Annotated in this window: 53 protein-coding genes (1 of these 53 cut by a window edge); 18 read left to right on the forward strand and 35 right to left on the reverse strand. The window is 71.7% G+C overall.

The window, feature by feature from the left end:
* Positions 1–54 precede the first annotated feature (54 nt).
* From rnc to ABZT49_RS16320, 4 genes are read left to right on the forward strand one after another with little or no spacing between them, the layout of a single operon-like run.
* The gene (rnc, locus tag ABZT49_RS16305) at positions 55–765 is read left to right on the forward strand and encodes a ribonuclease III (protein WP_093570509.1); all 711 of its coding nucleotides are present in this window, start codon (positions 55–57) and stop codon (positions 763–765) included.
* Positions 762–1,721, forward strand: coding sequence for a GTPase Era (era, locus tag ABZT49_RS16310; protein ID WP_355287108.1), 960 nt, complete (start codon positions 762–764; stop codon positions 1,719–1,721). Before rnc ends, era begins: the two co-directional genes overlap by 4 nt.
* Positions 1,722–1,726: 5 nt before the next feature.
* A complete protein-coding gene (locus ABZT49_RS16315) occupies positions 1,727–2,650 on the forward strand; it encodes a class I SAM-dependent methyltransferase (protein WP_355287110.1) in 924 nt (307 codons plus the stop codon).
* A gap of 25 nt (positions 2,651–2,675) precedes the next feature.
* Positions 2,676–3,425: a pseudouridine synthase gene (locus ABZT49_RS16320; RefSeq protein WP_355287112.1), complete on the forward strand. Its 750-nt coding sequence runs from the start codon at positions 2,676–2,678 to the stop codon at positions 3,423–3,425.
* Positions 3,426–3,452: 27 nt separating this feature from the next.
* Here the strand turns inward: ABZT49_RS16320 and ABZT49_RS16325 are convergent, their stop codons facing one another.
* From ABZT49_RS16325 to ABZT49_RS16335, 3 genes are all read right to left on the reverse strand, one after another.
* On the reverse strand, positions 3,453–3,800 hold the full coding sequence (locus ABZT49_RS16325; protein ID WP_355287114.1) for a hypothetical protein: 348 nt from the start codon (positions 3,798–3,800) through the stop codon (positions 3,453–3,455).
* Between the two features lie 199 nt (positions 3,801–3,999).
* Positions 4,000–4,884, reverse strand: coding sequence for a CoA ester lyase (locus ABZT49_RS16330; protein WP_355287116.1), 885 nt, complete (start codon positions 4,882–4,884; stop codon positions 4,000–4,002).
* A 188-nt stretch (positions 4,885–5,072) separates the two neighbouring features.
* Positions 5,073–5,963 carry an N-formylglutamate amidohydrolase gene (locus ABZT49_RS16335; protein WP_355287118.1) on the reverse strand — a complete coding sequence of 297 codons (891 nt, stop codon included), beginning with the start codon at positions 5,961–5,963 and terminating at the stop codon, positions 5,073–5,075.
* A 221-nt stretch (positions 5,964–6,184) separates the two neighbouring features.
* Between ABZT49_RS16335 and cpdR the strand changes: the two genes are divergently transcribed.
* The 4 genes from cpdR to ABZT49_RS16355 all read left to right on the forward strand — a co-directional run bounded on the left by cpdR (position 6,185) and on the right by ABZT49_RS16355 (position 8,401).
* Positions 6,185–6,541: a cell cycle two-component system response regulator CpdR gene (gene cpdR / locus ABZT49_RS16340; protein WP_048427828.1), complete on the forward strand. Its 357-nt coding sequence runs from the start codon at positions 6,185–6,187 to the stop codon at positions 6,539–6,541.
* A 105-nt stretch (positions 6,542–6,646) separates the two neighbouring features.
* Positions 6,647–6,904 (forward strand): glutaredoxin 3, encoded by a 258-nt coding sequence (gene grxC / locus ABZT49_RS16345; RefSeq protein WP_355287120.1) that lies wholly within the window; start codon positions 6,647–6,649, stop codon positions 6,902–6,904.
* Between the two features lie 66 nt (positions 6,905–6,970).
* Complete coding sequence (locus ABZT49_RS16350; protein ID WP_355287122.1) at positions 6,971–7,810, forward strand: carbon-nitrogen hydrolase family protein; 840 nt, start codon at positions 6,971–6,973, stop codon at positions 7,808–7,810.
* A 111-nt stretch (positions 7,811–7,921) separates the two neighbouring features.
* Complete coding sequence (locus tag ABZT49_RS16355) at positions 7,922–8,401, forward strand: DUF1178 family protein (protein WP_355287124.1); 480 nt, start codon at positions 7,922–7,924, stop codon at positions 8,399–8,401.
* A gap of 128 nt (positions 8,402–8,529) precedes the next feature.
* Here ABZT49_RS16355 and ABZT49_RS16360 read toward each other — a convergent pair whose 3' ends face one another.
* Together ABZT49_RS16360 and ABZT49_RS16365 are read right to left on the reverse strand one after the other, a co-directional pair.
* On the reverse strand, positions 8,530–10,752 hold the full coding sequence (locus ABZT49_RS16360) for a cation:proton antiporter (protein ID WP_355287126.1): 2,223 nt from the start codon (positions 10,750–10,752) through the stop codon (positions 8,530–8,532).
* Between the two features lie 404 nt (positions 10,753–11,156).
* On the reverse strand, positions 11,157–13,223 hold the full coding sequence (locus ABZT49_RS16365; RefSeq protein WP_407943517.1) for a YgiQ family radical SAM protein: 2,067 nt from the start codon (positions 13,221–13,223) through the stop codon (positions 11,157–11,159).
* 285 nt (positions 13,224–13,508) lie between these two features.
* On the opposite strand from ABZT49_RS16365, the gene ABZT49_RS16370 reads away from it, so the two are divergent.
* Positions 13,509–13,835: a hypothetical protein gene (locus ABZT49_RS16370; RefSeq protein WP_355287130.1), complete on the forward strand. Its 327-nt coding sequence runs from the start codon at positions 13,509–13,511 to the stop codon at positions 13,833–13,835.
* Positions 13,836–13,839: 4 nt separating this feature from the next.
* Here ABZT49_RS16370 and ABZT49_RS16375 read toward each other — a convergent pair whose 3' ends face one another.
* Together ABZT49_RS16375 and ABZT49_RS16380 are read right to left on the reverse strand one after the other, a co-directional pair.
* Positions 13,840–14,349 carry a disulfide bond formation protein B gene (locus ABZT49_RS16375; RefSeq protein WP_355287132.1) on the reverse strand — a complete coding sequence of 170 codons (510 nt, stop codon included), beginning with the start codon at positions 14,347–14,349 and terminating at the stop codon, positions 13,840–13,842.
* A 10-nt stretch (positions 14,350–14,359) separates the two neighbouring features.
* Positions 14,360–14,941: a YqaA family protein gene (locus ABZT49_RS16380; RefSeq protein ID WP_355287134.1), complete on the reverse strand. Its 582-nt coding sequence runs from the start codon at positions 14,939–14,941 to the stop codon at positions 14,360–14,362.
* Between the two features lie 346 nt (positions 14,942–15,287).
* On the opposite strand from ABZT49_RS16380, the gene ABZT49_RS16385 reads away from it, so the two are divergent.
* Complete coding sequence (locus tag ABZT49_RS16385; protein WP_355287136.1) at positions 15,288–15,587, forward strand: hypothetical protein; 300 nt, start codon at positions 15,288–15,290, stop codon at positions 15,585–15,587.
* Between the two features lie 126 nt (positions 15,588–15,713).
* Here the strand turns inward: ABZT49_RS16385 and ABZT49_RS16390 are convergent, their stop codons facing one another.
* From ABZT49_RS16390 to ABZT49_RS16435, 10 genes are all read right to left on the reverse strand, one after another.
* Entirely contained in the window at positions 15,714–16,226 is a 513-nt protein-coding gene (locus ABZT49_RS16390) for a prolyl-tRNA synthetase associated domain-containing protein (protein WP_355287138.1), read from the reverse strand.
* 21 nt (positions 16,227–16,247) lie between these two features.
* Entirely contained in the window at positions 16,248–17,060 is an 813-nt protein-coding gene (locus tag ABZT49_RS16395) for an electron transfer flavoprotein subunit beta (RefSeq protein WP_355287140.1), read from the reverse strand.
* Complete coding sequence (locus ABZT49_RS16400; protein WP_355287142.1) at positions 17,057–18,280, reverse strand: electron transfer flavoprotein subunit alpha/FixB family protein; 1,224 nt, start codon at positions 18,278–18,280, stop codon at positions 17,057–17,059. Before ABZT49_RS16400 ends, ABZT49_RS16395 begins: the two co-directional genes overlap by 4 nt.
* On the reverse strand, positions 18,277–20,172 hold the full coding sequence (locus ABZT49_RS16405; RefSeq protein WP_355287144.1) for a DUF3483 domain-containing protein: 1,896 nt from the start codon (positions 20,170–20,172) through the stop codon (positions 18,277–18,279). The genes ABZT49_RS16400 and ABZT49_RS16405 overlap by 4 nt, the downstream gene beginning before the upstream one ends.
* Before the next feature lie 259 nt (positions 20,173–20,431).
* Positions 20,432–22,474, reverse strand: coding sequence for an NADH:flavin oxidoreductase (locus tag ABZT49_RS16410; protein ID WP_355287146.1), 2,043 nt, complete (start codon positions 22,472–22,474; stop codon positions 20,432–20,434).
* Between the two features lie 56 nt (positions 22,475–22,530).
* Complete coding sequence (locus tag ABZT49_RS16415; protein WP_355287148.1) at positions 22,531–23,664, reverse strand: hybrid-cluster NAD(P)-dependent oxidoreductase; 1,134 nt, start codon at positions 23,662–23,664, stop codon at positions 22,531–22,533.
* A 4-nt stretch (positions 23,665–23,668) separates the two neighbouring features.
* On the reverse strand, positions 23,669–24,928 hold the full coding sequence (locus tag ABZT49_RS16420; protein ID WP_355287150.1) for an aromatic ring-hydroxylating dioxygenase subunit alpha: 1,260 nt from the start codon (positions 24,926–24,928) through the stop codon (positions 23,669–23,671).
* Between the two features lie 432 nt (positions 24,929–25,360).
* Positions 25,361–25,996, reverse strand: coding sequence for a hypothetical protein (locus ABZT49_RS16425; RefSeq protein ID WP_355287152.1), 636 nt, complete (start codon positions 25,994–25,996; stop codon positions 25,361–25,363).
* A 97-nt stretch (positions 25,997–26,093) separates the two neighbouring features.
* The gene (locus ABZT49_RS16430; protein ID WP_355287154.1) at positions 26,094–26,984 is read right to left on the reverse strand and encodes a glycine reductase; all 891 of its coding nucleotides are present in this window, start codon (positions 26,982–26,984) and stop codon (positions 26,094–26,096) included.
* A gap of 24 nt (positions 26,985–27,008) precedes the next feature.
* A complete protein-coding gene (locus ABZT49_RS16435) occupies positions 27,009–27,890 on the reverse strand; it encodes a LysR substrate-binding domain-containing protein (protein ID WP_355287156.1) in 882 nt (293 codons plus the stop codon).
* A gap of 127 nt (positions 27,891–28,017) precedes the next feature.
* Between ABZT49_RS16435 and ABZT49_RS16440 the strand changes: the two genes are divergently transcribed.
* The 3 genes from ABZT49_RS16440 to ABZT49_RS16450 are packed head-to-tail and all read left to right on the forward strand — an operon-like array spanning position 28,018 to position 31,446.
* Entirely contained in the window at positions 28,018–29,292 is a 1,275-nt protein-coding gene (locus ABZT49_RS16440) for a ribulose-bisphosphate carboxylase large subunit family protein (RefSeq protein WP_355287158.1), read from the forward strand.
* Positions 29,289–30,665, forward strand: a complete 1,377-nt coding sequence (locus ABZT49_RS16445; RefSeq protein ID WP_355287160.1) for a four-carbon acid sugar kinase family protein — start codon at positions 29,289–29,291, stop codon at positions 30,663–30,665. Before ABZT49_RS16440 ends, ABZT49_RS16445 begins: the two co-directional genes overlap by 4 nt.
* Positions 30,666–30,675: 10 nt before the next feature.
* On the forward strand, positions 30,676–31,446 hold the full coding sequence (locus ABZT49_RS16450) for an SDR family oxidoreductase (protein ID WP_355287162.1): 771 nt from the start codon (positions 30,676–30,678) through the stop codon (positions 31,444–31,446).
* A 110-nt stretch (positions 31,447–31,556) separates the two neighbouring features.
* Here the strand turns inward: ABZT49_RS16450 and ABZT49_RS16455 are convergent, their stop codons facing one another.
* Positions 31,557–32,051: a MucR family transcriptional regulator gene (locus tag ABZT49_RS16455; RefSeq protein WP_355287163.1), complete on the reverse strand. Its 495-nt coding sequence runs from the start codon at positions 32,049–32,051 to the stop codon at positions 31,557–31,559.
* 306 nt (positions 32,052–32,357) lie between these two features.
* Between ABZT49_RS16455 and ABZT49_RS16460 the strand changes: the two genes are divergently transcribed.
* Positions 32,358–32,570 (forward strand): hypothetical protein, encoded by a 213-nt coding sequence (locus tag ABZT49_RS16460; protein WP_355287165.1) that lies wholly within the window; start codon positions 32,358–32,360, stop codon positions 32,568–32,570.
* Positions 32,571–32,698: 128 nt separating this feature from the next.
* On the opposite strand, the gene ABZT49_RS16465 is transcribed toward ABZT49_RS16460, so the two are convergent.
* From ABZT49_RS16465 to ABZT49_RS16525, 13 genes are all read right to left on the reverse strand, one after another.
* Positions 32,699–33,457: an ATP-binding cassette domain-containing protein gene (locus ABZT49_RS16465; protein WP_355287167.1), complete on the reverse strand. Its 759-nt coding sequence runs from the start codon at positions 33,455–33,457 to the stop codon at positions 32,699–32,701.
* Positions 33,454–34,446, reverse strand: coding sequence for an iron chelate uptake ABC transporter family permease subunit (locus ABZT49_RS16470; protein WP_407943518.1), 993 nt, complete (start codon positions 34,444–34,446; stop codon positions 33,454–33,456). Before ABZT49_RS16470 ends, ABZT49_RS16465 begins: the two co-directional genes overlap by 4 nt.
* Positions 34,439–35,380, reverse strand: a complete 942-nt coding sequence (locus ABZT49_RS16475; RefSeq protein WP_355287169.1) for an iron chelate uptake ABC transporter family permease subunit — start codon at positions 35,378–35,380, stop codon at positions 34,439–34,441. The genes ABZT49_RS16470 and ABZT49_RS16475 overlap by 8 nt, the downstream gene beginning before the upstream one ends.
* Before the next feature lie 2 nt (positions 35,381–35,382).
* Positions 35,383–36,270, reverse strand: coding sequence for a siderophore ABC transporter substrate-binding protein (locus ABZT49_RS16480; RefSeq protein WP_355287216.1), 888 nt, complete (start codon positions 36,268–36,270; stop codon positions 35,383–35,385).
* 288 nt (positions 36,271–36,558) lie between these two features.
* A complete protein-coding gene (locus ABZT49_RS16485) occupies positions 36,559–37,071 on the reverse strand; it encodes a GNAT family N-acetyltransferase (RefSeq protein ID WP_355287171.1) in 513 nt (170 codons plus the stop codon).
* A gap of 4 nt (positions 37,072–37,075) precedes the next feature.
* Positions 37,076–37,354, reverse strand: a complete 279-nt coding sequence (locus tag ABZT49_RS16490) for a DUF2218 domain-containing protein (RefSeq protein ID WP_355287173.1) — start codon at positions 37,352–37,354, stop codon at positions 37,076–37,078.
* Positions 37,351–38,598, reverse strand: a complete 1,248-nt coding sequence (locus tag ABZT49_RS16495) for a DUF6005 family protein (RefSeq protein WP_407943519.1) — start codon at positions 38,596–38,598, stop codon at positions 37,351–37,353. The genes ABZT49_RS16490 and ABZT49_RS16495 overlap by 4 nt, the downstream gene beginning before the upstream one ends.
* 59 nt (positions 38,599–38,657) lie before the next feature.
* A complete protein-coding gene (locus ABZT49_RS16500; RefSeq protein WP_355287175.1) occupies positions 38,658–39,923 on the reverse strand; it encodes an AMP-binding protein in 1,266 nt (421 codons plus the stop codon).
* Complete coding sequence (locus ABZT49_RS16505; RefSeq protein ID WP_355287177.1) at positions 39,920–41,608, reverse strand: IucA/IucC family protein; 1,689 nt, start codon at positions 41,606–41,608, stop codon at positions 39,920–39,922. The genes ABZT49_RS16500 and ABZT49_RS16505 overlap by 4 nt, the downstream gene beginning before the upstream one ends.
* A 1-nt stretch (position 41,609) precedes the next feature.
* Positions 41,610–43,397 (reverse strand): IucA/IucC family protein, encoded by a 1,788-nt coding sequence (locus ABZT49_RS16510; RefSeq protein WP_355287179.1) that lies wholly within the window; start codon positions 43,395–43,397, stop codon positions 41,610–41,612.
* A gap of 343 nt (positions 43,398–43,740) precedes the next feature.
* Positions 43,741–46,215, reverse strand: coding sequence for a TonB-dependent receptor (locus tag ABZT49_RS16515; protein WP_355287220.1), 2,475 nt, complete (start codon positions 46,213–46,215; stop codon positions 43,741–43,743).
* A gap of 164 nt (positions 46,216–46,379) precedes the next feature.
* Positions 46,380–47,333, reverse strand: coding sequence for a FecR family protein (locus tag ABZT49_RS16520; protein ID WP_355287181.1), 954 nt, complete (start codon positions 47,331–47,333; stop codon positions 46,380–46,382).
* A 99-nt stretch (positions 47,334–47,432) separates the two neighbouring features.
* Entirely contained in the window at positions 47,433–47,942 is a 510-nt protein-coding gene (locus ABZT49_RS16525) for a sigma-70 family RNA polymerase sigma factor (protein WP_355287183.1), read from the reverse strand.
* Between the two features lie 313 nt (positions 47,943–48,255).
* Here ABZT49_RS16525 and ABZT49_RS16530 point away from each other — a divergent pair, with 313 nt between their 5' ends.
* On the forward strand, positions 48,256–48,720 hold the full coding sequence (locus tag ABZT49_RS16530; RefSeq protein ID WP_355287185.1) for a hypothetical protein: 465 nt from the start codon (positions 48,256–48,258) through the stop codon (positions 48,718–48,720).
* Positions 48,721–48,948: 228 nt separating this feature from the next.
* Here ABZT49_RS16530 and ABZT49_RS16535 read toward each other — a convergent pair whose 3' ends face one another.
* Complete coding sequence (locus ABZT49_RS16535) at positions 48,949–50,043, reverse strand: adenylate/guanylate cyclase domain-containing protein (protein WP_355287186.1); 1,095 nt, start codon at positions 50,041–50,043, stop codon at positions 48,949–48,951.
* Between the two features lie 159 nt (positions 50,044–50,202).
* On the opposite strand from ABZT49_RS16535, the gene ABZT49_RS16540 reads away from it, so the two are divergent.
* Both ABZT49_RS16540 and ABZT49_RS16545 read left to right on the forward strand, forming a co-directional pair.
* The gene (locus tag ABZT49_RS16540) at positions 50,203–50,406 is read left to right on the forward strand and encodes a hypothetical protein (RefSeq protein ID WP_093570838.1); all 204 of its coding nucleotides are present in this window, start codon (positions 50,203–50,205) and stop codon (positions 50,404–50,406) included.
* Positions 50,407–50,485: 79 nt separating this feature from the next.
* Positions 50,486–51,463, forward strand: a complete 978-nt coding sequence (locus tag ABZT49_RS16545) for a right-handed parallel beta-helix repeat-containing protein (RefSeq protein WP_355287188.1) — start codon at positions 50,486–50,488, stop codon at positions 51,461–51,463.
* A gap of 3 nt (positions 51,464–51,466) precedes the next feature.
* Here ABZT49_RS16545 and ABZT49_RS16550 read toward each other — a convergent pair whose 3' ends face one another.
* Entirely contained in the window at positions 51,467–51,961 is a 495-nt protein-coding gene (locus tag ABZT49_RS16550; protein ID WP_355287190.1) for a DUF3429 domain-containing protein, read from the reverse strand.
* 250 nt (positions 51,962–52,211) lie between these two features.
* Between ABZT49_RS16550 and ABZT49_RS16555 the strand changes: the two genes are divergently transcribed.
* Positions 52,212–53,399, forward strand: coding sequence for a serine hydrolase domain-containing protein (locus ABZT49_RS16555; protein ID WP_355287192.1), 1,188 nt, complete (start codon positions 52,212–52,214; stop codon positions 53,397–53,399).
* Between the two features lie 21 nt (positions 53,400–53,420).
* Here the strand turns inward: ABZT49_RS16555 and ABZT49_RS16560 are convergent, their stop codons facing one another.
* Both ABZT49_RS16560 and ABZT49_RS16565 read right to left on the reverse strand, forming a co-directional pair.
* Complete coding sequence (locus ABZT49_RS16560; protein WP_355287194.1) at positions 53,421–54,677, reverse strand: DUF2252 family protein; 1,257 nt, start codon at positions 54,675–54,677, stop codon at positions 53,421–53,423.
* 249 nt (positions 54,678–54,926) lie between these two features.
* Positions 54,927–55,288, reverse strand: the 3' portion of a protein-coding gene (locus ABZT49_RS16565) for a fatty acyl-CoA synthetase (protein WP_355287196.1). It continues 1,234 nt past the right edge of the window; 362 of the gene's 1,596 nt are visible here — the last part of the coding sequence; its start codon lies beyond the right edge, outside the window; its stop codon occupies positions 54,927–54,929.

Here is a 55,288-nt window from a genome sequence, read left to right on the forward strand (position 1 = left end):
GCCGCATCCCGCGCTTGCGCCCCGGGCGAGGCCCCCCCGCGGCGCAAGCGCGGGATGCGGCGCCGGCCCGACCTGTCGGTGCTGGAGGAGCGCATCGGCCACCGCTTCGCCGACCGCGACCTCCTGGTGCGGGCGCTCACCCATGTCAGCGCCACCAACGGCCGCGGCAGCTACCAGCGCCTGGAATTCTTGGGGGACCGAGTGCTCGGCCTGGCGGTCGCCGACGGGCTCTACAACGCGCTGCCCGGCGCCGACGAGGGCGACCTGTCGCGGCGCCTGTCGAGCCTGGTGCGGCGCGAGAGCTGCGCCATGGTGGCCAATGCCTGGGAGGTCGGCCCCCATCTCAACCTCGGCGGCGGCGAGGTCCATGGCGGCGGGCGCCGCAACTCGGCGATCCTCGCCGATGTCTGCGAGGCGATCCTCGGGGCGGTCTTCCTCGATGCCGGCTACGGCGCCGCCAAGGCGGTGATCGACCGCGCCTTCGAGGCCGACCGCCAGACCGAGGGGACGCGCAGCCGCGACCCGAAATCCGCGTTGCAGGAATGGGCGCAGGCACAAGGGTGGCCGACGCCGGTCTACGTGGTGGTGGAGCGGGCCGGGCCCGACCACGCGCCGCAATTTCGTATCGAGGCCCGGGTCTCCGGCGTCGCGCCCGGCATCGGCATCGGCGGCTCGAAGCGCCTGGCCGAACAGACCGCCGCGCGCGCGCTGCTGGAGCGCGAGGGGCTGTGGACCGGGGACGAACCCGGGGAGCAGGCAGAATGACGGACGACACGAACCCCGAGACCGAAGGCCCCGAGGAAGCCGGCCCGCAGGAGGCCCGCGAGGACACCAGGGCCGGCTTCGTCGCCCTGATCGGCGTGCCGAATGCCGGCAAGTCGACCCTGCTCAACAGCCTCGTCGGCACCAAGGTGTCGATCGTTTCGCGCAAGGTGCAGACCACCCGGGCGCTGATCCGCGGCATCGCCGTGGAGGGCGCGGCGCAGATCGTGCTCGTCGATACGCCCGGCATCTTCGCGCCCAAGCGCCGCCTCGACCGGGCGATGGTGACCTCGGCCTGGAGCGGCGCGGCGGATGCCGACGCGGTCTGCCTCCTGATCGACGCGCGCAAGGGCGTGGACGAGGAGGTCGGCGCGATCCTGAATCGGATGCCGGAGCTGAAGCGCCCAAAGTACCTGGTGCTCAACAAGATCGACCTGATCGCCCGCGAGAAGCTGCTGGCGCTCGCCGCCTCGCTCAACGAGCGGGTGAAGTTCGAGCGCATCTTCATGATCTCGGCGCTCACCGGCGACGGGGTCGACGACCTGCGCCGCGAGCTCGCGACCCGGATGCCCCCGAGCCCCTGGCTTTATCCCGAGGATCAGGTCTCCGACGCGCCGCTGCGGATGCTCGCCGCCGAGATCACGCGGGAGAAGATCTACGACCGGCTGCACGAGGAGCTGCCCTATTCCTCGACCGTCGAGACCGACCAGTGGCAGGTCCGGCCCGACGGCTCGGTGCGGATCGAGCAGACCATCTTCGTTGAGCGCGAGAGCCAGCGGAAGATCGTGCTCGGCAAGGGCGGCCAGACCATCAAGGCCATCGGCCAGGCCGCGCGGATCGATATCGCCGAAGCGGCGGAGGCGAAGGTCCACCTGTTCCTGTTTGTGAAGGTGCGGGAGAACTGGGCCGACGATCCGGAGCGCTACCGCGAGATGGGCCTGGAATTCCCGCGCGGCTGACCCTCGTGACCGATCCGATCTCCCCCCGTCCAGGCGTCTACGGACACCCGCCCGCCGACCTCGCCGAGGTGCCGGGCGACGCCCTGCAACTCTCGCCGCTCGTGCCTGGCGGCACGGCGCTCGAAGAGCTGGCGCCAGGCTCGCTCCCCGGCCTAACCATGCTGGCGCCGCCCGGCACCGTGGAGCGCCGCCACGTGCTGGCCCTGGGGCTCCGGGCGCTGGCGCCCGGGGCACCGCTGACCGTGCTCGCCCCGAAGGACCGGGGTGGCTCACGGCTCGCCCGCGAACTCTCGGGCTTCGGCTGCCGTCTCGACGAGAGCGCCAAGAGCCACCACCGCATCGTCCGCACCTTGCGGCCCGACGCACCGACCGGGCTCGACGAGGCGATCCGTGAGGGCGCCCCGCGGCGCCTCGACGAGATCGGCCTGTGGACGCAGCCGGGCATCTTCTCGTGGAACCGGATCGATCCCGGCACCGCCCTGCTGATCGAGACCCTGCCCGCCCTGTCCGGACGCGGTGCCGATCTCGGCTGCGGCCTCGGCATCCTCGCCCACGCCGTGCTGGCCTCGCCCAAGGTGACCGCCCTCGCCCTGGTCGACAACGATCGCCGGGCCGTCGAGGCGTCGCGGCGCAACGTCGACGATCCGCGCGTGACGGTGACATGGACCGACGCCCGCACGGCCGACGCCGTGCCGGAGCGCCTCGACTTCGTGGTGATGAACCCGCCCTTCCACGACGGCGGCGCCGAGGACCGGGCGCTCGGCCAGGCCTTCATCCGCCGGGCCGCGGCGGCGTTGCGGCCGGGCGGGACGCTGTGGCTCACCGCCAACACCCATCTGCCCTACGAGGCGACGCTCGGAGAAGTGTTTCGCGAGGTGACGCAGCGGGCGGCCGCGCAGGGCTACAAGATCCACGAGGCGCGCAAATGAGTGGCGCGCACATGAGCGCTCACCGATGAGCAGCAAGGCGAAAGTGGCGTCGGTCCGGCTCGACCGGTTGCTCGCCAATCTCGGCTACGGCTCGCGGCGCGAGATCCAGATGCTCGCCCGCGCCGGCAAGGTGGTTCTCGACGGCGCTCCCTTGTACGACGCCGACCGGCGCATCGCCCTCGACCCGGATCTGCCGGCCCGCCTCACGGTCCAGGCCAAGCCCCTCGACCCGCTGCCCGGGGTGGCGCTGATGCTGCACAAGCCGCTCGGCGTGACCTGCTCGCACAAGGAGGCCGGCCCGCTAGTCTACGGGTTGCTGCCGCCGCGCTGGCGTCAGCGCGAGCCGGCCCTTTCCACGATCGGCCGCCTCGACAAGGAGACCTCCGGCCTCCTGCTCCTCACCGACGACGGGGCGCTGCTGCACCGGATCATCTCGCCGAAGGCCAGCGTCTCGAAGCGTTACCAGGTGACCCTGGACCGCCCCTTGCGCGGCGACGAGGGCGCGATCTTTTCCTCCGGCACCTTGATGCTGGAGGGCGAGGAGAAGCCGCTGCTGCCGGTGACCCTGGAGGTGCACGGCCCGACGCGCGCCGCCGTGACCCTGACGGAGGGGCGCTACCATCAGGTCCGGCGGATGTTCGCGGCGGTCGGCAACCACGTCACGGCGTTGCACCGGGACCGGATCGGCGCGCTGGACCTGCCGGCGGACCTGGAGCCCGGGCAGTACCGGGTGATGGGGGAGAGGGACGTGGCGCGGGTGTTCGGGGCGGTGTGAGTGGGGCGGCCTACGCCCGCGTTGCAATCAAGCCGGGGCAAGCTCCGTGGCCCGCCGCGGGGATTGCAGCACCGTCTCGGCCTCGCGGCGCGACAGGCTCTCGACCAGGGCGGCCCAGCGCATGCCGACCTCGTGGCCGAGGGTGAGCCGGCCGGCCTCGTCGTAGCGGCGCCAGCCGCAGCGCGGCGCGCCGTCCGCCCCGACCTCGTCGTAGGTCTCGTAGCGCGCGACCAGCCGGTCGTCGCGGTCGTATTCCTGGTGGAACCAGCACATCCCGAACACCCGGCCGCCGCGGCCGAGTATGCCGGCGCTCTCGAGCCGGTGCTCGCCCGGAATGCGGAAGATGGTCTCGAAGGCGGGAGGCGCGCAGCGCATGGGCATCTCCGTCGCTGATCTGTCGAGGGAGCGGCGCCGGCACGGACGGGGCGCCGAAACGGTCTTGCAAAGTCGAGCCCGGCGGGCCGGCGCGGCTCCGGGGATTCCCGGAGATCGCGCGTTAATTATCCCTACGCAATTTGTGCGCTGCAACCATCCGGGCGTCAAGCCCGGATGGTTCGACTCGCGGCTGTGCGAATTACTGACCTTTCGCGGCGATCGCCTCGGCCCAGGCCACCGAGCGGCGGGCCATCGGGATGTGCTGGCGCTCGAACATACGACCGTTGATCTGGATCGCGCCGCGCTTGGCGTTCTCGGGGCGCTCGTAGACCTCGATCACCGTGCGGGCGACCGCGACCTCCTCCTCGGTCGGCGCGAAGGCGGCGTTGGCGAGCGGGACCTGGTTCGGATGGATCAGGGTCTTGCCGTCGAAGCCGAGGATGCGGGCCTGCTCGCATTCCTGGCGGCAGCCGTCCGTATCGGAGAAGTTATTGTAGACGCCGTCCAGAATGGTCAGGCCCTCGGCGCGGGCGCCGGCGAGCGCCGTCATCAGCCAGGGCATCATCGGCGCGCGGCCGGGCACGATCTGGGTCCAGGTGTCCTTGGCGAGGTCGTTGGTGCCGAGCACGAAGCAGGTCAGCCGGGTGCCGGGGTTGCGCCGGGCCGCGGCGATCGCCTGGATGTTGAGGATCGAGGCCGGGGTCTCGATCATCGCCCAGATCTTGATCTCCGGCGGCGCATCGAGGGCCTCCAGCCGGTCGGCGATGTTCTCGAGCACCGCCGGGGAGGAGACCTTCGGCATCAGGATTGCGTCGGGCTTGGCCTCGATCGCGGCGCGCAGGTCGGCCTCGCCCCAGGGGGTCTGGGGGGCGTTGACCCGGATGATCAGCTCGCGCTCGCCGTAGCCGCCCTGGCGCACCGCGGCGCAGACCTGCTCGCGCGCCATCTCCTTGGCGTCGGGCGCCACCGCGTCCTCAAGGTCGAGGATCAGGGCGTCGGCCGCCAGGGTGCGGGCTTTCTCCAGCGCGCGCGGGTTGGAGCCCGGCATGTAGAGCACGCTGCGGCGGAGGCGGAGGTCGATCATCGAAGGCGTTCCCCGAGAGCATCGTCCGACGGCGTGGACCCTGATCCGTCGGAGACGATGCGGCCAAGTCGAAGGGCCCAGGGCAGCGTCCGACGACGCGATCGGGCGCTGCCCTAGCGGTCGCTCCTGCTTACGGCAGCGCGCTATTGCGATGCAACAAGCCGAATGCGGAGGGCGCCCCTCGCAGCCTACTCGGCGGCGATGCGCCGGGGCCGGAGATCGAGGGAGGCGTGGCCGAGCGTCTCCGCCACCGCCGTCAGGGTCCGCGACAGGGCCTCGAAGCCGGGGCGCGGCACGAGCTTGCGCTCGTCCATGTAGAGGGCGCGGTTGACCTCGATCTGCAGGGCATGGCGGCCGAGGGCCGGCTCGCCGTAATGCTCGGTGATGAAGGCGCCCGCATAGGGCTTGTTGCGCACCACCCGCAGGCCGTGGCCGCGGAAGGCGGCTTCGGCGCAGTCGACGAGGTCCGGCGCGCAGGACGTGCCGAAGCGGTCGCCGAGCACCACGTCGACCGCGGGCCCCTCGTCGCGGGCGAGGCTGGTCGAGGGCATCGAGTGGCAGTCGATCAGGACGGCGTGGCCGAAAGCCCGGGCAGTGCGTGCCACAAGCTCCTTCAGGGTACGGTGATAGGGCTTGTACAGATCCTCGATCCGCGCCAGCGCCTCCTCGACCGGAAGCCGGGCGCGGTAGATCTCCTGGCCGTCCGCCACCACCCGCGGCACCGTGCCGAGGCCGCCGGCCACCCGCATCGAGCGCACGTTGACGAAGGACGGCAGCCGCCCGTCGAACATCCGCGGGTCGAGCTCGTAGGGCTCGCGGTTCACGTCGAGATAGGCCCGCGGGAAGGCGGCCTGCATCAGCGGCGCGCCCAAGGCCACGACGGGCGCGTAGAGCCGGTCGACGAAGGCGTCCTCCGAGCGGCGCAGGGCCACCGCGTCGAGCCGCGAGGCCGCCACGAAGGAGGCGGGATAGACCGCTCCCGAATGGCCGGTGTTGTAGACGAACGGCAGGGTCTGCCGCTCCGGCTCGTCCACCCGGAAGGGCGGCGTGAACAGGCTGGCGGGAGAGACCCGGCTCATCCGGCCGTCCGGAGGAGCAGGGTGGGGACGGGACGCGATCGCACCTTCATCCGGCTAATCTGGCGCCCCTTCCCCGGCCTGTCCACTGCGGCGAGAGGGAGACGTAGCGTCAGAATTCCGCCGGGGGAAACCGGTCCGGCGGGCCCGGCGTCAACACTCTGTTTACCACGCGGCCGCTTTATGGAATGAACGCACCGAATCGGTATCCGGGACTTTCGTTCATGAAGATCCTCCTCGCGGAAGACGACAACGACATGCGTCGCTTCCTCGCCAAGGCGCTCCAGAACGCGGGCTACGACGTGGCCTCGTTCGACAACGGGCTCTCGGCCTACAACCGCTTGCGCGAGGAGCCGTTCGAGCTCCTGCTCACCGACATCGTGATGCCCGAGATGGACGGCATCGAGCTGGCGCGCCGCGCCACCGAGCTCGACCCCGACATCAAGGTGATGTTCATCACCGGCTTCGCCGCGGTGGCGCTCAACCCGGATTCGAAGGCCCCGAAGGACGCCAAGGTCCTGTCGAAGCCCTTCCACCTGCGCGAGCTCGTCACAGAGGTCGAGAAGCTGATGGCGGCCTGAGGCCGCCCCGGGTCGAGAAGCTGATGGCGGCCTGAGGCCGCCGCTGGCGCGGCTGTCCGCGGGCCCCTATATCGGGGTCCTCCCCAGCAACGCGCGAGCGGACGGATGCAGCCGGTCACGATCTACACCACCAGCTGGTGCCCCTATTGCGCGGCGGCGAAGTCGCTGCTGCAGGAGAAGGGCGCCGCCTTCACCGAGATCGACGTCGAGGCCAAGGCGGGCGCCCGGCGCGAGATGATCGACAAGGCCGGCGGCCGTACCAGCGTGCCGCAGATCTTCGTCGGCACGACCCATGTCGGCGGCTGCGACGACCTTTACGCCCTCGACCGCTCCGGCAAGCTCGACCCGCTCCTCGCCGGCTGACGGGACGCCCCTTCCGGGACGGCGCCGTTCCGGCGTAAGCTTCTCGGAGTCTTCCGGAGTCGCCCCATGACCGCTCCCCGCTTCGTCGCCGCCTGCGTGCAGATGCGCTCCGGCCGCGACCCCGCGCAGAACCGCGACGCCGCGGTGGCGGGGATCCGCGAAGCGGCGGAACGCGGGGCGCACTACGTCCAGACGCCCGAGATGACCTCGCTCCTCGAGCGTGACCGGCCGAGCCTGTTTCAGAAGATCCGCACGCCGGAGGACGATTCGACCCTCGGCGCGTTGCGCGACGTCGCCCGCGAGCGGGGAATCGTGGTCCATGTCGGCTCGCTCGCCGTCAAGAACGGCGACAAGGTCGCTAACCGCGCCTTCGTGATCGACCGCGAGGGCGCGATCATGGCCGCCTACGACAAGGTCCACCTCTACGACGTCGACCTGCCGAACGGCGAGAGCTACCGCGAATCCGCGACCTATACCGGCGGCGCCCGGGCCGTCGTCGCCGACCTGCCCTGGGGCCGGCTCGGCGTCGCGATCTGCTACGACGTGCGCTTCCCCGCCCTCTACCGGGCCCTGGCCGAGGCCGGGGCCGAGATCCTGTCGGCGCCCGCCGCCTTCACCCGCCAGACCGGCGAGGCGCATTGGCACGTGCTCCAGCGCGCCCGCGCGATCGAGACCGGCTCGTTCATGATCTCGGCCGCGCAGGGTGGCCGGCACGAGGACGGGCGCGAGACCTACGGCCATTCGCTCATCGTCGATCCCTGGGGCCGGGTCCTCACCGAGGCCGACGGCAGCGAGCCGGGGGTGATCCTGGCCGAGATCGACATGGCCCTCGTCGCCGATGCCCGCGCCCGCATCCCGGCCCTGCGCCACGCGAAGCCCGTCGTCGTCGAGGGCGCCCGGGCCTGACGATGGGCCAAGGCCGCGCGGCATTCCCTTGGTGTCGGATTTCCGCCACAAGGGATGCCTCGCGCGTCGCAGCCCCTCGCAACCGCGCGCCCGCCCCCCGATATCCCAATCATGATCCGCTACGCCCTGTCCTGCGATTCCGGCCACAGCTTCGAGAGCTGGTTCCCGTCGAGCGAGTCCTATGACGAGCAGGCGCGGGCCGGCTTCGTGACCTGCCCGTTCTGCAACAGCCCGAAGGTGGCCAAGCAGATCATGGCGCCCTCCCTCGGCCGCGCCGCGAACCTGCCGGCTCCCGTCGAGGCGCCGAGCGCGCCCGCGGCCCCCGTTCCTTCTCCCGCCGAGGCGCCGGTCAGCCTGGTCTCCGAGCCCGAGCGGCAGTTGCGCGCGATGATCCGCGCCCTGCACGAGCACGTCGCCCGCACTGCCGACCATGTCGGCGAGAACTTCGCCAGCGAAGCCCGCCGGATGCATTACGGCGAGACCGAGCAGCGGGCGATCTACGGCGAGGCGAGTCTCACCGAGGCGCGCTCACTCCTGGAGGACGGGATAGCGGTGCAGCCACTGCCGTCGCTGCCGGACGATCGGAACTGAGGGCGCTCGCGTCTCGCCTCGATCTCAGTATCCGACCCCTTTCCCGGATCTCCTTCCACTGACGCTCCAGTCGTCCGGGAAAGGGAAGGAGACTGGAAAGAGTAGATTCTTCACTATCCTATCGCGGATTAGCTCTCCAGAAACAGCACCGAACGGTCCGAGGCCTCCAGTACCGTCTCAGCGAGTGGCCCGAAGGCGGCGCCGTCACCGGCGCGGCGCGTGACGCCCATCACGATCAGGTCGTGATTCCCCGCCCGGGCCTGTCTCAGGATCTCCCGCTCGGGTGCACGGGTGGCGCGCACCTCCGTCCGCACGCGCAGGCCCGCCTGCTCGGCGAGGTCGAGCACGTCGCGCAAGGCAGCCGAATCGCCCTGGCCCAAGCCCGTGAGGCGTCGGCGCGGGCCGGCGGCCTGCGACAGGAACAGCACCGTGAGCGGCGCGCCCGCGCCGCGGGCGAGCGTCACGGCGATCTCGGCGCCGCGTCTCGCGGCCCGGGTGCCGTCGATCACCGCCAGGATCGAGAGGGCGGCGCGCTCGGGGTCCTCGCGATGCGCCCCTCGCGCCGCCGCGATGGCGAGCGGCCCGTCAAACCGCTCGGCCGCACCGGCCACCGCGTCGGCGAGGCCGCCCTCGGGCGCCACGGTGGGGTCGATGCCGACGATCAGGAGGTCGTAGCCCTTGGCGGCCTCCTCGGCCACAACCTCCGCCGCCGGCGCGTCGCGGGCGAGCTCGGTCACCTCGACCGTCCCGGCCTCCGCGTCGGGCGCGCCTTGGCGCACGCCCTCTGCGGCCTCCTTTACGGTACCGGACAGGACGGCGCCGTCCTTGTCGGGCCCGAGCCGCACCACCGTCACCGGCATGCCGCGCGAGCCGGCGACGAGGCCGGCGATCCGGGCGGCGAAGCGTCCCTTCGCGCCGTCATCGGCGGCGACGAGCAGGCGTTCGAGGTTGGCGACGAAGCCGCGCTCCTCCGCCGCTTCGCGCTCCAGCCGCTCCTTCTCCTCGCCCTTCAGCGGCAGGCGGTGGAGCGCCCAGCGCAAGGTCGGCGGCATCGCCAGGGTGGTGATCAGCGCCATCGCGACGATTATGGTGAACAGGTCCTGGCTCAGCGCCCCCATGCCGAGCCCGATCGAGGCGACAATCACCTCGGTCGAGCCGCGGGCGTTCATGCCGCAGGCGAGCGCCAGGGATTCCGACCGCCGCAGGCCCCCGAGCAGCCCGCCCGCGAAGGCGCCGGCGAACTTGCCGAGGCTCGCAATGGCGATGAGCCCGAGGGTGAGGAGCAGGAGGCGCGGGTCGCGCAGGATGGTGAGGTCGGCGCTGAGCCCTGCGAGCCCGAAGAAGATCGGCGCGAAGAGCGCGGTGACGACGCCGCGCAGCTGCTCGTCGATGCGCTTCGTCAGGATCGGCGACTGGCCGACGAGGAGGCCGGCCACGAAGGCGCCGAGCACGGTGTGCACGCCGATGGCTTGCGTGATCAGCGCCAGCACGCCCATCAGCACCAGGATCGCGGTGATCACCGCGGCCTCGCTCTGCAGCGAGTCGTTCGCCCAGCGGATCAGCAGGAAGACGAGGCGGCGCCCGACCGTCAGGCTGAGGCCGAGGAACACCAGGGTGCCGGCGAGGCTGCGACCGACCTCCCACGGATCGATGGTGCCGGCTTGCGCCAGGCTGAAGATCACCGCGATGATCACCCAGCCGATCGTGTCGTCGATGATCGCCGAGGCGACGATGACCTGGCCGACGTTGCGGCGCAGAAAATCCATCTCCCTCACCACCATCGCGACGATCTTGACCGACGAGATCGCCAGCGCCGTGCCGAGGAAGAGCGCGGTGACGAGGCGCAGTTCCGGGTGCGGCAGCATCGCCTCGGGCAGGAACCACCCGAGGAGGAAGCCGCAGCCGAACGGCACCGCGACGCCGGTGACCGAGACGCTGAGCGCCGCGCGCCGGACCTTGCGCACCAGGGCGAGGTCGGTCTCCATGCCGGTCATCAGCAGGAGGAGCAGGATGCCGAGCTGGGCGATGCCATCGAGGAGCGCCTTCTGGTCGCGGCCCGGAGGAAACAGCCAGGCTTGCGCCTCCGGCCAGACCGCCCCGAGGAAGGACGGCCCGAGCAGGATGCCGGCGAGCAGCTGGCCCATCACCGCCGGCTGCCCGACGCGCAGCATCGTCTCGCCGAGCAGGCGCCCGACGGTGAGGAGCAGCACGATCTGGACGACCAGCACGACCTCGGACGGGCCGCCGCCCGAGCCGATCCCGGCGGCCTGCGCGGCGCCGGCTGCGAGGAGCGCAAAAACTGGAATCAAGACCGGAAGGGCCGGGATCAAGACCGGGAACGCCGGCCTCACGCGGCGGGTCCGCCGGACGGGGTAGGAGGTGAGGGCGGAGGAGCGTAGGTCTCTCGCACGCGGGTCTCTCGTGTCCTCTCGCTTCGAGCGAGCGTCAACCGAGGGACGCTTAGCCGGTTCCGGGCGGCGCGCTGTCTTTCGGATGGTGCCCGTACGACGCCTTTGTCATCGATCGTCGTCGGCTGTCGCGACGGAATTCATCCCCGCAGTGTCATTCCGGGGCCGCGAAGCGGAGCCCGGAATCCAGAGACTCAGGTGCTGCAAACCGAAGCGGACCATCCTCCGCTTGATCCTGAACCATCCGCGGTTCTGGATTCCGGGTTCCGCTGCGCGGCCCCGGAATGACAGGAAGGATGACAGGTCCGTCGGGGCCAATCAGACGACCGCTCGAACGCGCGACACCATCACTTCCTGATCGGCACGCCCTTCGTGGTGAAACGCTGCCCGCCGCCCGGGGGGCGCACCGGCCGCTGCGGGCCCCGCCCCTTGCCGGCCCCCGCGCCCAGGCCGGTGCCCGGCGGTTGCGAGAACGGCACGAGCTGGTCCGGCCGCGGGCCGATGAGGTCGGCGCGGCCCATCTCCCGCAAAGCCTCGCGCAGGAGCGGCCAGTTCTCGGGGTCGTGGTAGCGCAGGAACGCCTTGTGCAGGCGGCGCTGCCGCAGGCCCTTGATCGCCTCGACCGGCTCGCTGCCGCCGCGCCGCACGCCCCGCAGGGGGTTGATCTCGGTGTGGTACATCGCCGTGGCGGTCGCCATCGGCGAGGGCAGGAAGGTCTGCACCTGGTCGGCGCGATAGTTGTTCTTCTTGAGCCAGAGCGCGAGGTGCATCATGTCCTCGTCGGTCGTGCCCGGATGCGCCGCGATGAAGTACGGGATCAGGTAGTACTTCTTGCCGGCCTCCTTGGCCGCCGCCTCGAACATCTCCTTGAAGCGGTCGTAGGTGCCGATGCCCGGCTTCATCATCTTGTCGAGGGGGCCGCGCTCGGTATGTTCGGGCGCGATCTTCAGGCGGCCGCCGACATGGTGGGTGACGAGCTCCTTGACGTATTCGGGGCTGCGGACCGCGAGGTCGTAGCGCACGCCCGACGCGACCATCACCTTCTTGACGCCCTTGACCTCGCGCACCTTGCGGTAGAGCCGGATCAGGTCGTCGTGCGAGGTGTTCAGGTTCGGGCAGATGTCCGGGAAGACGCAGGAGGGCAGCCGGCACGCCGCCTCGATCTTCGGGTCCTTGCAGGCCATCCGGTACATGTTGGCGGTCGGCCCGCCGACATCCGAGATCACGCCGGTGAAGCCCGGGGTCTTGTCGCGGATTCGCTCGATCTCGCGCAGGATCGAGCCCTCCGAGCGGTTCTGGATGACGCGGCCCTCGTGCTCGGTGATCGAGCAGAAGGTGCAGCCGCCGAAGCAGCCGCGCATGATCGTCACCGAGAACTTGATCATGTCCCAGGCGGGAATCTTGGCGTCGCCGTAGGACGGGTGCGGAGCGCGGGCGTAGGGCAGGTCGTAGACCGAATCCATCTCCTCGCTGGAGAGCGGGATCGGCGGCGGGTTCAGCCACAGGTCGCGGTCGCCGTGGCGCTGCACGAGCGGACGTGCATTGCCGGGATTGGCCTCCCGGTGCAGCACGCGCGAGGCGCGGGCATAGGCCTCCTTGTCGTCCTTGACGTCGTCGTAGGCCGGGAGCCGGATCACGGTGTCGCCGGCTTTGCGGGTCGCGGCCTCGTCGGCCGAGTCGAGGTCGTCGGCCGGCAGCTCGGTGTAGTGCTCAGGCACGCGGCGGAACAGGGCGACGCCCCGGACCGAATCGATCTCGTGCGGCGCCTCGCCGTCGGCGAGACGGTTCGCCACCTCGACCACGGCGCGCTCGGCATTGCCGTAGATGAGAAGGTCGGCCTTGGCGTCGGCCAGGATCGAGCGGCGCACCTTGTCGGACCAGTAATCGTAATGCGCGATGCGGCGCAGCGAAGCCTCGATGCCGCCGAGGATGATCGGCACGTCCTTGTAGGCCTCGCGGCAGCGCTGCGTGTAGACGATGGTGCAGCGGTCCGGGCGCTTTCCGCCCTCGCCGCCGGCCGTGTAGGCGTCGTCGTGGCGTAGCCGCCGATCCGCGGTGTAGCGGTTCACCATCGAATCGAGGTTGCCGCCGGTGACGCCGAAGAACAGCCGCGGCTTGCCCAGCGCCCGGAACGGCTCGGCCGATTGCCAGTCGGGCTGCGCGATGATGCCGACCCGGAAGCCCTGCGCCTCGAGCAGCCGGCCGATGATCGCCATGCCGAAGCTCGGATGATCGACGTAGGCGTCGCCCGTCACCAGCACGATGTCGCAGGCGTCCCACCCGAGCGCGGCCATCTCGGCGCGGCTCATGGGGAGGAACGGCGCCGCCTTGCCGGCGGAGGCTGAGGGGCAGGACAACGGGGCCACGGATCGCGCGAGGGCCGGGGAGGGGTGGGCGGGAGCTTGGAGTTCCATGGGGCGGATGCATAGGCCGATGCGACCACGCCGCCAAGACCATTGAACAGAGAAAGACCGCCGAACAAGGAACCGCAAGATCAACGACGGGTGAGCGGGGCGGTTCTTCGTCCGCGCCTGAGAATGGCCGAGCTTTGCTATCTCGCCTACCGCATGGTCGCGCGGACCGTCGCGCCCGTCCGGCATGGTGAGCCGATCGCGAACGGCGCCCCCGGGAATCCGAGGGGATCGTTAAGGGTCGGCGCCTAGGCTCGCGGATGGTCAACCGTTTCCGAGTATCCGACCGTGTCCCTGCGTACCAACCTCACCCTCGCGACGATCGCGGGCCTCGGCTTCGCCATGGTCTGCGCCGTCTGCTCGGCGCAGCTCGATCGCGAGCCGCCGCGCCCGCCCCAGCTCGTCGCCGCCGTCAAGGCCCTGCCGCTGGACGAGCCGGTCACCACCGGCTCGATCGTGCCGACCCCGCCCGCCGCCAAGGTGGCCCGGCTGGCGAGGCCCGACCCGAAGCCGGAGCTTAAGAAAGAGGCCAAGCCGAAGGCCGACCCGGCCCTCGATTCCGAGCGCCTCGCCGCGCTGCTGGCCGAGCCGACGGTGATGAAGCCGAAGCGCTGACGGTTCAGCCCCGGCGCAGGGTCCGCGCCGCGGCAATGCCGGCGAACGCCGCCAGCCCGAGGGCGATCAGGGCGTTGTAGCCGGCGAGCGAGATCCCGAGGAAGCGCCAGGCCGCCGCGGTGCAATCCACCGGGCGGGTGGTCTCGAGGGTCTTGAGGAAGTCGCCGACGCCGGCCGGCGCGGGGCCGGCGCCGCCGCCGCAATCGCTCGGCCCGGGCCAGAAGCCCCACTCGGCCCCGGCATGGTAGGCGCCGAGCCCGGCCCCGACCAGGAAGATCAGCGCCACCAGGGCCAGCAGCCAGGCCGCGAGGCGGCGCGGCAGCAGCAGCGCGGCCGCCAGCAGGGGCAGGGCGAGATAGTAGGGCTGGCGCTCGGTCAGGCACAGCTTGCACGGCACGTAGCCGAGGACGTGCTGGAAGATCAGCGCGCCGCCGACCGTCGCGGCGGCGCCGACGAGCACCAGCAGGGCCGCCGGCCGGGGAGCGGTGAGCTGGGCGGCGAGGGCGTGAGCCATGGAAATACCCTCAGAACAGGTACCGGAAGCCGACGAAGCCGAGCACGCAGACCGCCGCGAACACTGCCGCCACCGCGTTCAAGTGACGGTCGAGGACGGTGCGGATGCCGACCCCGTAGCGGCCGACGAGGCCCGCCAGGATGAAGAACCGCGCGCCGCGGGTGATCAGCGACAGCACGATGAACCAGAACAGGTCGTAGCCGGCGAAGCCCGACGTGATGGTGACGAGCTTGTAGGGGATCGGGGTGAGCCCCTTCAGCAGGATCACCCAGTGGCCGTAATGGGCGTAGGCCTCCCGGAAGGCGTCGGCGCCCTTGTCGAGCCCGTAGAGGTGGAAGAGCCAGGCGCCGAGCGAATCGTAGAGCAACGCCCCGATGGCGTAGCCGGCGACCCCGCCGACGACCGAGGTCAGGGTCGCGATCAGCGCGTAGGTCCAGGCCTTCTCCGGCCGGGTCACCGCCATTGGCACCAGCATCACGTCCGGCGGGATCGGGAAGAACGAACTCTCGGCGAAGGACACCGCGCCGAGCGCGTAGGGAGCCGACGGGCGCGCGGCGAGCGCGAGGATCCACTCGTAGAGGCGGCGCAGCATTGGTCTGGGAGAGCCCGTCTGGCAGGAGGTCCGGCAAGCGGTCCGTGGATGAGTTCCGCGCCCTTTGAGCACAGGATTGCGGCGCTGGCGAGGGCGTCCGCGGCACAGGCCCCGGCGGGTTCCGCAGTCATCCGATGGGACATCCGGGGACGCCGCCGCTCCGTCCGCTTGCGGTGGACGTGCAGTCCGGATCGACGAGCAATGACTCGACCGAAAGGATTAAGCCTGATGGCAGGAAGTGGTTTCTGCTTGACGGGACTGTATGAATCCGTCCGATCGCCGCCACGATCGATCCTTATCTGTCACCCTGCATCGATCGTCCTGCACTCCACCGAAGGCCCGCGTGATGTCGTCCCTGCGTTCGCTTCTCGTCCTCACTCTGATGACCGTCGGCGCCGCCCCCGCCCTCGCCGCGGACGACGCGGTCGCGCGCTGGCAGCGGGCGGATGCGGCCTGTGCTCTCCCGGCCTCGCCGCTGGCCAACCAGGCCTGCGAGGACCGCGACCGCTACGCCGCAGTGTTGCGCCGCCAGGGCTGGTGCGAGGCGCGCGCCACCACCGCCTACGACCATTGGGGCTGGCAGCGTTGCGCCCCGGCCGCGACGGCGCGGGCGATGCCGCGGCGCCGGGCGCGTCCGCACGCCTGATCCGTCCCGCAAATGAAGGATGCGCCGGCCCCGGGACCGGCGCTAACCTTCCGATCTCTGGACCTCGACTTCAGCCCCGCCCGGCCCCCGCCACGGCGGGGCTCCTCTCGTTGACGGGTTGGTCCGTCACGCCTCCGGCAGGGCGAACGGCGTGACCTCGTGGCCGTCGTCCCGCAGGGCCGCGACGAGGTCGCCCGGGGCCAGGGTGAGGGTCCGCGTGTTGACCAGCGGATGGACGTTGATCCGCGCCTCGTCGAGCAGGCCGTTTTGAAGGAAGACCTTCACGCTCCCCGGCGCGGCGTTGAGGGCGGCCAGGGCCGAGACGGCGCCGCTCTCGACCCCGAGTTGCTCGCGCAACGCCTCGGCGCTGGCGAAGGACAGCCCGCCTCGCGCGCCGAGCACCGACCGGAACGCCTTGAGGTCGACGTCGGCATCGTGCCGGAGCGTGACGAGGAAGTAGGTCTTCTTGCCGTCGCGCAGGAACAGGTTCTTGGTGTGGGCGCCGGCGATGTCGCCGCACGCGGCCATCATCGCCTCGACCGTCAGGACCGGCGGATGCTCGTGCAGCGCGTAAGGAATGCCGCGCTCGCGCAGGCGGGCCAGCAGTTCGTCGGAGCGGTCGTCGGAGGTCAGGGGCATGGGTTCCTCGGGGAGAACGGACTACTCGCGGGTGCGGACGGGCGGCGCGACGACGCCGATCCGGCGCAGATAGGTCAGGATCTCCCGCGCTGCCTCCTCGGGGTCCGGATGCACCAGGAGGCGTCCGCCCGCGGCCGCGCCGGATTCGCCCGTCGCGGCTTTCAGGCGCTCCGCCGGCGAGCCGCCGGCGGGCGCGCCCCTCACGAGCTTGGGACGGCGGCGATAGGGACGCTCCTCGACCGCGGCCGGGGCTGATCCCGCATCGAACACGGTCTCGAACCGGTCGACCGTGCCGCGTCGGGCCCGCCCGAAGGCGTAGGCGAGGGGAGCAGGCGCTTCCGGGTGAACCGTCGCCACGACCGGGCCGCGCAGCCTCACCCTGAGACGGGCGCCGCGGCCGAGGCTGCGGTCGAGGCACCAGAGCCCGGCATCGGCGCCGACCGCCACCACGTCGGGGATCAGAGGTCGATCCAACGCCGCCGCAAGGGCGTAGGGCACCATCCCGGTCTCCTCCCCGCCCTGGCCGCGCCGCCCGGCGAGGACGAGGTCGGGCGCCGTCTCCTTCAGCCGCGCGGCGAGCGCCGGCACCGGATCGGCCCCGGCCGCGAGGGCCACGTGCTCGATGCGCGCGAGCCCCTGGCCCAGGGCCTCGGCGACCGCGGCGGCGTCGGGGCCGGCATGCAGGCCGAAGGCCTGCGCAGACCCACCAGTATGCAGCCCGTAAACCTCTCCGAGATCGGCTGCGATCCGGACGGCCTGCGCCTCCAGCCGCGGCAGCACGGCCGCGCCGGAGACGGGATGGCGACCGGCCGAGAGCAGCACCGCGATCCTCACCCGGCCTCTCCTTCGTCACCCTGTCCATCCCGGGCGAGCAGGCACAGCAGCGCCGGCATGACGGCCTGCGCGTCCTGCACGATGGCGAGGCCCGCCCGCTCGATCATCGCGGCGTGCAGGTCGATGTTGACCGCGACCACGTGCTCGCAGCCGGCGACGCCCTGGAGGTGCTGCGGCGCGCCGGAAATGCCGAGCGCAAAGTAGCAGGTGGCGGTCAGCACCGTGCCGGAGGCGCCGACCTGGGTGGGCCGCGGCATCAGCCCGGCATCGCACAGGACGCGGCTGGCGCCCGGGGTGGCGCCGAGCGCCGCGACGAGCTGCCGGAACAGGTCGAGGTCGTGGACGCCGTTGCCGGCGGCGGTGACGAACCCGGCAAGTAGCAGCGGAACCGTCGCCGGGTCGGCCGGGATGAATTCGGCCGAGAGGATCGGCGAGGCGGGCCGGTCGAGGGCGACGGCGTCGATCGCCAGCGGCCGCGCCTCCCGCCTCGGCCCGGCATGCTCGGCGATGGCGTCCGGCGCCACGGTCGCGAGGAGGCCGGGGGCCGCCCGCTGCTCGACGCGGCGCCCGCGCGCCGGGCGGACCAGGCCGCTCTCCGCCACCACCTCGGCATTGTCGAACAGCGGCGCATCCAGGAGCAGGGCGACCCGGCGGGCGAGGTCGCCGCCAGCGAGCGATTCGGGAAACAGGATGTGGCGCGGACCGATGGCTCGGAGCGCCGCCGCGATCCCGGCGGCGCGCACGGCCGGGTCGTCGTCAGGGCGTCCGTCGAGGGTGACGTGCCGGTCGGCGCCGGCCGGCCCGCTGCCCGCGCAGGGACCGAGCGAGACGAGCACCACCCCGCCCTCGCGCCCGGCGAGTACCCGGGCGGCGCCCAGCACCTGCCGGTCATGGGCCGAGAGCCGCCCGCCGGCGGCGTCGGGCACGACCGCGACCAGGAAGGCGGGCGCCTCGACGACGACGATCGCTTGCGCCGCCATCGGAACGGGCGAGTGCCCTATCGTCGCCTCGTCGCGAGCGGCCGGGCCCGGGACGCCCGGACCGAGATCGTAGCGCGGGCGGTCGCCCGCGGGCACGCGCTGGCCGGCGCGCTCGGCGCGGGGATCGCGCCGCGGGCGGCCCCTTGAGGCCGGCGCGGTCCGGTCGTAGCGGGGGCGGACGGGGCCGTCGACCCGGATCGCCGCCCGCTCGGCGCGCGGGTCGCGGCGGAGCCGGGTCACCGGCCGGTCTCCACCGCCTGGAGCAGCAATTCGGCGACATCGCGGATCTCAGGCCCGCGGTCGGTCACGCCCTCCAGCATCGCCGTGCAGGACGGGCAGGCCACCGCCACGATGCCGGCGCCGGTCTCCGCCGCCTGGGCCATGCGCAGGTCGGGGATGCGGCGCTCGCCCGGCACGTCGCTCACCGGCGCGCCGCCACCACCACCGCAGCACATCGCCCGCCTCCCCGACCGGGCCATCTCGACGCGGCTGACGCCGATCGCGTCGAGCATCGCGCGGGGGGAATCGGTCTCGCCGTTGTAGCGGGCGAGGTAGCAGGGGTCGTGGTAGGTGACCGCGAGGCCGGGGAGCTTCGCCGGGCTGAGCCGGCCCGCCCGGATCAGTTCGAGCAGGAACGCGGTGTGGTGCACCACCGTGTAATGTCCCCCGAAGGCCGGGTACTCGTTGCGCAGGGCGTGCAGGGCGTGCGGGTCGGCGGTGAGGATCCGCCCGAAGCGGTAGCGTGACAGCGTCGCGATGTTGGCCCGCGCCAGCATCTGGAAGGTCGCCTCGTCGCCGAGCCGGCGGGCGAGGTCGCCGGTGTCGCGCTCCTCCGCCCCCAGCACTGCGAACGCGATCCCCGCCTCGCGCAGCAGCTTGACCAGGGCGCGCAGCGTCCGGCCGTAGCGCAGGTCGTAGGCGCCCTCGCCGAGCCAGAGCAGGATCTCCGCTTCGCCCCGCTCGGCGATCACCGGCAGGTCGAGCCCGGCGGCGAAGTCGGTGCGGGCGCCGAGCGGGCGGCCGCCGGGTTCGCCGGCCTGGCGCGTCTCCGTCACCGGGCCGACCGCCTTCTCGGGTAGCGCCCCGCGTTCCAGCACCTCGTAGCGGCGCAAGGCAACCACCGCGTCGACGTGCTCGATCATCATCGGGCATTCCTCGACGCAGGCGCGGCAGGTGGTGCAGGACCACAAGGTGTCAGGATGGATGCGCGCCTCCGGCCCGATCAGCCCCGCCAGGGGCCCGCGCGGTCCTTGCGCCGCCCGGCCGCCCGGATACGGGGTGCCGGCATAGGCGGGCTCGGCGGGGCTCAAGGTCGCGACGAGGTCGTGGATCAGCCGCTTCGGGTTGAGCGGCTGGCCGGCGGCGAAGGCCGGGCAGGCGGTTTCGCAGCGCCCGCAGGAGACGCAGGCATCGTAGGAGAGGAGCCGGTTCCAGGTGAAGTCCGCCGGCATCGCGGCGCCGAGGCGCGGCGCGTCGAGGTCGAGGGGCTGGAGCGCGGTGTCGGGCCGGCCCTCGAACCGACCGGGCCGGGGATGCGCGACGAGGTGGAGCGCCCCGGCCGCCGCGTGGCGCATCGGCCCGTGCCGCACCTCGGAGGCGAGGCCCAATCCCCCGGCCGCCGCGAGCGCCAGGGCGAAGGGGGTGGCGAGCCCGCCGCCGAGCGCGAGCAGCAGGGCGGTCAGCATGCCCCCGCCGGCGTAGGCGAGGAGCAGGACCGGCAGGGCCTGGAAGCGCCCGGCGGAGAGGCGCGTCTGCCTCGCCGGGTAGCGCCGCGCCCCGACGAGCAGCGAGCCCGCCAGGGTCACCGCGAAGGCCAGCGCCACGAGGATCCAGTAGGCGCGGGAGGCCGCGAGCGGCGGCAGGATCGCGAGCGCGGTGAGGAGGGAGGCCGCGAGCAGCCCGCCGGCCACCACTGCATGCATGCGCGAGGCGTAAGGATCCCGTGCGACGACGGCGTGGACATCGACGAGGTAGCGGCGGGGCAACGCGGCGAGGCCCTGGAGCCACGCCACCGGCGCCGTGGAGCCTGCCCGCCACAGGGCGGCGCGCCGCGCGACCTGGACGAGGGCGAGCGCCGCCATCGTCCAGACAAGGCCGGGGAACACCATGGTCAGGGGCATGAGGGTGGTCATGACGGTGGGCCTAGGGCTGGGCGGTACTCCGAAACGTCGTCTGGCGAGCCGCGAGCGAACCCTCCCTCCTCTGCGGGGGAGGGTGCCCCACGAAGTGGGGCGGGAGAGGGGACGCCGCTTCCGGTAAGGTTGCGCGCTCCATGACGGGCGCCAACTGAAGCCGCGTCGCGCTGCCCCTCTCCCTGCTCACTCCGTTCGCCACCCTCCCCCGCAGAGGGGGGAGGGTTCCGGACGCGGCGCGTCCCTCAGGGCACGGAGTTCACATGTCCTTGCACAGCCGCAGCGCGTCGTAGAACGCCGCATGGATGTTCCGTCCGGCCACCGCATCGCCGATGCGGTACAGCGCATAGCCCTCGGAGAGGTCGTAGGGCTGCGGCTGGCCGGCGAGCAGCGCGTCCTGGTCGATCCGGCCGCGATTGACCGATCCCGCCTTGAGCGCGTGGTAGAGCGCATCGACCGGCAGGGTGCCGTGGTCGACCACGATGCGGTCGACGACCCGCTCCTCCTCGGCATCGGTCATGGTGTTGCGCAGGGCCGCGACGAAGCGGTTGCCCTCGGGAAAGATCTCGATCAGCTCCATGTTCGGCGTCATCACCACGCCGAGCTTGTAGAGCTCGCGCAGGTGGACCGGCTGGTTGGTGGTGCCGACCTCCTCCGCCACCATGCGGTCGTGGGTGGCGATCTCGACGAGGCAGCCGCGCTTGGCCAGCTGCTCGGCGACGGAGGCCGCGTTGTGCTGGCCCATCTCGTCGTAGAGCAGCACCGAGCCGGTCGGCTCGACCGCGCCGGCCAGCACCTCGGCGGTGGTGACGGCGTGCTGCGCGGCGCCCTTGGCATCGCCGCGCGACGGCGTGCCGCCCGTCGCCACGATGACGATGTCGGGCGCCTCCGCCAGGATTTTTTCCTCCGTCGCCTCGGTGTTGAGCCGCAGGTCGACGCCGGTCTTCGTCACCTGCCCGACGAGCCAGCGCGGGATGCCCGACAGGGCCTCGCGCCAGCCGGCCCGTGCCGCGAGCCCGATCTGCCCGCCGGCCTGCCCGCTCTTCTCGAACAGCACCACCGCGTGGCCGCGGGCGGCGCAGACCCGGGCCGCCTCGAGCCCGCCGGGGCCGGCGCCCACCACCACGACGCGGCGGCGGACGTCCGCACGCCGGATCTCGTGCGGCATCGTCGCCTCGCGGCCGGTGGCGGCGTTCTGCAGGCAGAGCGCGTCGCCGCCGACATAGATCCGGTCGATGCAGTAGCCCGCGCCGACGCATTGGCGGATGTCGTCGGCCCGCCCCTCCGAGAGCTTCCTGACCAGATGCGGGTCGGCGATGTGGGCGCGGGTCATCGCCACCATGTCGACGTGCCCTTCCGCGACCGCCCGCGCTGCCGTCGCCAGGTCGGTGACGCGCTGGGCGTGGAAGACCGGCACGTCGACCTCGCGCTTGATCGCGCTCGGCAGGAACAGGAACGGCGCCACCGGGAAGGCCATGTTCGGCAGCGAGATCGCGTGGGCGATGTGGTCGCGGGCCTGGCCGCCGAGAACGTTGAGGAAATCGACGAGGCCGCGGCGCGCGTACTCGACGGCGATCGCCAGGCAATCCTCCTGGGACAGGCCGTCGGCGATCATCTCGTCGCCGGACATGCGGATTCCGATGACGTAGTCGTCGCCGGCCTCCGCCCGCATCGCCTCCAGCACCTCGATCCCGAAGCGCATCCGGTTCTCCAGGCTGCCGCCGTACTTGTCGGTGCGCCGGTTGACGCTCGGCGACCAGAACTGGTCGATCAGGTGGCCGTGGGCGGCCGAGACCTCGCAGCCGTCGAGCCCGCCCTCGCGACAGCGGCGCGCGGCCTGCGCGAACCCCTTCACCACCCGGGCGATGTCCTCCGCCTCCATCTCCTTTGGGATGGTGCGGGAGGCGGGTTCGCGCCGGGGCGAGGGCGAGAGCGTGGGCAGCCAGTGCTCGGTGTCCCATTTGGTGCGCCGGCCCATATGGGTGAGCTGGATCATCAGCTTCGCCCCGTGCCCGTGCACCCGGTCGGCGAATTGCCGGAAGAACGGGATGACCGAATCGTCGGCGACCGAGATCTGGTTCCAGGGTGCGGCCGGGCTGTCGGGGGCGACCGAGGACGAGCCCCCGAACATCGTGAGCCCGATGCCGCCCTTCGCCTTCTCGGCGTGGTAGAGCTGGTAGCGCTCCTGGGGCTTGCCGTCGCGGCCGTAGCCCGGCGCGTGGCTCGTCGACATCACCCGGTTGCGGATGGTGAGGCCCTTGATGGTCAGCGGCTTCAAGAGCGCGTCGGCATTGGCGATCACGGGACGACTCCCGGCAAGAGCGTGCGGCACCGGCCGTCGGCGGCCGGGAGGGTGTCTCAGCGTTCGATGACGAGGTCGCTCGTCGGCTTGGAGCAGCACAGGAGCGCCATCCCCGCATCGATCTCGCGCTGGCGGATGCCGCCCGCGTGGGTCATCGCGACGGTGCCCTTGGCGACCTTGGACTTGCAGGTGCCGCACAGGCCCTTGGCGCAGGACGAGGGCAGGCGGATGCCGGCCCGGCGGGCGGCGTCGAGCACCGTCGCGTCCTCCGGGCAGTCGAGCACCCGGCGGGTCTTGGCGAACTCGATCCGGAAGGTCCGGACCGTCGCGGCCGGCGCGGGCTCCGCGTCGAGCGCCCGGCCGGCCTGCGCCGCCGCCTGCTGCTCCGCCTCCGGCAGGGCGCCGAACTCGAAGCTCTCCTCGTGATGGCGGGTCATGTCGAAGCCGGATTCGGCCAGCATCGCCCGGACCGCCGCCATGTAGGCCTTCGGCCCGCAGACGAAGACCTCGCGCGCGGAGAAATCCGGCACCGCCTCCCGCAGGATGTCGAGGGAGAGCCGGCCCCTCGGCCCCGCCCAGATCTCGTCCGGCGAGTCCCCCTCGCAGATCGCGTGGACGCGGAAGGCCGGGTCGAGCCGGGCCATCGTCTCCAGTTCGCCCCGGAACACGATGTCGGCCGGGCTGCGGGCCGAATGGACGAAGGCGATGTCTCGCGACACGCCGAGATCGTGGAAGGTGCGCGCCATCGCCATCATCGGCGTCACGCCGCTGCCGCCCGACAGGAACAGGTACCTCTCCGCCGGATGGGCGAAGCACGAGAACTCGCCCATCGGCCCGAGCGCCCGCACGGTGTCGCCGGCTTTCAGGGTGTCGTGCAGCCAGTTCGAGACCGGACCGCCCGGCACCCGCTTCACGGTGATCGCGAGCGCGTTCGGCCGCGTCGGCGCCGAGGAGATGGTGTAGCAGCGATGGACGGTTTCGCCGCCGATCTCGAACCCGAAGGTCAGGAACTGGCCCGGCGCGTAGGCGAAACGCCGCAGCTCGGGGGCGGCGAGCACGAAGGTCTTCACGTCGTGCGTCTCCTGGCGCACGGCGAGGCAGACCAGGGAATCGTCCGCCTCCGCATCCCAGGGCGCGGCGGCGGCGAGGCGGGCGGCGGCCGGTTCGGAGGGCTTCAGGGCGGGGTTCATGGCCCTAGCGCCCCAGATGCGCGGCCATGCGGCCGACATACCAGTTGCAGAATTTCTCCACGAGCATCTCGGTATGCGGCGAGTATGGACCGGGCTCGTAGGCCGGGCTCGCCACGCCCTGCTGACAGAAGCCGACGAGCTCGCTGTCCTGGTCGTTGGTCGCCTCCCAGACGCCGATCAGGTTGGCGAGGTCGTAATCGACGCCCTCGACCGCGTCCTTGTGCACGAGCCACTTGGTGCGCAGGAGCGAGCGCCCGGCCTCGAGCGGCAGCACGGAGAAGGTGACGATGTGGTCGCCGAGGAAGTGGTGCCAGGAATTCGGCTGCGTCCAGACCGACAGCCCGCCGAGCTTCGCGTTGGTGAAGGCGCCCAGGAGCTTCGTGCAGGCGGCCCTGGTGTCGAGGGTGTGCGACTCGCCCTCGCCGTCGAGCGGCAGGCGCTCGGTGCGGAATCCCGTCACCATCGTGTCGAGCTCGTCGATCTCCACGGAGGGCAGCCCTTCGGCCTCCCATTCGGCGTGCCGGGCTGTGCGCAGGCAGGCGTAGCGCTCGGCCTCCGTACGGTCGTGCTCGCCCATCTCCTCCGGCGCGAAGCCGAAGCCGTAGGCGAAGAGCGGCACGGTCAGCTCGGGATGGTTCGCGCCGCAATGGTAGCACTCGCGGTTGTTCTCCATCGTGAGCTTCCAGTTGCCGGGCTCGATGATGTCCTTCTGGAAGGCGACCTTCGTGTCGCGCAGGTTGTGCGGCGCGATGTACGGGCCGAGCCGGGCGGCCATCTCGTCGAAATCGGCCGGCGGCTCGTCGGCGAGGCAAATGAAGAGCAGGCCGGCGAGCGAGCGCAGGTGCACCGGCTTGAGGCCGTGGCAGCTCTTCTTGAAAACGGGGCCCATGTGCTCGGCGTGGATCAGCTGGCCCGTGAGGTCGTAGGTCCAGGAATGGTAGCGGCAGACCAGGTTGCCGACCGTCGACTTCTCCTCGTGGACGAGGCGCGCCCCGCGATGGCGGCAGACGTTGTGGAAGGCGCGGATCTCGTCGTCGTCGTCGCGCAGGATCGCCACGGAGGTCTTACCAATCTCGACGACCATCACGTCGCCGGCCTCCGGCACGTCGGGCTCGACGCCGACATGGATCCAGTGCCGCCCGAAGATGACCTCCATGTCGGCCTCGAAGATTTCGGGGCTGAGATAGAACGGCGCCGGCAGGCTGTAGCCGGGGCGGCGCTCGCGCAGGAGGCGCTGCAGCGGGGTCGGCGTCACGTCGAGCATGGGGCCTCGCAAAGCCATATCGAGCGAGGCCGACTATCCGCGCGGGGTGGGGCGCGTGCTGCCGTCCGAGCGACATTCCGTTGGCTGGCTGCGACGCGGGTGGGTGCCGTGGGGGGATGGCTGTTCGACGGAACGAAGGGTGCGGGATCTCCTCTCTCCTTGCGGGCTGCAGAGCTGTCCGGGGGGAAGAAATGGCACGTCTCCCCTCTCCCGATTGGGAGAGGGGCCGTGGCGATCGAAGATCGCACGTGAGGGTGGCTCGGGTTCAGAGTATGACGCCGAGCGTCGAGCTGCACAGCTCAACTCTCTCAGCTTCACACTGAAGCGTGTCACCCTCACCCCTACCCCTCTCCCAAACGGGAGAGGGGATCCCGCGCCTTTTTTAGAGAAGGATTTTCCCGGGCAACCCTACGTCAGGGACAGCGGCTCACCTCAATCCTCCGGGATCTCCCCCGGTGGCAGCAGGACCGGTCCCGGCGCCGCCTCCCGCCGCGGCGCAGGCGACGGCGCGACCGGCGCCGGATGCGGGGCCCGGGCCACCGGCGGTGCCGGCGCCCGGTCGACGATGTCCTCCGGCGCCGCCAGCTCCACCATCCGCGAGGCCGTCGCGGGCACGCGGTAGCCGAGGGAGGTGGCCGTGCCGCGCAGGTCGCGCACCGCCTGCCGGGCGACCTCCGGACCGTGGCAGATCGCGAAGTACATCGCGACGAAGTTGGCGTTCTTGCGGACCGTCTCGCTGCTGTCCTCGGTGGCGAAGGGCGCCAGCATGAAGGCGGCCGTGCGGGTCTTGCCCTGCGCCATCACGGCGGGCTTGGTCGGCGAGCAATAGACGTAGCCGCCCTCCGCCTCGCGCTCGCTGCGGCCGGCATGGCTCGCGTGAAACGTCTTCACCTGCGTGCGCTTGAGGCTGCCGGTGGTGCCGGTCAGCATCGGCTCGACCCGCAGGACCTGGAACTCGTCGCAGCCGTCCTTGTGGCAGAGGCCGCGCACTAGGTCGGCGCGGTTGTAGTCCTGCGCGAGGGCGGGACCGGCGAGGAGGAGGAAGAGCGCGGCTGTACGGGCGAGCATCGACGATCGGCTGGCTGTGGACGGGAAGCGGATCCACTACCACGCGTTCCTGGCGGGAGCGTGACCGCGGCCCTGGGCTCGTCGCCGGTCGGTACCGTCAGGATCGGGCCTTGCGCTTCTCGGCCTCGAACTCCGCCCGGCGGCGCGCGATCTCCTCGACCGAGAGCCGGTGGAGGCTCGCGTAATCCGCCTTCCAGGCCGGATCGGCGCTCCAGCGTTGCGGCGATTGCACCGTCGTGCGCGGCGCCACGGCTGATGCGAGGAGGGCGAGCGCGAGGTCGAGCGTCGCGGCTTGCGAGGCCCGGTCGTGCGGCCGGCCGGCGGCGTTGCCGAGGGGGAAATCGCTGAACAGGAAGCGCGGCACCCCGCAATGCTCGACCACGTCCTTGGCGCAGCCCATCAGCACGGTGGCGATGCCGGATTCCTCCAGCGCCCGGGCGGCGAGCGCCAGCGACTGGTGGCAGACCGGGCAGTTCGCCACCAGGATCGCCGCATCCGCCCCATCGGCGCACACGCGCCGCACGATCTCCGGGGCGTCGGTCTCGATCGTGACGCGCTGGCTGCGGTTCGTCGGCAACCCGTGGAGGCGGGGCGCGAGGCGCCCGATCCACCCCACCTCCGCCGCCGCGCGCAGGGCCGGAAGCGGCAGCCAGGTGCCGGGATCCTCCGCCCGCGTGTGGTCGCGGTCGTAGGCGATGTGGGCGATGCGCAGGTCCGGGTCGGTGTCGGTCGGGGCGGAATAGACCGCGAAGAACTTGGCCGCGCCGTTATAGGGCGCGCCGGGGCCCTGGTCGCCCTTGTCCGGCTGGTAGGGCGCGGCCGTGGTGACGAGGGCGAGGCAGGCCTCCGCCAGGGGTTTTCGGAGTGGGGCGAAGGGCACGTCGCCGACATGCGCCCAGCGATAGGGCGGGTAGCCGAGAGCACCGTAATAGGCCCGCGTGCGCGCCCGATACGGAATAGGCTCGTCCAGGTCGGCGGCTGAATCCATCGTGTCGCTCCCGTCCCGCTTGGTTCAAGGCGTCCCGGCCATCTCGCGCCGCAGCCATTCCGCCACGAGGCGCAGGTCGGGCCGGTGGCGCAGATGCGCGGCGGTCCAGAGCTGCATCTCGTGCGGTCCGGGCACGAAGCCCAGGGGCGCGACGAGGTGGCCGGCGGCGATCTCGTCCTCGACCAGGAGGCGCGGCGCCAGCGCGAAGCCGAGGCCGCAGGCCGCGGCCTGGATCACCAGGTAGAAATGCCCGAACACCTCGTCGGGCGCGAATCCGAGATCCGCCCGCCCGATCGCCCGAGCCCACTCGCTCCAGCCCTCCGGCCGCGTCGCGGTGCCGAGGATGCGGGCCCGCACCGCGAGCGCGTCCGGCCCGTCGACCAACACCCGCAGGGCGTAATCGGGGTGGCAGACAGGCCCGATCTCCTCGCGGATCAGGGTCTCGGCCAGCGCGCTAGCCGGCGCGCGGACCATGCTGTTGCGGATCGCGACGCCGATCTCGTCGCGGATGAAGTCGACCTCGCCGTAGCTGACGGTCAGCCGCAGCTCGATCGACGGATGGGCCCGCTTGAACCGCTCCAGCCGCGGCAGCAGCCAGCGCATCATCACGGTCGCCGAGGAGGACAGGGTCAAGGGGCCGGGTCGCACCCGCGCCACGGCGGCCTGCATCCGCTCGAAGCTCTCGGCCAGCTCGGCGGCGAGCTGCGCGCCCTCCGGCGTCGGCGCGACGGCGCGTGCGCCGCGGTCGAGAAGCGGCAGGCCGAGCTGCGCCTCGAGCGTCCGCACCTGCCGGCTCACCGCCCCGTGGGTGACGCCGAGCTCCAGAGCCGCGGCGCTCATGCTGCCGAGGCGGGAGGCGGCCTCGAAGGCGCGCAGCGCGTTGAGGGGCAGGCGTGATTTCGGCATCCGGGCTCCACCGCGACTTGGGAGTTTTTCTCACAGGTCGCTGCGCCGAACTCAAGTTCTCGCACCTTCGGAGCTTCGCTAGGCTCCGCCACCCGCGGTAGCGCCGCGATCCTCCGGAGCCGAGTGAATGAGTCAGCGTCCCGCCGCGCCCCCGATCCGGATCGAGGCCGATTACCTGCTCGAGACCGCGAGCGATCCGCGCAAGGTGGCGGAGACGATGGCCGGCGAGCAATCGAGCGGCACCTTCGTGCCGGTGCCGGGCGAGACGCCGGAGCTGAAGGCCCGCTCCGCCGCCCGGGTCGAGCGCCTGGAGGTGCTGGACGAGGCCGTCGCGGCCCCGTCGCTGCCGACCACCGCCGCGGTCGATCCGGCACGCCTGCGGCGCGCCCGGGTCACCCTGTCCTGGCCGATCGAGAATCTCGGCCCCTCGCTGCCCAACCTGCTCGCCACCGTCGCCGGCAACCTGTTCGAGCTGCGCCCGATCACGGGCCTGCGCCTCCTCGACATCCGGTTGCCGCAGGCCTTCGCCGACGCCTATCCGGGCCCGCGCTTCGGGATCGACGGCACCCGCCGTCTCGCGGGCGTCGAGGGGCGGCCGATCATCGGCACCATCATCAAGCCGAGCGTCGGCTTCGGGCCCGAGGAGACCGCGGCCCTGGTCCGCACCCTGTGCGAAGGCGGGATCGACTTCATCAAGGACGACGAATTGCAAGCCGACGGGCCGCATTGCCCGTTCGACGACCGGGCGCGGGCGGTGATGCGCGTCGTCAACGACCACGCCGAGCGGACGGGCAGGAAGGTGATGGTCGCCTTCAACCTCACCGGCGAGATCGACCAGATGCGCCGGCGCCACGACTTGGTGCGCGATCTCGGCGGCACCTGCGTGATGGCGAGCCTCAACTCGGTCGGTCTCGTCGGGATGATCGAATTGGCGCGGATGAGTGAATTGCCGATCCACGCCCACCGCAACGGCTGGGGCTACCTCACCCGCCATCCCATGCTCGGCTGGTCCTACGTCGCCTGGCAGAAGATCTGGCGGCTCGCCGGCGCCGACCACATGCACGTCAACGGCCTCGACAACAAGTTCTCGGAGGACGACGACAGCGTCGTCGCCTCGGCCCGCACCTGCCTGACCCCGCTGTTTCCCGACAAACCGTGCCTCGCCATGCCGGTCTTCTCCTCGGGCCAGACGGTGCGGCAGGCGCCCGGCACCTTCGCGGCCCTCGGCTCGACCGATCTCATCGTCACGGCCGGCGGCGGCATCGTCGCCCATCCGGGGGGCCCAGGCGAGGGGGTGGCGGCCCTGCGGCAGGCCTGGAAGGCGGCGGTGGCGGGGATTCCGCTGGCCGACCACGCCCGCACCCATCCGGCCCTGGCCCAGGCACTGGAGGGCGCCGCGTGAGCCCGCGCCCGCTCCCCGACGGCCCCCTCGTCGCGTTCTACGGCGACGACTTCACCGGCTCCTCGGCGGCGATGGAGGTGCTGGCCTTCGCCGGGCTTGAGACCGTGCTGTTCCTCTCGATCCCGAGCGAGGCGCGCCTGAAGGCGTTCGCGGGGGCGCGTGCCATCGGCATCGCCGGGGTGGCGCGCTCGCAGCCGCCGGCCTGGATGGACCGGGAACTGCCCCCCGCCTTCCGGCTCCTCGCTGCGCTCCAGGCTCCGGTCGCGCATTACAAGGTCTGCTCGACCTTCGATTCGGCGCCGCAGGTCGGCTCGATCGGCCGGGCCGCCGAGATCGGCCGCGAGATCTTCTCGAACAGCTGGACCCCGATGGTCGTCGCCGATCCGGGGATGGGCCGTTACCAGAGCTTCGGCCACCTGTTCGCGATGGCCCACGGCCGGGGCCACCGCCTCGACCGCCACCCGACCATGGCCCGCCACCCGGTCACGCCGATGGACGAGGCCGATCTCGGCCGCCACCTCGCCCGCCAGACGGCGCTTCCGGTCGGCCTCGTCGACTTCGTGGCGATGAAGCGGGGCGAGGGCGACGCGGCCCTCGACCGGGCGGTGGCCGATGGCGCAAAAATCGTCTCCCTCGACGTGCTCGACCCCGAGACCCTGGCCGAGGCGGGCAGGCTGATCTGGGAGCGCGGCGGCCGTCCCGTCTTCGCCGTCGGCTCGCAAGGGGTCGAGGCCGCCCTCGTCGCCCATTGGCGCGCCGCCGGCCTGCTGCCGCCGGAGCCGCCGGCCTCCCGCTGCGCCCCCGTCGAGCGGATCGCGGTGGTGTCCGGCTCGGTCTCGCCGGCGACGGCCGGCCAGATTGCCCACGCCTTCGACCACAGCTTTTCCGGCATCCGGCTCGACGCGCGACGTCTGGTCGATGACAACGCCTTCGCGCAGGAGATCGGCCGGGCGGTCGAGGCGGCGCGACGCGCGCTCAGCGAGGGCCGCGCTCCCCTGGTCTACAGCGCTACCGGCCCGGACGATCCGGCCGTGGCAGCCTTGCGCGAGGCGGTGGCGGTGGCGGGTCTCGATCCGGTCCTGGCGAGCGAGCGGCTCGGGGCCGGGCTCGGACGCGCCTTGCGCGAGATCGTGCTCGGCGCCGGCCTGACCCGGGCGGTGATCGCCGGCGGCGACACGTCGGGCCACGCCGCGTTGCAACTCGGGATCGACGCGCTGACCGCGCTCGCCCCCCTCGATCCCGGCTCGCCGCTCTGCCGCGCCCACGGCGCCGACACGCCCCTCGACGGGCTCGAACTGGCGCTCAAGGGCGGCCAGGTCGGCCGGCCCGACTTCTTTTCCGCCGTCCGGCAGGGCGGCCGTGATCCCGCGTGAGGAGATGGACATGACCCAGCGGCTGGCCGGCAAGGTCGCCCTCGTGACCGGGGCTGCGCGGGGCATCGGCTTCGCCGTCGCGACCGCCTTCGTGCGCGAGGGCGCGAGCGTCGTCGTCGCCGACCTGAACGGAGCGGGCGCGGCGGACGCTGCTGCCCGCCTGGGCGAGGCGGCGATGCCCGTCGCCGTCGACGTCGCCGACCCGGATTCCGTCGCCGCGATGATGGCGGCGATCCTCGCCGCCCACGGCCGCGTCGACATCCTGGTCAACAATGCGGGGATCGGCGCCAACACGCCGTTCCTGGAGACCAGCCTCGCCGAGTGGAACCGCATCATCGGCGTCAACCTGACGGGCGCCTTCATGGTGGCGCAGGCCTGCGCCCGCGAGATGGTGCGGGTCGGCGGCGGCAAGATCGTCAACATCGCCTCGCTGTCGGGCCAGCGCGGCGGCAACGGGCGCGCGGCCTACGGCTCGGCCAAGGCGGGGCTCGAGCTGCTCACCAAGGTGATGGCGGTGGAACTCGCTAAGGCCAACATCAACGTCAACAATATCGCGCCGGGCGCGATCGAGACCGAGATCGCCAAGGCGATGCACGACCGGGCGACGCGGGCCGCCTACGCCGCCCGCATCCCGATGACCCGCTACGGCACGCCGGAGGAGATCGCCGACGCCGCGGTGTTCCTGTGCTCCGACGAGGCCCGCTACATCCACGGCCACACCCTCAACGTCGATGGGGGGTTTCGCGAGGCGGGATTGATGTTCGAGCGCGATCCGGGGTGACCGGCGGGGCGCGGCGCAAAGCTGAGGTAGGACACCGGGATCGTGTCCTGCCGGATCCTGAGCGACGCCGCCTTCCGGGCCCGACGGCCCTCGCGGCGTCGCCGCGTGTCTCATCCTTCGGGGGCCTCGGACTTGCGCGGGCGGCCGCGGCGGGCCGGGGCGGCGGGCTCGGCCTGCGCCTTGCGCGCCGCGGCGCGCTCGCGCCGGATCTGGCCGAGGCCGAGGCTCTTGGCGAGCTCGGAGCGCTGGGCCGCGTAGGTGGCGGCGACCATCGGGTAGTCGAAGGGCAGGCCGAATTTCTGGCGGTACTCGTCCGGCGTGTAGCCGCGCGTCGTCAGGTGCCGCTTCAGGCTCTTGTACGGCTTGCCGTCGAGGAAGCTCGTGATGGCGTCCGGCGTCACGGATTTCCGGATCTGGGCGGCGGTGACCTTATGATCCTCCTCCGGCTGAGCGGCCGGCTGGCCGAGGCTGACCAGCGTTGCGTGTATCGATGCAATCAGGCCGGGCAGATCTGCAGCGCGAACGTTGTTGTTCGAGACGTAGGCGCCGACGATATCGCTCGTGAGCTCGATCATCGGAGGGGTGTGGGAGACCGCGTCGTCCATTTTTTCTTCCAAATATCCAACCGCTCCCGTGATGGGCGTCCGCCGGTCCAGGGTCAATCGCCAAGACCGAACAATCGGCGGCTAAATTCGCCCGTCAGGCCGATCTCATGGGGATTAAGCTTGCGAAGCACGGTTGTCGGGCGATCAGGCAGGGCCGGCACATACAGAAACTCAGTATCGGGACGGTGACCGGGCGCATCGGTCGGCGAGCCCTGCCGGACCCCGCGCCACCATCCCGTACGGCCCCGCTCGAACCCGATGCCCGGAGCGGCGTTCGCTGACGGATGCAGTGCGGGAGCAGCAGCCATGGATGTCGGGCGCATGGATGTCGGGCGGAAGTCGGGACGCCTCGGACGGGTGGTCGAGGTCGGGATTCGCGGGCAGGCCCGCTACGCCCGGATGGCGAGCGGCGAGACGATCTGGTGGGGCTCGGAGGAGGATGTGCCGGACCGGGTCGCCCTGGCGGCGGCATCCATGGGCGAGCCTGCCGAGCGCGGACGCGGGAGGGCGACGGCCTGAATCCGGAGCAGGCCTTCGTCATTGCCGATCGACGAAGGCCTGCCACCGAGAGGCACGGCGAAGCTCGCCATGGAATCCGTGCTGCAGCGGTTCGCTTCGGGCGTGCGCCGCAGAGGATCGCGTCCGGTTCAGCGGTAGAAGAACACCGTCCGGTAGCCCTTCACCGTCACAACCTCGACGTCGATCCCGTAGACTGCGCGCAGGACCCCTGGCGTCACGATCTCCTCCGGCGGGCCCATCGCCACCACCCGGCCGTCGCGCATCGCCACGATCGTGTCCGAGTAGCAGGAGGCGAAGTTGATGTCGTGCAGCACCGCCACGATGGTGCGGCCGCGCTCGTCGACCGCCCGGCGCAGCAGCCCCATCATCGACGCGGCGTGGCGCATGTCGAGGTTGTTCAGGGGCTCGTCGAGGAGGATGCAGTCGGTGTCCTGGGCCAGCACCATGGCGATGTAGGCGCGCTGGCGCTGCCCGCCCGAGACCTCGTCGAGGAAGCGGTCGGCCAGGGGCTCGAGGTCGAGGAAGGCGAGCGCGTCGGCGATGTGGGCGCGGTCGGCGGCCGTCAGCCGGCCCTTCGAATGCGGGTAGCGCCCGAAGGCGACGAGGTCGCGGATCGTCACCCGCGCGGCGACGCCGTGCTCCTGGCGCAGGATGGCGAGGCGCCGCGCCAGGACGTCGCCGGGGGTGGTGCCGACGTCGAGCCCGTCGACGAAGGCCCGGCCGGCGCTCGGCGGCAGGAGCCGGCTGACCATCGACAGAAAGGTCGATTTGCCGGCGCCGTTCGCCCCGATTACCGAGACGAAGGCGCGCTCGGGCAAGCGCAACGAGACGCCGTCCACCACCACGGTGTTGCCGTAGCGGCGCGTGAGGTCTCTCGTCTCGATCATCGGGCGCGTCTCGCGAGGAGGACCAGGAGGGTGAGGCCGCCCAGGAACTCGATCACGATCGACAGGGCGGCGTTGAGCGAGAAGACCCGCTCCAGCACGAGCTGGCCGCCGACGAGCGTGATCGCGGCGATCAGCGCGGCGGCCGGCAGCACGAACGCGTGACGGTAGCTCGGCATCACCCGGTAGGCGAGGTTGGCGACGAGGAGGCCGAGGAAGGTCACCGGCCCGACGAGCGCCGTGGAGACCGAGACCAGGATCGCGACGAGGACCAGCACGAGGGTGAGGGTTTTCCGGTAATCGACGCCGAGCGCGATCGCCTCGTCCCGGCCGAGCAGCAGCACGTCGAGTCGGCCTGCGAGCCGCCACGCCGCGAACCCGGCCGCCACGAGGAAGAGGGCGGCGAGCGCCAGCAGGTCCGGGCGGACGGCGTTGAAGTTGGCAAAGAAGCTCGATTGCAGCACGACGAACTGGCTCGGGTCGAGCAGGCGTTGCAGGAACTGCGACAGGCTGCGAAAGAGCACGCCGCAGACGACGCCGACGAGCAGCAGGCGATGCAGGCCGCCCCCGCTCCGGTTCAGGAGCCAGCGGTAGAGCAGGAGCGCGAACAGCACCATCGCCCCGGTCTCGGCGAGGAAGCGCAGCCGCGGATCGAAGAGGCCTCCCGTTCCGGCCGCGACGACGATCCCGGTCTGGATCAGGCGGTAGAGCTCGTCGAAGCCCATGATCGCCGGCGTCAGGATGCGATTGCCCGACACGGTCTGGAACAGCACGGTCGCGGTGGCGACGGCGCCGGCGACGAGCAGCAGCGAGGCGAGCTTGGTGCCGCGGAACGGCAGCACGAAGCCCCAGCGGCCGTTGGCCCCGAGGGTCATGAAGGCGATCGCCAGCCCGAGGGCCGCGAGGGCGAGGAGCGCCAGCACATTGGCTGGACGGATCTGGGCCGGGCGTATCCATGCAGGCCGGATCCGCGCCTGCGCGGGGCTACGCATGGCGGGAATCCCGGCGCAGCAGCAGGACGAGGAAGAGGGCGCTGCCGACGACCCCCATCACCGTGCCGACCGGGATCTCGTAGGGATAGCGCACCACCCGCCCGAGCACGTCGCAGAGCAGCAGCAGCCCAGCGCCGGAGGCCGCGACCAGCGGCAGGGACCGGCGCAGGTTGTCGCCCGCCGCCATGGCGACGAGGTTCGGCACCACGAGGCCGAGGAACGGGATCGCCCCCACCGTGGCGATCGTGACGGCGGTGATGGTCGCCACGATGGCGATGGCGCCCGCGACGGCGCGGCGGTGGTCGAGCCCGAGATTGATCGCGGCGTCGCGGCCGAGGCCCGCGATGGTGATGCGGTCGGCGAGCCCGTAGGCGACGAGGGTGAGGATGGCCGCGAGCCAGAGCAGTTCGTAGCGCCCGCGCAGAACGGTCGAGAAGTCGCCCGCCTGCCAGGTGCCGAGGAATTGCAGCATGTCGGTGCGGTAGGCGATGAAAGTCGAGGCCGACCCGACCACGCCCCCCAGCATGATCCCGACGAGCGGCACCGTCAGCCGGTCGCGCAGGGGCATGGCGCGCAGCACCCGCAGGAACAAAATGGTGCCGGCGAGCGCGCTCGCGGTCGCCGCCAGCATCTTCACCACCACCGGCGCGTCGGGGGCGAGCAGCGTGACGAGCAGCATGCCGAGCGTCGCCGATTCGGCGGTGCCCGCGGTGGAGGGCTCGACGAAGCGGTTCTGCGCCACGAGCTGCATGATGACCCCCGCCACCGCCATGCCGGCCCCGGCGAGGACCAGCGCGAGGGTGCGCGGCACCCGGCTCGCCAGCAGGATGTCCGGCGCGCCCGCATCGCCGACGCCGACGAGGAGGCTGGCGGCGGCCAGCGCGAGGAGCGCGAGGCCGGCGAGGAGGGCCTTGCGCAGGGGAGATGGGGTCATGCTCAGCGCCGGCCGTCGAGGGCGGCGGCGATCTGGTCGACCATGGTCTGGAGCGCCCGCAGGCCCCCGGCGGCGAGGTACCAGCTGCCGGCATCGACGGACACGACCTGCCCTTTGCGCCAGGCGCTCGTCTGCCGCACCAGTTCGTTGTCGAGGAGCTGGCGCGCCGGCTGGCCGCGCACCCCGATCGCCGCGTCCCGGTCGAGCACGAACAGCCAGTCCGGGTCCGTCCTGGCGATGAACTCGAACGCGATCGGCTGGCCGTGGATGCCGGCCCCGAGATCGGCCGCGGCCGGCCGGAAGCCGAAGGCGCCGTGGATCAGGCCGAAGCGCGAGCCCGGCCCGAAGGCGCTGAGCCGCCCGCCGGTCGAGAGAACGAACAAGGCCGTGCCGGCCTGCGGGGCCCTGGCGTGGATCGCCGCGATGCCGGCCTGGATCCGGCCGATCCGCGCCTCGGCCTCCGCCTCCTTGCCGAACAGGCGGGCGAGCGAGCGGATGTTGCGCAATTCGCTGCCGAGGGGATCGGCGGCGTCGCTCGAGAGATCGATGGTCGGCGCCATCTTCGCCAGCGCGTCGTAGCGCGGCCCCGAGCGGCCGCCGACGACGACCAGGTCGGGCTCGGCCGCGTTGATCGCCTCGTAGTCGGGCTCCCACAGCGTGCCCATCGGGCGGTAGCGCGGCTGGTTGTACTGCGCGAGGGAGGGCGGTTTCGCCCCGGCCGGGACGCCGAAGACCGGGATTCCGAGCGCGTCGAGGGTGTCGAGGGCGGCGAGGTCGAACACGACGATCTTTTTGGGCGTGGCCGGCAGGGTGGTCTGGCCGCGGGCGTGCTGCACCACGATCTCGGCGGCCGCGGGGGCGGCCAGCGGAGCTGCGAGGAGCAGGGACATGAAAAGGGCCGCGAGGTGGCGCCGGGTCGTCTTGAGCGACGGCAAGGTGGGTGTCCTCTCGAAGATTTGCTTTAGTTCTCTGCTGGATCTGCCTCCCACAAGGTCATTCCGGGGCCGCGCAGCGGAGCCCGGAATCCAGAACCGCAGGTGATGCAGAACGAGGCGGGACGCGTGCCGCCCTACTCTGAACAACCTGAGTGTCTGGATTCCGGGCTCCGCTGCGCGGCCCCGGAATGACTCGGTGGGTGTCAGGACCGTCGGAGTGATTGACCAACCGAGGTTCGCCTCTCACCGCACACCCCCCGGCCGCAGCCGCGCCATGCAGTGCACGTCCACGAACGCCCCGTTCCGAAAACTGGCGGCCCGGTGGGTGCCCTCGATCTCGAAGCCGAACCGCTCGTAGAGCGCGATCGCCCGGGAATTGTCGACGAAGACCGTCATCTCGATCCGGGTGACGTTGAGCCAGTTCTCGGCGGTGTCGATGATCGCGGCCAGCAGCCGCGAGCCGATGCCGCGCCCGGCATAATCCTCGTTCACGCCGAGCCAGAACTCCGCCGCGTGGGCGCGCCGGCCGTAGAACGGCCGCAGGGCCGCGGCGCCGACCGCGCGGCCGTCCGCCTCCGCCACCAGGTGCAGGTCCCGCGGCGAGCGCGGCGTCGCCCAGGCCTTGACCGCCTCGAGGGATTCGTAGGGCAGGGCCAGCGTGCCGGCGCGGAAGGCGGGCTGGTTGTACAGCGCGAAGAGGTCCGGCATGTCCGCCTCGCGCATCGCCCGCACGGTCACGTCCAGGGTCGCCGTCATGCCGTCACGCCCAGTCGATCCGCAGCGTCTCGCGGAAGGCGAAGCGCTCTAGGTGGCGCACGATCACCGCGTGGAAGTCGGGCAGCGTGGCCGGATCGGTCACCGAGAGGTCGATCGTCAGGGCCTCGGCATCGGCGGCGAGCCGGGCTTCGCCCAGCGGTAGGGCGATCCGAGCTTTATCGGTGTCGAACTCGGTCTCGAACCGGTGCGACCAGTGCTTGGCAAGCTGCTGCAGGTAGCGGCTCGCATGGGCGGTGCCGACGACGGCGCGGGACTGGATCATGGGAGGCATCCTTCATCGACGAGGCTGCGATGGTCGCAGAGGCGGGCCGTCCGCCAGGCCTGGTAGGCCTCGGACAGCCGGTGCTTGAGCGCGAACTCGGCCGCGTCGAGCGCGTCGAGGCGGGCCATCACCCCGGCGACCTGCGCCGGGTCGGCCGACCGGGCGAGCTTGAGCACGGCATAGTGCAGGGCGGTGAGGCCGTTCACCAGGGCCTCAATCTCGTCGCAGATCCGCTGGAACTCGGCGTCGGGCCAAGCGAGGGCGCGCCAGAAGAAGGCGAAGCCGTGCTCGTAGGCCCATTTGCGGATGGTGATGACCGGCAATTCGCGCAACGCCTCGCCGATGGCGGCGAGGGTGAGCCCGCCGCGCCCCTCGGCATGGGCCGCCACGATGGCCCGGACCGCGTCGATCAGCGGGTTGGCGTCGAGGACGAAGCAGGCCGCGAAGAAGGCGTCGAGATCGGCGTCCGACGGCGGGTGGGCGAGCGAGGGATCGAACCGGTAGCCGCCGGCGACGCTCGGCTGGCGGATTGCGTTCAGCATCCGGTCCCGCGCGATTCCGCCCTCCCAGCGGAAGTCGGGATCGCGCACCTGCCAGGTCTCGGGATCGTCGCCAAGGCTCACCAGCAGGTAATGCGGGAAGGGGTTCTGGTTGAACTTGTTCTCCCGCTCCGGCAGGTGGAACATGTCCAGCATCACCATCACGCATTCCTCCGGGCGCTGCCGCGCCAGCAGGTCGATGAGGGTCGCGACGTTCTCGTCCTTCGACCGCGACGGGTCGTACCAGGCGTGGAGCGGCACGCCGTAGAGCCGCTCGAACCAGTAGCGGAAGACCTCGTGGTCCTGGGCGTCCGAGTGGTAGGCGAGGCGGAACTCGTCGGTGATGGCGAAGTCGGCGTCCCAGATCAGGGCGTAGAACGGGCGGTGGTCGATCCCGCGCGCCTTCAGCCCGTCGCAGACGCAGCTGACGAAGCAGTGGATCTTCAGATCGTAGGCCAATTCCCCGTGGACGCCCTCGGAAGGCGCCGCCGCGACGGGGGCCTCCGCGGCGGGTTCCCGCACCAGCAGCCCGGCGAGGTCGGAAACCGTCGCGAGGTCGCTCCGCGCGATCGCCTCCTCGGGGATCGAGAGGCCGAGGCTCATCTCCAGCGAGAGCACGAGCTGCAGCACCTGGACCGAGTCGAGGTAGAGATCCTCGTTGAGCCGCGCCGCCGGTCCGAACAGGTCGAGATGCGGGTGGTGCATCTCGTCGCGCAAGACCGTGAAGATGGCCGCGACCGCGTCGTCGCGGGTCAGGGTGGCGATCACGACATCGCCTCCAGGGCGCCGCTGCGGTAGCGCTCGGCGGCTTCGCGGCGGGAGATCTTGCCGTTGGCCTGGCGCGGGATGGCGGCGACCTGCAAAGCCTCGACCGGGACCTGATGCCCGGCGAGGAAGCGGCGGCACCAATCCTGGAGCGCGCGTGGCGGCACCGGCGCCTCGGCGCTGAACAGGAGCGTCACCCGCTCGCCCGCGAAGGGATCGGCCCGGGCGAAGGCCACCACATCGGTGATGCCGGGCATCGCCATCACCACGTCCTCGACCTCGCCCGGATAGACGTTGAGGCCCGAGACGTTGATCGTATCGCTCCGGCGGGAGACGAAGATCAGCATGCCGTCGGGCATCCGGTAGCCGAGGTCGCCGGTGCGGATCGTCGCGCTCCCGCTCGCGACCACGATCTCCTCGGGCGTGCCGGCGCTCACGCCCGCCTGAACGCGGTGATGCGGCAGGGGATAGCCGATCGCGTCGGCCCGCCGCAGGTCGGGGTTCACCGCGATGCAGCCGGCCTCCGAGCAGCCGTATTGCTGAAAGAGGTGCTCCACCCGGGCCCGGATGGCGGCGAACCAGGGCGCGGGCAGCAGCGTGCCGGAGGTCATCGCCGCGTGGAGGCGCTCGCCCTCCGGCATCAGCCGGGCGAGCGTGTGTAGCATGGCGGGCGACGTGTAGAGAAGCGGCCGCTCGGTCTCGCGCAGGCGGCGCAGCAGGTACTTTGGGTTGCCGGTATCGAGCACCAGGGGCGCCCGGCCGCGGCGCAGGCCCACGAGAAGGCCGCAGATCAGCCCGTAGGAATGGGTGATCGGGCAGGCGATGACGGGCGTCATTCCCTCCGGCTCGGTGAAGGCCGCGACGTAGCTCTCGATCTCGCGCTCGACCGCGCTCCAGGGGCGGGCGATGCATTTCGGCTCGCCGGTCGTGCCGGAGCTCATCTGGAGCAGGTGGCCTTCGCCCGGCACCGGGGGCGGGGCGTCGTCGAGGCTCTCGCCGTCGAGGTCGTCGAGGAAGACCCGGTGGCAGCCGGCGCGGGCGGCGAGCCGCCGGGCGCCGTCATCCGGCAGGGCCGGATGGACCGGCAGCAGTGTCGCGCCGGTCCGGCGGGCGGCCAGGATGAAGGCGAGGCTCGAGGCGGTGTCGCGAAACCGCGCCGCGACCCGCTCGCCGCTGCCGGCCCGCAGGCGGGCGCGGGCGGTGACGTGCGCCAGCGTCGTCTCCATCTCGTCCGCCGCGAGGATGCGTCCGTCGATCTCGATCATGAGCCTGTCCGCAGGAGGGGGAGGGAGGAGGGAAACAGGGCGTTGGGCGCGAGGTGGCTGCCATGCGCCTCGCCCGAGCCGAGCTTGCGGGCGAGCAGAGCCTCCACCCGCAGGCGGGGCTCCATCACCTCCAGCCGGGCGAGCCGGTCCGTCAGCCCGTGCTCGGCGGCGTGGCGGCGCAGACGCCGGCCGAGCCCGTTCCAGAACCCGGCCTCGTCGAGCCCGTGCCGGCGGGCGAGGCAATGGGTAATTTCGCTCAAGTTGAAGACGAACAGGCTGTCGGTCACCAACTCGGCGAGGGTGGCGGCCGCCCGCATGGCGTGGAAGCGGTCGTCCGGCGGCCCGGCATGGGCCGGGTCGATGGCGCCGAGATCCGGCACCGGGGGCACGTCGCGGAGGAAGTCCGGCGCGTATTCGGCGCTCTCGTGGAAATCACGGCACATCACCCGCTCGGGCCAGCCGTCGCGGTGCACCAGGATCATGTTCTGGCCGTGCGCCTCGAGCGCCACGCCGTGCGCCACCAGGAGGTGCCAGACCGGCAGCACCGCCACCTCGACCAGCCGGTCGAGCCAGGGTGCGAGGCCGTAGCGATCGAGCCAGGGCGCCACGAAGCTGCGGCCGTCCGGCTCGGCAGCCGAGAGCGCGTTGAGCGGCACGGCGGCCTCACCGGGCGCCAGGACCGGGCTCTCGCGCCAGATCGCTGCGAGCCGGCCGTCCCGGTCGGCGATCAGGGCGGCGTATTCGCGCAGAATCGTCATCCCGGAGAGGTACGGGTCACCGGCGACGATCCGGGCGAGCCAGTCCGAGAGGGCCGGCGCGGTCAGGACGAAGGCGGGATCGAGGATCCGCAGGCTCGACGTGCTGACGACGCTCAGGGACAGTTTCACGCTCGGGGCGCGCGGGTCGTCGCAGGCGTGCAGCGTGCGCAGGGACTGGCTCGCCCGGTAGCGCGGCCCGGCCGATCCGAGCGCGACGACGGTGCCCTCCGCCAGCCGGGAGCGCCAGGGCTCCTCTCCGGCGAGGTGGCGCATCTGCCAGGGATGGACCGGGACGAGCGCGTGCGAGGCGGGGGAATGGCCGGCCGCGCGCAGGCGCTCCGCCAGCCCGTCCCAGTCCGGCCCGAGCGTGGCGCGCCAGAACGCGTCCTCGTCGCCCGGCAGGGAGGATTGCACCAAGCCCCGCGGCAGGGCGAGCCAGGCGAGGCGGAAGGCCTGCCCGGCCTCCGGCCCGTACGCGGCGTGGTCGTCGAGGCTGAAGCCGGTGCGGGCCTTGAAGCAGGGATGATAGGGGTGGCCTTCCCCCAGGGCGCTATCGAGCGCCGCGAAGGGCAGGCCGCGGCGCTCCCGCGCGGGCAGGGTCGCGGCGTTCCAGCGGCACAGCGCGACCGTCTGCCGGAGTTCCGCGAGCAGGCGCTCGCGGGGCTCCGGGGCGGCCGGCAGGGCCTCGATCAGGTCGGCGAGCCGGGCCGCCCGCCACCCGCCCTCGGCCGCGATCTCGACCGGGCCGGCGAGGCGGGGACGGCCGAAGGGCCCGAGAGTCCCGGGGGCACGGAAGCGCCGCCCGCCGAGGCGCCAGTGCAGCGAGCCATCGCCGGGCACGGCCTCCGCTGGGGTCTCGCTCAGGCCCTCGAACAGGATCGCCTCCGCGAGCTGCCGCAGCACGCGGTCGTCCGGTGATTCGAGCATGTCAGGACGCCAGGACACGGCCGGACGCGCCCTGCCGCGCCCGATGCCGGAGCGGGTTCGGCATGTCGATATAGGTACCGGCGCCGTCGGCCGAGGCCAGCTCGTCGCGGTCGGCGAGGCGTACGCGCAGGTTGGCCTTGGTGCAGAGGGTCGGCCCGTCGAGAACCGAGCGGGCGAAGGCCCGGCCCGGACCCGTCATGCGCCGGGCGATCGTCTCCAGCCGGCGGGCGAGGTCGTCGAGCAGCACCTCCTCCCGGACGATCCCGTCATGGCCCATCCGGGCCACCACGGAGAAGACCTGGTTCACCACGAGGTAGTAGGCGAGGCGCCGGCGGATCTCGCCGTCGTCGAAGAAGAGCGACGGGATGGTGCCGGTCTCAGGCACCAGGCGTGTGATCCGCGGGCGGGCGTCCTCCGACAGGTAGAAGCCCTGGTTGTCGCGGTAGAAGCCCCGGCGCGGCCAACCCGCGGCGACGTCGAGGAGCGCGTTCTGCTGGTGGGCCTCCAGCGCGATGCCGTGCCGGTCGTAGAGGGCGACGACCGGCTCCAGCATGCAGTCGAGGTAGAGGCTGAACCAGGTCCGGCCGGCATGAGAGAGATCGGCTTGAGCGAGGTCCGTGCCGCCGACCCGGCGCAGCAGGGTCGCGAGCCGCGAGGGACGGCCCGGCACCGGCTCGGCGGTCAGCGCCGCGACGGTCGCGACGCCGCTTTCCGCCCCGTCCCGGAACGGGTTTTCGCGATACACCATCTCGAAGCCGCTCTCGGGATGGCCGGGCAGGTCCAGCGTCATCCAGGCCGGGTCGGCGATGATCCGGAACGCGGGATGCTCGGCACATCCGCTCCGCGCCAGCAGCCGCGCCACCGCGACCCCGGCCTCCAACTCGGCCTTCCGGTTCACCCGCAGCGAGTTGGTGAGGGTGACGGGCAGCGAGAACTTCGCCATCCAGGCGCTGTCCGGCGCGTAGACCGTGCGCAGCGACGAGGTCGCGGTGAAACGCGGGCCGAAGGCGCCGAGCGGCCGCAAGTGGCCCGCCTCCACCAGCGCGGCGACGGCCGGCGTCAGCAGCAGCGCCTCGGCCTGGAGCGGGTGCATCGGCAGGGCGATCTCGCCGGGCCGCAGGGGCAGGTGCCCGGCATCCGCCCCGAGGAGGTCGCGGGCGATCTCCGGGGCGGAGCGGCCCACCGCCGAATCGTGGCGCACCCGGGCGGCATCGGCGGCGAAGACCGCGAGGCGGAACGTCCCGCCCTCCTCGGGCGCGTAGGCGCGGGCCTGCCAGGGGGTGAGGCCCTGGCGGCTCTTCGGCGTCGGGTGCAGCCAGTGGCCGAAGACGAGCGCGCGCTCGGCCGCAATGAAATCCTCGGCCTCGTCAGGAGCTCGGGCGGCCAGGTCGAGCTGGCGGGCGGTCTCACGGTAGCTGTCGAGCACCCGCCCCAGCAGTTCCAGTTCGCGCGCGCGGGCCTTGGTGCCGCCGGCCTCGTCGCAGCGCGCATAGGCCTCGCCGAGCAGATCCTGCAGCGCCCGCATCGGCGCGACCGGGCGCCAGCGCGGCTCGTGCAGGTGGCGGGTCCAGAGCCGGCCGAAGCCCAGCGCGCCGCAGAGCGAGGGCGCGACGATCTCGGCCCGGATTGCGACGCGCTGGTCGCGCAGCTGCCACTCGACGCACGAGGCGGGCGGCCCGTCGGGCAGCGCGTGGCGCACCGGGATGCCGGGATCGATCTCGCGCAGGTAGCCGTTGGCGAAGCTGCGGAACGCCGCCGCCTCGGCGACGGCTTCAGACGGTTGCGGCATGTCGACCAAGCCTCGCTCCGGCCTCCGGTTGGGGGAATTTCTGTCTGCGCAGGGGCGGCCGACGCTCAGCGCCCGGCGGAGCCGGGTCGCCCACTCGGATGCACGGGATCGCGTCGAGCTCGCTTCGTGACGTGGTCTATCGCTCGCACGACAGGCGCGAGTCAAGAAAATATGCCGATATTGCGTGCATAGACGTACAGATTTGAACTATTTTGAAAACAAAAAACTCGAAAAATCGAGCGCTCATTCAGGATGTCGTGGATCGAATGCTCAGCGGAGTGCGGGCATCATCGCGCGGAAGGGGAGAGGACCGGTTCCGGGCCGCTCCCCCCTGCTACCTCACTCAGAAATCCACCGTCGCCGAGACGATGACCGTGCGCGGCGCACCCACCGCCAGGAAGCCGCGGGCGGCCGAGGCCCAGTAGGAATTGTCGAACACGTTCTCGACGATGGCCCGCACCGTGACGGGCTTCCCGGAGGCGCCCTCGAAGGTGTAGCGCAGGCCGGCATCGAAGCGCGTCCAGTCGGGCACCCGCTGCGTGTTGGCCTGGTTGTAGAACTGGCCGCTGGTGTAGATGGCCCGCCCGGTCAGCGTCAGGCCGGGGGCGAGCCACGGCGGCAGGTCGACCTCGCCGTAGAGGTTGAACGCCACGTCCGGCACGCCGGGGGCGACGTTGCCGTTGAACTGGCGGTTCGCGATGTTGACGAGCCGCCCGTCGAGGAAGGTGACGCCGCCCAGCAGCCGCACCCCCGGGAGCGGCTCGCCGAACACCGAGAGTTCGGCGCCGCGGTTGCGCTGCAGGCCGCTGACCGAGAAGCGTCGCGTGGCAGGGTCGGTGAAGGCGTTCGGCTGCTCGATCTCGAACAGCGACGCCGTGACCGCGAAGGTGCCGAAATCGTACTTGGCGCCGATCTCCTGCTGCCGGCTGACCGCGGGCGGGAAGACCTCGTTGGCGTTGATCGCCGCGACCGGTGCGGTCGCCGTGGGCTCCAGCGCCTCGATGTAGTTGCCGTAGAACGACAGGTTGTCGGTCGGGCGGAACACCGCCGCGATGGCCGGGCTGAACCGGCCGCGCTGGTAGTTCGAGGTCTGGTTGCCCAGGCTCGGGCCGAGGGTGATGTTGTAGCTCTGCTGGTCGATCTCCTGGAACCGGCCGCCCAAGGTCAGGAGGAAGCGGTCCTCGCCGAGCGACAGGGTGTCGGCGATGCCGACGCTGCGGGCGCTCAACTCCGTGAACAGCGGCCGGTTGTCGGAGCGCGGCAGCAGCCGGGTGTTCACCGAGCCGCGCGCCAGGTGGATCGGATCGTAGATATTGGTCTGGAAGGGGGCCGGCAGGGCCGGCTGGACGAAGCCGCCGCGGTAGTTCCGGTTGTTCGCCTCGACCGCCGAGACGGTGAGGTAGTGGCCGAGCATGCCGGTCTGGAACTTCGTGCGCAGGCCGACCTCGCCGGTGAGCCCCTGGATCTCCTGCGGCTGGATCGAGAGGGTGTTGGTCGCCTGGCCGGTCAGGCTCGTCACCTGGTAGAACGAGGTGAGGAAGTCCTCGTTGTAGCGGCTCACGCCGCCGGCCGCGTAGATCGTCGTGTCGGGCAGGATGTCGTACTCGACCCGGCCCGCCGCCATGTTCTGGCGGGTGTCGATGTATTCGAGCGAGCTCGACGTGTTGAGGCGGTTGTTCGGCGCCCGCGGGATCGGGATGTTCGGCGAGACCGAGTTGAAGAGCGAGGTCGGCGCCGTGATGTTCTGGCTGTTATGGACGAGGTCGAGCGAGGCGCGCAGGCGCTCGCCGCGGTAATCGAGGCCCAGCGTCGCAACGCCGACCTCGATGGCGTTCTTGTCGAGCGGCGTGCTGCCGTTGCGGTAGGAGAGGTTGGTGCGCACGCCCCACTCCTTCGACGGGCCGAAGCGGCGGCCGAGATCGGCGTGGGTCCAGACCTGCGAATCGCTGAGGTAGGTCGTGGTGAGGCGGGTCAGCGGCTCGTCATAGGCCCGCTTGGGGATGAGGTTGATCGTGCCGCCGACGCGGCCGGTGCCGCCATTGAGGAAGGCGGACGGACCTTTCAGGATCTCGACCCGCTCCACGCCCTCCGTGAACACCCGCCGCGGATTGGCGAGGTAGAACAGGCCGTCGAAGCCTACGTCGAGGTTCACGACCGAGAAGCCGCGGATGAAGAACGAGTCGCGCTCGCTGAAGGGCGGCGCGTCGTTGCGCACCGAGGAATCGTTCAGAACCACGTCGGCGAGCGAGCGCGACTGCTGGTCCTGGATCAGCTTCTCGGTGTAGCCGGTGACGTTGAACGGCGTGGTCAGGACCGAGCGGTTGCCGAGAAGGCCGAGCCGGGCGCCGGTGGCGACCTGGCCGCCGGCGAAGGGCGGCGGGGGCTGCCCCACCGTCCCGGTCGGCGGCGGCAGGCCCCGCCCCCCGTCGCCCGCAGCCGCGGACCCGCCCGCCGGGCGGCCCTCGACGACGATCTCGTCGAGGCGCACCGTCTCCTCGGGCTTGCCCCCGAGCTGGGCGTAGCGCGGATTGACCAGGGTGAGGGTGGACGGGCTCACCCGTCGGTAGCTCAGGCCCGTTCCGTCGAGGAGCCGGCCCAGCGCCTCGAGGGGCTGGAAACTGCCCTCGAGACCGGTCGTCGTCAGGGCCTGGGTCAGGTCGGTCCCGTAGACGAGCTTGACCTTGGCCTGCTCGGTGAAGCGGACGAGGGCCGGTTCGAGCGGCCCGTTCGGGATCGACAGGGCGACGGCGTCGTCGGCCCGAGCCGCCGCCGATGCCAGCACCAGCACCGACGTGCCGGCGAGCGCCATCCCGGCCAGCCGTCCGCATTGAACCCTACGCTTGCGCGCCACCATGTCCGACCACCCCGTCCGTCTGCGCGAAGGGGGGCGGCGTGTTCGCGCGCTCTCGTCCCTTCATGGGCTTGAGATCAACGAGGCGGCGATCTCCTGACGTCGGACCGTGCATTTTCTCGAAAAAATTTTCAGATGGGTGAGCCGACCAGGACGAGGAGCGGGGTGAGCCGGGTCACGCGCAGGGACAGGCCAGCAGCGAGGGCGTCGAGGGCGTCGTCGGTGTCGCGCAGGTCGAAGGCGCCGGTGACCCGCTGCTCGCCGGCCTTCGCGTCGAGCAGGACGATGCGCCCGCGGCGATAGCGCCCGAGCTCGGCCAGCACGTCGGACAGGCGTTCGCCGGAGACGGTCAGGCGTCCGTCGCGCCACGCCATCGCGCGGGCGACGTCCGCCTTTGCCACGTCCGCTTCGCCGCCGCCGCCCGCCGGGCCCTCGCGAAACGCCTCGCCGGCCGACACGGCGACGTGGCGGCCTGCCACCGCGACATCGACCCGGCCCTCGGCGACGCCGACCGATGGCGCTGCGCCGTCGGCGCGGACGTAGAACACCGTGCCGACCGCCCGGACGCTGACCCCGCCGCCCTCGACGACGAAGGGCCGGGCGGGATCGCGGGCGACGTCGAACACCGCCTCGCCGCGCAGGAGCGACACCCGGCGCTCGATGCCGGGGAAATGCAAGGCGAGGGCGGTGCCGGTATTGAGGTCGACGCGGCTGCCGTCGGGCAGGCTCGCGTGGGCGATGTCGCCGATTCCGCTCCACAGGTCGGAGCGCAGCCAGTCGGCGAGCCCGGCCTGATAGGCCAGGGCCGCCCCGAAAACGAGGATTGCGGCGAGGCAGGCCGGCCCTTTCTGGCTCCGGCGGGCGGGGGACCGGTCCGGCAGGTGGCCGAGCTGGCGCCACAACGCGTCCATCTCGGCATAGGCCGCCGCGTGGACGGGATCGGCCGCGAGCCAGGCATCGAACGCGGCGCGGTCCGCTTCGGTCGCATCGGAGGAGGCGAGGCGCACGACCCAGCCGGCCGCCGCCTCGTCGATTGGATCCTCTTCGTCCGGAAGATGCGCACCGGTCCCGTCGTCGATGGCCAAGGCCGGCTCCCTCAACGGCGCTCCCAGGCCCGGACGATCCGGGCATCTGAAGCTCCACCCCCTTATGATCGACGGGGCGCCGGAATCCTGACGTGTTCTTTAGAAAAGATCGCCGCAGCGGCGGCGGCAATGCAGGAGCGCCTTGATCAGGTGCTTCTCGACCATGTTCCGGCTGACGCCGAGCCGCGCCGCCACCTCGCCGTTCGGCAGCCCCTCGATGCGCGCGAGGAGGAACGCCTCCCGGCAGCGCGGTGGCAATTCGTCGATGGCGGCGGCGAGCCGCCGAAGATCCTGGCGGGCCATCGCCTGCTGCTCCGGGAGGGCGTGGGCGTCGGCGAGGCCGGTCCAGTCCTCCTCGCTGACCGGCTGGAAGATCCGGCCCTCCAGCCGCTGCCGGTTGCGCATACGGCGCGCCACGTTGCTGGCGATCTGGAACAGGAAGGCGGAGGGCTGCTCGATGTTGGTCCGGGTGAGCGCCGCGAGCATCAGGAGATAGGTCTCCTGATGGGCATCGGCCGCGTCGGCCGGGTTGCCGAGCCGACGCGTCAGGAATCGCCGCAGCCTCGCACCGTCGCCCCGATGCAGCGCATCGATCGTGACCGCCTGCATGCCCCAACTCCGAACTTATCTAAACTGGACCTTGATCAATCAATCATCTCGAATACGATCGCACAAGTGCTTGTCGTAGCGTGAGGTCTTCATCGTATTACGTCTAGTTCTAAACTGCGTGGAGTGCCTCGGTGCAAGCCGTTGTGTTTCTGCCGGAAATGTTTGGCAACGAAGCCTGCCGTGCCGAGCGGCTGGACGGATGCGGGGGCGGGAAATCGCTCGCTCTGGTGCAGAAATGACACGATCGGCCGTGACGGGAACACGCCACGCCGCCGGCGCCTTGTCCCTCGCGGTCCGCGAAGGGAGACGGCACATGCGGGATCACGGCCCCTCGTTCGGCATCGGGTTCGTCGCGGGCCTGCGCAGCATGACGGCTTGCGCCGCGCTAACGGTCGCTTCCACCGGCGGACGGGTCCGGGGCACCGTCATCCCGTCCGGGCCCGCCGCCCGGAACCTCGCCATCGCGGCGGCGCTGGCCGAGATCGCCGGCGACAAGATGCCGTTCGCACCCGACCGGCGGATCCCGCCCTCCTTCGCGCTGCGGCTCGTCATCGGGGCCGTCGGTGGCTGGGCCCTGGCCGGGCGGCGCGCGGCGCCGGAGGCCGGTGCGCTGGCGGGCCTCGCCGGCGCGGCGGCCGGCACGCTCCTCGGTCGCGCCGCGCGCGGGCCGGATTCCCGTCACGCGGCCGGTCGCGCCTACGGTTTCGCCGAGGATGCGGTGGCCGTCGCGCTCGCGGCGGTGGTGGTGGCGTCGGCCGAGCGAAGGGAGGGTGTTTGAGAGCGAGTCCGATCGGCCTCTACGAACTTCTCACCCTTCGCGTCATTCCGGGGCCGCGTAGCGGAGCCCGGAATCCAGAGCCGCGGATGGTTCAGGATAAAGTAGGACGCTATCCGCCTCGTTCTGAAAGAACCGAGGTTCTGGATTCCGGGCTCCGCTGCGCGGCCCCGGAATGACGCGGAGGATCAAAGGGACGTTGGAGCACGTACCGACGGAACGCCAGCTTCCTTATCGCGCCGCCGCCCCGGCGCGCCCGGCCTCCCGCACCGTCGCGATCCGCAGCGGCTCCTTGCGGCCGCGCACCGGGCGCAGGCCGAGATCCGCCGCCCGGAGATCGGCGGGCAGGCCCCCTAAGCGATCGAGGAGGTCGCCCGAGACGATGACCGGGACGTCGAGCTCCTTGGCGAGCCCCTCAAGCCGGCTCGTCGTGTTCAGCGCGTCGCCGAAATAGGCGATCTTGCGCCGCTCCAGGCCGATCTCCGCGGTCACCACCGGGCCGCAATGCAGAGCGGCGCGGAAGGTCGGCACCGCACCGAACCGCGCGACCCAGCTCTCCCTGTCGGCCTCGACCGTGCGGACGAAATCGAAAACGCAGCGCAGGCAGGCCGCGTCCCGCATGCCCCCGTCCATCGACCAGCTCACCAGGGCCATGTCGCCGACGTAATCGTCGATCGAGCCGCGGGCGCGGTGCACCGGCAGGGCCAGAGCCGCGAAGATCGCCCCGAGCCAGCTCTGGGCCGCGAGGTCGCCGTGCTCCTCGGCGAAGCGCGTCGAGCCGGCGACGTCGAGGAACAGGAAGATGCGCTCCTCGGTGATCGGGCGGTGGTAGCGGCCGACGAGCAGGCTCGCGAAGACGCGCGGCCCCATCAGGTCGCGGACGCGGAACACGAAGGTGGCGAGCGCCGAGATCCCGAGCGCGTAGGCGAAGCCCGTCTCCGACATCATCATCGCGCTGCGGGCATCGGCCATGACGCCGAAGCCGCGGTGGAGGACCGTGCCGGCGACGGCGTTGCCGAGGACGATCATCGCGACATAGGTCGCCAGCGTCGCGACGGCGAAGACCGGGGTCGCGGCCCGGCGCGTCAGCGCGCGCCAGCGCCGGAGCATCAGGCCGCGCTCGTAGAGCATCAGCGGCGCGCCGATGAAGACGCCCCGGACCACGGCCACGAAGGGCTCGACGCCGAAGACCAGGCCGTAGAGCAGGCCGGCCAGCGCCCCGATAGCCGGCGCCACGAACCAGAAGCGGGCCCGGAAGGGAAGCGTGGCCCCGCCCTGGCTCAGGGGGCGGGCCGGCGCCTCGGCGGGCGCAACGGGTGACGACATCGGGGCTCCTCGCTCGCGCCTCGCGGGCCAGAAATAGCAGGTCTCGCGCGCCGCCTCCCCTTCGCATCACGGGGCGGGGATCACATCGCCGTGCCCCCTTTGCGTGCACCTGCATGGGGCGGGGTGGAAAAACGGACCCCCAGCGTCTATATGGGGCTCATGGCAGACAGCACTTCCACTCCCTACACCATCGAAATCTCCCCCATCACGAAGCCCGCCGGGCAGTTCCAGTGGGCCATCCGCCGGAACGGCAAGCTGGTCGAGCGCTCCGACCGTCCGCATCCGACGGAGGCCAAGGCCGAGGCCAGCGCGCTCGCCGCGGTGGAGCGCAGCATGCACTCCGCGGGCAGCGGACGCTGGTAAGCGCCGCCTCACGTCTCATCGTGACGTCGAAAACGGGCGAGGCCGCACGGGCCTCGCCCGTTTTCGCGTGAGCAATCCAATGCCGTTCGCCCCGCCGCCGTCCGATCCGCCGGCCCTGGTGCGCCCCGCCGCAACAATTCCCTGCGAGGCGGCCACCCGCGCGCGCCTGCTGGCACCGCCAATGCCCGGGGACGACGAGGTCCGGCTCACCTGCTCGCTGCGCCTCGCGCCGGGCGACCGGGTGCTCAAGCGCATCGTGATCGAGGGCGCGGCGGCATCCAACCTCACGCTCGACTGCGCCGGCGCCAGCCTCGGCCGCCCGGGCGAGGAGGCTCATCTCGGCGCCTACACGATCGCGATCCGCTCCGGGCCGCCCTCCCGCCCGGGCGAGGGCTGGGACCGCCCGTCCGGCATCCGCATCCGCGACTGCACGATCTTCGGCCATGTCCGGATCTGGGGCATGGCGGAGAACGGGCAGGGCCCGCTCCTGCGCGAATCCTCGCACAGCCCCGGCCACACCGCGCGCGCGCAGGCCGCTGCGCCCACCGACGTGACGATCACCGGCACGACCATCGTCGGCGCCGGGCCGATCCCGCTCTATCTCGGCCCGGGCACCACCCGGGTGACTTTGCGCGATTCGCGGCTCGCCGGCCGGTCCGTCTCGACGGCGCTCTACCTCGACGCCGAGAGCGCCGAGAACCGCATCGAGGACACTCTCATCGAGACCGAGACGGCGCGCGAACTCGTCGCCGTCGACGGCTCGGCGAAGAACCGCATCACCGGCAACCGATTCACTCTGCACGGCCAGGGCGGCGTGCGTCTCTACCGCAATTGCGGCGAGGGCGGCACGGTGCGCCACCAGCCCCCCTCCGACAACGTGATCACCGGCAACACCTTCGTGACCCGCGGCTTCTTCCAGGCCGCGCCGATCGTGGTGAATTCCCGCAACGGCTGGCGCTTCACCTGCGGCGAGGATGCCGGCTACCCGTTCGGCAGCAGCCTCGACAATGCCGATAACGGCACCGGCAATATCGTTTCGCCCAACGCGGTCGAGTAGGGCTCACGCGCGCGCGACAAGGACCAGGATCGCCGCGAGGCTCGCGATCGCGAGCGGCATCTGGACCGGGCGCAGCCGCGCGAAGAACAGCGGCGCCTCGCCGCGCCGGGCGGCGATCGGATCGAGCAAAGCGACCGCGCCGTAGCCGGCGATCAGCAGCCCGGCGGCGACCCCGGTGCGGCTGAGCGCCACCGCCAGGAGGGCGCCGACGCCGAGGACGAACAGCGCCAGCATCGTGGCGATCTGCATCACCGTCGCCCCGCCCTCGGTGCGGAAGCTGACCCCGCGCCGGACCCCGGAGAAGAACAGCAGGATCGCGCAGGCCCAGAGCAGCGTCAGCGTGACGGCCGCCTCGCCCGGCTCGCCCCCGAGCATCCAGGATGCGGCCGCGCCGACCACGAGGGGCAGCATCGGTCCGAAGGCGAGGGCCACGCTGAGCCACGGCACCGCTCGGGGCTCGTGGATGGTGAGGGTCCGGCCGGTCGCGTCGTCCTGCATGGTGTTCCCATCTCCCGCTGACGAGTCATGCCTAGCGGCGTAACGCGTCCGTCGCGACAGCATGGGATCACGCTCGTCGCCGCCGCCCGACCGTCTGGTCCATTGGTTGCAGCCGCTCTATGCTGCCCGCAAAAATCGGGAGGAACAGATGGGTCGGACCGCGAAACGCGCTCTGTCTTGGCCGCTGGCGGCCGTGCTTCTGGCAAATGTTTGCTCGGCGAGCGTCGCGCACGCCGCGGATGGGCCGCCGGTGCAGGAGGGTTTCTCGACCGAGCGCCTGGCGCGCATCGCGCCGGCGATGACCCGGGAGATCGAGAAGGGCACGGTCCCCGGCGCGGTGACGCTGATCGCCCGCAACGGCCGGATCGTCCATTTCGAGGCGCATGGCTTCCTCGATTCCGCGAAGACGAAGCCGATGACCCGCGACGCGGTGTTTCGCGGCTTCTCGATGACGAAGCCGTTCACGGCGGTCGCGGCGATCGCGCTGATCGAGCAGGGCCGGCTCGGGTTGCGCGATCCGCTGTCGCAATACTTCCCCGAATTCAAGGACATGAAGGTCTACGCGGAAGTGCGCGACGAGCGCGGGCGCACGAGCCGCGTCGCGGTGCCGGCCAAGCGCCCGATCCTGGTCTGGGACCTGTTCCGCCACACCGCGGGCTTCACCTATGGCGGCTCGGCGCCCTTCCCGGAGATGAAGGAGGCCTACGAGAAGGCCGACGTCGAGAGCCTGAACGGCGACCTTTCGAACGAGGAGTTCGTCAAGCGGCTCGCGGCGATTCCGCTCGCCTACGAGCCGGGCACGCGCTGGGAATACTCGGTCGCCACCGACGTCCTCGGCCTCGTGGTCGAGAAGGTGTCGGGCCAGCGCCTCGACCGGTTCCTCGACGAGACCCTGTTCAATCCCCTGCGGATGACGCAGACGAGCTTCCAGCTCCGGCCGGACCAGGCGGCCCGCTTCGCCGACGCCTACGATGCCGATCCGCTCAAGGCCGACCTGTGGAAGCTCGCCCGCAGCGAGCAGGATCCGGGCAAGCGCTACCTCCATGGCGGGGCCGGCGCGGTCATCACGGCCGAGGATTACTTCCGCTTCGCCCAGATGGTGGCGAATGGCGGCGAGCTCGACGGGGCGCGCATCCTGTCGCGCGAGTCGGTCGAGTTCATGCTGTCGAACCACCTCCAGGGGCTCGAGGGCGCGCCGACCCCGACCACCGGCCCGGGCTACGGCTTCGGCCTCGGCTGGGGCGTGCGCCTCGACGAGGGCGGGGCCTGGATCCCCGGCTCGAAGGGCGACGCGATGTGGGCGGGGGCCGGCGGCACCAGCTTCACGGTCGACCGCAAGGAGGGGATCGTCGGCGTCTTCCTCGCGGCCGGCCCGAGCACGCGCCAGCACACCCGCTTCCTGTTCAAGAACCTCCTCTACGGGGCGCTGGTGCAGTAGCGCCCCGAATCAGACGGGGAGTCAGGCGGCGCGGCGGCCGGCATAGAGGCGGCAATGCTGCAGGTAGCCGACCTCGTGCCGCCCGGCGAGCTCGACGACGCTCGACCACAGCCAGGACGGGGCCTCGCCGTCGCAGCCGCGGGTGACCTCCGCCCGCCACGCCGCGCAGGTGTCGTCGTCCATCTGCCGGCCATGGGCCCGGCCGACCACGGTGGCGAGGTAGTGGGCGGCCCGCACCGCCTCCTCGCGGCTGAACTGGTCGACGTCGAGCTTCAGGTCCTGGGGTGCGAGCTCGCGCATCACCACGGGCTTGCCGAGGAGATGCACCGGCAGCATCCGTTCGCCGAGATTCGGCGCCAGCGCCCGCGCCCCGGCGACGACCCGCTCGGCGGCGTCGTCCGGCATCCGGGCGCCGGGCGCCGGGGGGGCCGCCGGCGCGACCGCCTCCTTCAGGTCGACCAGGGCCAGCCGGTCCTTGCGGCGCCCCCCATCCTTGTCATGTCCCTGGTCAGGCTCCTCGATCCGCACCAGGGCGGCGTAGCGCAGGAAGCCGAGCGAGCTGCAGCCCTTCATCCAATAGGCGGCGTCGATGAGGCGGAGATCCGCCGCCGCATCGCGCCCGTTGAGGGCGAGCACGAGGCGGCGCACGGCCTCCTCGCCGAACACCTCCTGCAGGGCGTCGCGCTCAGCGGCGTCGAGGGCCCAGAACTTGCGCCCGAGGGGGATCCGCGGCTCGACGTCCTTCAGCCGCTCGCGGGCGAGCTGCTTCCAGTGCCGGCCGAGCGCCCGGCGGCGCACCGTGCGCACCACCTCCGGCTCGGGCGGGGCCTCGCCGGCGCCGGGCTCGCCAAGCTCCCCTCCGCCAAATTCCCCTCCGCCGAGGCCCTGCGCATAGCCGTGGATCATCTCCTCCAGCATCCGGGCCGTGACCACCCCGGGCAGGTCCGACCCGCGCGCCGCGCTCGCCAGCGACAGGCCGAGGCGGACGAGGTCGTGGGTCGGGTTGCCGATCACCGTCTGGTCGAGGTCGCGGATCTGGATCGCGACCCGTCCCGCGGCATCGGCGAGCGGCCCGAGATTGCCGAGATGGCAATCGCCGCAGATCCAGATTGCGGGCCCCTCCGGCAGGGTGCCGCGGGGCAGGCCGTCCAGCCACTCGTAGAACTTGAGGGTGTTGCCGCGCACGTAGGCGTGCGCCGACCGCGCCATCTTCAGGGTGCGCTGACGTTCCAGCACCGCCGCGCGGTCCTGCGGGCCGAAGCTCCGGATCTCGGACATTCCATCACCTGCGTGAGCACGGCCGACACGCTACCTTGGCCGCCCCGGTCAACGCACGAGAACAGGTGAGCAACGCGCGTCGTTTCGTCCCTGCTGTGGATGAAGGTGGGAGGCTCGGACGTGGCAGGGGGAGTGCGACCGTTCGGTCGTCCCGCGCCCCAGAGCCGATCCCACGCAAGCAGGCGAATAGCCGGCGAAGTCTCCGACGGCGCACGTGGCCGCCCCCGGAGATCTTGCCGGAGGACGCGCTCACACGCCTCGTCCGTCCTCCCCCGGCCAGTCCAAAGCCGCGTATTGCGTCCGCAGCTCGCGCTTGAGCAGCTTGCCGGCGGTGTTGCGGGGCAGGTCCTCTTGGAACAGGATGCGCTTGGGCACCTTGTACGGCGCGAGCCCGGTGCGGCAATGGGCGATCAGCTCCTCGGCCCCGGCACTCGCGCCCGGACGCAGCACCACGACCGCCGTCACGGCCTCGATCCATTTCGGGTGAGGCAGGGCGATCACCGCCACCTCCGAGACGCTCGCGTGGGTGAACAGGACCTCCTCGACCTCGCGGCTCGCCACGATGGTGCCGCCGGTCTTGATCACGTCCTTCACCCGGTCGACCACCGTGA

It is taken from the genome of Methylobacterium sp. EM32, assembly GCF_040593685.1.
In the GTDB taxonomy this organism is placed as follows: domain Bacteria; phylum Pseudomonadota; class Alphaproteobacteria; order Rhizobiales; family Beijerinckiaceae; genus Methylobacterium.

What these genes read in the sequence shown, in the direction of transcription:
- ABZT49_RS16450 (WP_355287162.1), top strand. Translation starts at nt 30,676, where the DNA reads ATGACCCAGCGGCTGGCCGGCAAGGTCGCCCTCGTGACCGGGGCTGCG.
- cpdR (WP_048427828.1), top strand. Translation starts at nt 6,185, where the DNA reads ATGAAGATCCTCCTCGCGGAAGACGACAACGACATGCGTCGCTTCCTC.
- ABZT49_RS16320 (WP_355287112.1), top strand. Translation starts at nt 2,676, where the DNA reads ATGAGCAGCAAGGCGAAAGTGGCGTCGGTCCGGCTCGACCGGTTGCTC.
- ABZT49_RS16455 (WP_355287163.1), bottom strand. Translation starts at nt 32,051, where the DNA reads ATGGACGACGCGGTCTCCCACACCCCTCCGATGATCGAGCTCACGAGC.
- ABZT49_RS16335 (WP_355287118.1), bottom strand. Translation starts at nt 5,963, where the DNA reads ATGAGCCGGGTCTCTCCCGCCAGCCTGTTCACGCCGCCCTTCCGGGTG.
- ABZT49_RS16435 (WP_355287156.1), bottom strand. Translation starts at nt 27,890, where the DNA reads ATGCCGAAATCACGCCTGCCCCTCAACGCGCTGCGCGCCTTCGAGGCC.
- ABZT49_RS16365 (WP_407943517.1), bottom strand. Translation starts at nt 13,223, where the DNA reads ATGGAACTCCAAGCTCCCGCCCACCCCTCCCCGGCCCTCGCGCGATCC.
- era (WP_355287108.1), top strand. Translation starts at nt 762, where the DNA reads ATGACGGACGACACGAACCCCGAGACCGAAGGCCCCGAGGAAGCCGGC.
- ABZT49_RS16550 (WP_355287190.1), bottom strand. Translation starts at nt 51,961, where the DNA reads ATGCAGGACGACGCGACCGGCCGGACCCTCACCATCCACGAGCCCCGA.
- ABZT49_RS16495 (WP_407943519.1), bottom strand. Translation starts at nt 38,598, where the DNA reads ATGCACCACCCGCATCTCGACCTGTTCGGACCGGCGGCGCGGCTCAAC.
- grxC (WP_355287120.1), top strand. Translation starts at nt 6,647, where the DNA reads ATGCAGCCGGTCACGATCTACACCACCAGCTGGTGCCCCTATTGCGCG.
- ABZT49_RS16415 (WP_355287148.1), bottom strand. Translation starts at nt 23,664, where the DNA reads ATGAACCCCGCCCTGAAGCCCTCCGAACCGGCCGCCGCCCGCCTCGCC.
- ABZT49_RS16325 (WP_355287114.1), bottom strand. Translation starts at nt 3,800, where the DNA reads ATGCGCTGCGCGCCTCCCGCCTTCGAGACCATCTTCCGCATTCCGGGC.
- ABZT49_RS16480 (WP_355287216.1), bottom strand. Translation starts at nt 36,270, where the DNA reads ATGTCCCTGCTCCTCGCAGCTCCGCTGGCCGCCCCCGCGGCCGCCGAG.
- ABZT49_RS16500 (WP_355287175.1), bottom strand. Translation starts at nt 39,923, where the DNA reads ATGATCGAGATCGACGGACGCATCCTCGCGGCGGACGAGATGGAGACG.
- ABZT49_RS16545 (WP_355287188.1), top strand. Translation starts at nt 50,486, where the DNA reads ATGCCGTTCGCCCCGCCGCCGTCCGATCCGCCGGCCCTGGTGCGCCCC.
- ABZT49_RS16540 (WP_093570838.1), top strand. Translation starts at nt 50,203, where the DNA reads ATGGCAGACAGCACTTCCACTCCCTACACCATCGAAATCTCCCCCATC.
- ABZT49_RS16405 (WP_355287144.1), bottom strand. Translation starts at nt 20,172, where the DNA reads ATGACCACCCTCATGCCCCTGACCATGGTGTTCCCCGGCCTTGTCTGG.
- ABZT49_RS16385 (WP_355287136.1), top strand. Translation starts at nt 15,288, where the DNA reads ATGTCGTCCCTGCGTTCGCTTCTCGTCCTCACTCTGATGACCGTCGGC.
- ABZT49_RS16465 (WP_355287167.1), bottom strand. Translation starts at nt 33,457, where the DNA reads ATGATCGAGACGAGAGACCTCACGCGCCGCTACGGCAACACCGTGGTG.
- ABZT49_RS16475 (WP_355287169.1), bottom strand. Translation starts at nt 35,380, where the DNA reads ATGACCCCATCTCCCCTGCGCAAGGCCCTCCTCGCCGGCCTCGCGCTC.
- rnc (WP_093570509.1), top strand. Translation starts at nt 55, where the DNA reads ATGCGGCGCCGGCCCGACCTGTCGGTGCTGGAGGAGCGCATCGGCCAC.
- ABZT49_RS16425 (WP_355287152.1), bottom strand. Translation starts at nt 25,996, where the DNA reads ATGCTCGCCCGTACAGCCGCGCTCTTCCTCCTCCTCGCCGGTCCCGCC.
- ABZT49_RS16420 (WP_355287150.1), bottom strand. Translation starts at nt 24,928, where the DNA reads ATGCTCGACGTGACGCCGACCCCGCTGCAGCGCCTCCTGCGCGAGCGC.
- ABZT49_RS16505 (WP_355287177.1), bottom strand. Translation starts at nt 41,608, where the DNA reads ATGCTCGAATCACCGGACGACCGCGTGCTGCGGCAGCTCGCGGAGGCG.
- ABZT49_RS16330 (WP_355287116.1), bottom strand. Translation starts at nt 4,884, where the DNA reads ATGATCGACCTCCGCCTCCGCCGCAGCGTGCTCTACATGCCGGGCTCC.
- ABZT49_RS16510 (WP_355287179.1), bottom strand. Translation starts at nt 43,397, where the DNA reads ATGCCGCAACCGTCTGAAGCCGTCGCCGAGGCGGCGGCGTTCCGCAGC.
- ABZT49_RS16560 (WP_355287194.1), bottom strand. Translation starts at nt 54,677, where the DNA reads ATGTCCGAGATCCGGAGCTTCGGCCCGCAGGACCGCGCGGCGGTGCTG.
- ABZT49_RS16375 (WP_355287132.1), bottom strand. Translation starts at nt 14,349, where the DNA reads ATGGCTCACGCCCTCGCCGCCCAGCTCACCGCTCCCCGGCCGGCGGCC.
- ABZT49_RS16530 (WP_355287185.1), top strand. Translation starts at nt 48,256, where the DNA reads ATGCGGGATCACGGCCCCTCGTTCGGCATCGGGTTCGTCGCGGGCCTG.
- ABZT49_RS16440 (WP_355287158.1), top strand. Translation starts at nt 28,018, where the DNA reads ATGAGTCAGCGTCCCGCCGCGCCCCCGATCCGGATCGAGGCCGATTAC.
- ABZT49_RS16355 (WP_355287124.1), top strand. Translation starts at nt 7,922, where the DNA reads ATGATCCGCTACGCCCTGTCCTGCGATTCCGGCCACAGCTTCGAGAGC.
- ABZT49_RS16485 (WP_355287171.1), bottom strand. Translation starts at nt 37,071, where the DNA reads ATGACGGCGACCCTGGACGTGACCGTGCGGGCGATGCGCGAGGCGGAC.
- ABZT49_RS16390 (WP_355287138.1), bottom strand. Translation starts at nt 16,226, where the DNA reads ATGCCCCTGACCTCCGACGACCGCTCCGACGAACTGCTGGCCCGCCTG.
- ABZT49_RS16525 (WP_355287183.1), bottom strand. Translation starts at nt 47,942, where the DNA reads ATGCAGGCGGTCACGATCGATGCGCTGCATCGGGGCGACGGTGCGAGG.
- ABZT49_RS16350 (WP_355287122.1), top strand. Translation starts at nt 6,971, where the DNA reads ATGACCGCTCCCCGCTTCGTCGCCGCCTGCGTGCAGATGCGCTCCGGC.
- ABZT49_RS16380 (WP_355287134.1), bottom strand. Translation starts at nt 14,941, where the DNA reads ATGCTGCGCCGCCTCTACGAGTGGATCCTCGCGCTCGCCGCGCGCCCG.
- ABZT49_RS16490 (WP_355287173.1), bottom strand. Translation starts at nt 37,354, where the DNA reads ATGATCCAGTCCCGCGCCGTCGTCGGCACCGCCCATGCGAGCCGCTAC.
- ABZT49_RS16460 (WP_355287165.1), top strand. Translation starts at nt 32,358, where the DNA reads ATGGATGTCGGGCGCATGGATGTCGGGCGGAAGTCGGGACGCCTCGGA.
- ABZT49_RS16430 (WP_355287154.1), bottom strand. Translation starts at nt 26,984, where the DNA reads ATGGATTCAGCCGCCGACCTGGACGAGCCTATTCCGTATCGGGCGCGC.
- ABZT49_RS16535 (WP_355287186.1), bottom strand. Translation starts at nt 50,043, where the DNA reads ATGTCGTCACCCGTTGCGCCCGCCGAGGCGCCGGCCCGCCCCCTGAGC.
- ABZT49_RS16470 (WP_407943518.1), bottom strand. Translation starts at nt 34,446, where the DNA reads ATGCGTAGCCCCGCGCAGGCGCGGATCCGGCCTGCATGGATACGCCCG.